Annotated in this window: 44 protein-coding genes, 2 pseudogenes and 1 riboswitch (1 of these 47 cut by a window edge); of the genes and pseudogenes, 34 read left to right on the forward strand and 12 right to left on the reverse strand. The window is 34.7% G+C overall.

The genetic code is table 11. The annotated features are described in order from the left end of the window. Together K5S59_RS23465 and K5S59_RS23470 are read left to right on the forward strand one after the other, a co-directional pair. On the forward strand, positions 1 to 1,152 hold the 3' portion of the coding sequence (locus tag K5S59_RS23465) for a sensor histidine kinase (protein ID WP_120450502.1). 225 nt of this gene lie to the left of the window's left edge; the window shows 1,152 of its 1,377 coding nt (coding positions 226–1,377); the start codon falls outside the window, past its left edge; it ends in the stop codon at positions 1,150 to 1,152. A gap of 201 nt (positions 1,153 to 1,353) precedes the next feature. Beyond that, positions 1,354 to 1,824, forward strand: coding sequence for a DinB family protein (locus K5S59_RS23470; protein ID WP_000831312.1), 471 nt, complete (start codon positions 1,354 to 1,356; stop codon positions 1,822 to 1,824). Positions 1,825 to 1,944: 120 nt separating this feature from the next. Here the strand turns inward: K5S59_RS23470 and K5S59_RS23475 are convergent, their stop codons facing one another. Together K5S59_RS23475 and K5S59_RS23480 are read right to left on the reverse strand one after the other, a co-directional pair. Continuing rightward, positions 1,945 to 3,204 (reverse strand): MFS transporter, encoded by a 1,260-nt coding sequence (locus tag K5S59_RS23475; RefSeq protein WP_120450500.1) that lies wholly within the window; start codon positions 3,202 to 3,204, stop codon positions 1,945 to 1,947. 69 nt (positions 3,205 to 3,273) lie between these two features. Further along, a complete protein-coding gene (locus K5S59_RS23480) occupies positions 3,274 to 3,900 on the reverse strand; it encodes an ArsR/SmtB family transcription factor (protein ID WP_120450498.1) in 627 nt (208 codons plus the stop codon). Positions 3,901 to 4,082: 182 nt separating this feature from the next. Between K5S59_RS23480 and K5S59_RS23485 the strand changes: the two genes are divergently transcribed. Together K5S59_RS23485 and K5S59_RS23490 are read left to right on the forward strand one after the other, a co-directional pair. Next, the gene (locus K5S59_RS23485) at positions 4,083 to 5,147 is read left to right on the forward strand and encodes an ABC transporter permease (protein WP_000477764.1); all 1,065 of its coding nucleotides are present in this window, start codon (positions 4,083 to 4,085) and stop codon (positions 5,145 to 5,147) included. Next, the gene (locus K5S59_RS23490) at positions 5,147 to 5,818 is read left to right on the forward strand and encodes an ABC transporter ATP-binding protein (RefSeq protein WP_000202603.1); all 672 of its coding nucleotides are present in this window, start codon (positions 5,147 to 5,149) and stop codon (positions 5,816 to 5,818) included. The genes K5S59_RS23485 and K5S59_RS23490 overlap by 1 nt, the downstream gene beginning before the upstream one ends. Positions 5,819 to 5,884: 66 nt before the next feature. On the opposite strand, the gene K5S59_RS23495 is transcribed toward K5S59_RS23490, so the two are convergent. Together K5S59_RS23495 and K5S59_RS23500 are read right to left on the reverse strand one after the other, a co-directional pair. Next, positions 5,885 to 7,009 carry an LPXTG cell wall anchor domain-containing protein gene (locus K5S59_RS23495; RefSeq protein ID WP_000851027.1) on the reverse strand — a complete coding sequence of 375 codons (1,125 nt, stop codon included), beginning with the start codon at positions 7,007 to 7,009 and terminating at the stop codon, positions 5,885 to 5,887. 150 nt (positions 7,010 to 7,159) lie between these two features. Beyond that, positions 7,160 to 7,741 carry an ATP-binding protein gene (locus K5S59_RS23500; RefSeq protein ID WP_120450496.1) on the reverse strand — a complete coding sequence of 194 codons (582 nt, stop codon included), beginning with the start codon at positions 7,739 to 7,741 and terminating at the stop codon, positions 7,160 to 7,162. A gap of 216 nt (positions 7,742 to 7,957) precedes the next feature. On the opposite strand from K5S59_RS23500, the gene K5S59_RS23505 reads away from it, so the two are divergent. The 9 genes from K5S59_RS23505 to cuyA all read left to right on the forward strand — a co-directional run bounded on the left by K5S59_RS23505 (position 7,958) and on the right by cuyA (position 16,478). After that, complete coding sequence (locus K5S59_RS23505; protein WP_120450494.1) at positions 7,958 to 8,878, forward strand: class I SAM-dependent methyltransferase; 921 nt, start codon at positions 7,958 to 7,960, stop codon at positions 8,876 to 8,878. A 145-nt stretch (positions 8,879 to 9,023) separates the two neighbouring features. After that, on the forward strand, positions 9,024 to 9,818 hold the full coding sequence (locus tag K5S59_RS23510) for a MerR family transcriptional regulator (protein WP_120450491.1): 795 nt from the start codon (positions 9,024 to 9,026) through the stop codon (positions 9,816 to 9,818). A 109-nt stretch (positions 9,819 to 9,927) separates the two neighbouring features. After that, positions 9,928 to 10,752, forward strand: coding sequence for a CPBP family intramembrane glutamic endopeptidase (locus K5S59_RS23515; protein WP_001078415.1), 825 nt, complete (start codon positions 9,928 to 9,930; stop codon positions 10,750 to 10,752). 25 nt (positions 10,753 to 10,777) lie between these two features. Further along, entirely contained in the window at positions 10,778 to 10,996 is a 219-nt protein-coding gene (locus K5S59_RS23520) for a hypothetical protein (protein WP_002072343.1), read from the forward strand. 289 nt (positions 10,997 to 11,285) lie between these two features. Then, positions 11,286 to 11,486: a helix-turn-helix transcriptional regulator gene (locus K5S59_RS23525; protein ID WP_000903049.1), complete on the forward strand. Its 201-nt coding sequence runs from the start codon at positions 11,286 to 11,288 to the stop codon at positions 11,484 to 11,486. A 5-nt stretch (positions 11,487 to 11,491) separates the two neighbouring features. After that, complete coding sequence (locus tag K5S59_RS23530; protein ID WP_000925449.1) at positions 11,492 to 11,785, forward strand: hypothetical protein; 294 nt, start codon at positions 11,492 to 11,494, stop codon at positions 11,783 to 11,785. Positions 11,786 to 12,260: 475 nt separating this feature from the next. Then, positions 12,261 to 13,802: a serine hydrolase domain-containing protein gene (locus K5S59_RS23535; RefSeq protein WP_000797427.1), complete on the forward strand. Its 1,542-nt coding sequence runs from the start codon at positions 12,261 to 12,263 to the stop codon at positions 13,800 to 13,802. Between the two features lie 196 nt (positions 13,803 to 13,998). Beyond that, complete coding sequence (locus tag K5S59_RS23540) at positions 13,999 to 15,231, forward strand: DUF4073 domain-containing protein (protein WP_098258186.1); 1,233 nt, start codon at positions 13,999 to 14,001, stop codon at positions 15,229 to 15,231. A gap of 251 nt (positions 15,232 to 15,482) precedes the next feature. After that, on the forward strand, positions 15,483 to 16,478 hold the full coding sequence (cuyA, locus tag K5S59_RS23545; RefSeq protein ID WP_001046601.1) for a D-cysteate sulfo-lyase: 996 nt from the start codon (positions 15,483 to 15,485) through the stop codon (positions 16,476 to 16,478). 170 nt (positions 16,479 to 16,648) lie between these two features. Here cuyA and K5S59_RS23550 read toward each other — a convergent pair whose 3' ends face one another. After that, positions 16,649 to 16,939 carry a hypothetical protein gene (locus tag K5S59_RS23550; RefSeq protein ID WP_098258188.1) on the reverse strand — a complete coding sequence of 97 codons (291 nt, stop codon included), beginning with the start codon at positions 16,937 to 16,939 and terminating at the stop codon, positions 16,649 to 16,651. Between the two features lie 102 nt (positions 16,940 to 17,041). Between K5S59_RS23550 and K5S59_RS23555 the strand changes: the two genes are divergently transcribed. The 3 genes from K5S59_RS23555 to K5S59_RS23565 all read left to right on the forward strand — a co-directional run bounded on the left by K5S59_RS23555 (position 17,042) and on the right by K5S59_RS23565 (position 20,359). After that, positions 17,042 to 17,464 (forward strand): YhfM domain-containing protein, encoded by a 423-nt coding sequence (locus K5S59_RS23555; protein ID WP_098258189.1) that lies wholly within the window; start codon positions 17,042 to 17,044, stop codon positions 17,462 to 17,464. Between the two features lie 912 nt (positions 17,465 to 18,376). After that, a complete protein-coding gene (locus tag K5S59_RS23560; RefSeq protein ID WP_001064088.1) occupies positions 18,377 to 19,822 on the forward strand; it encodes a L,D-transpeptidase family protein in 1,446 nt (481 codons plus the stop codon). A gap of 321 nt (positions 19,823 to 20,143) precedes the next feature. Further along, complete coding sequence (locus K5S59_RS23565) at positions 20,144 to 20,359, forward strand: hypothetical protein (RefSeq protein ID WP_001104093.1); 216 nt, start codon at positions 20,144 to 20,146, stop codon at positions 20,357 to 20,359. Between the two features lie 177 nt (positions 20,360 to 20,536). On the opposite strand, the gene K5S59_RS23570 is transcribed toward K5S59_RS23565, so the two are convergent. Continuing rightward, positions 20,537 to 21,910: a sensor histidine kinase gene (locus tag K5S59_RS23570; RefSeq protein ID WP_098258190.1), complete on the reverse strand. Its 1,374-nt coding sequence runs from the start codon at positions 21,908 to 21,910 to the stop codon at positions 20,537 to 20,539. Continuing rightward, the gene (locus tag K5S59_RS23575; protein ID WP_001264519.1) at positions 21,907 to 22,581 is read right to left on the reverse strand and encodes a response regulator transcription factor; all 675 of its coding nucleotides are present in this window, start codon (positions 22,579 to 22,581) and stop codon (positions 21,907 to 21,909) included. The genes K5S59_RS23570 and K5S59_RS23575 overlap by 4 nt, the downstream gene beginning before the upstream one ends. Before the next feature lie 176 nt (positions 22,582 to 22,757). Here K5S59_RS23575 and K5S59_RS23580 point away from each other — a divergent pair, with 176 nt between their 5' ends. Both K5S59_RS23580 and K5S59_RS23585 read left to right on the forward strand, forming a co-directional pair. Continuing rightward, positions 22,758 to 23,228, forward strand: a complete 471-nt coding sequence (locus K5S59_RS23580; RefSeq protein ID WP_001250306.1) for a hypothetical protein — start codon at positions 22,758 to 22,760, stop codon at positions 23,226 to 23,228. Positions 23,229 to 23,248: 20 nt separating this feature from the next. Then, a complete protein-coding gene (locus K5S59_RS23585) occupies positions 23,249 to 23,572 on the forward strand; it encodes a PepSY domain-containing protein (RefSeq protein ID WP_000912133.1) in 324 nt (107 codons plus the stop codon). A 262-nt stretch (positions 23,573 to 23,834) separates the two neighbouring features. On the opposite strand, the gene K5S59_RS23590 is transcribed toward K5S59_RS23585, so the two are convergent. After that, positions 23,835 to 24,167: a DUF1904 family protein gene (locus K5S59_RS23590; RefSeq protein WP_120450490.1), complete on the reverse strand. Its 333-nt coding sequence runs from the start codon at positions 24,165 to 24,167 to the stop codon at positions 23,835 to 23,837. Between the two features lie 446 nt (positions 24,168 to 24,613). Between K5S59_RS23590 and K5S59_RS23595 the strand changes: the two genes are divergently transcribed. Continuing rightward, positions 24,614 to 25,273 carry a protein kinase family protein gene (locus tag K5S59_RS23595; protein WP_120450488.1) on the forward strand — a complete coding sequence of 220 codons (660 nt, stop codon included), beginning with the start codon at positions 24,614 to 24,616 and terminating at the stop codon, positions 25,271 to 25,273. A gap of 377 nt (positions 25,274 to 25,650) precedes the next feature. Here K5S59_RS23595 and K5S59_RS23600 read toward each other — a convergent pair whose 3' ends face one another. Further along, complete coding sequence (locus K5S59_RS23600; protein ID WP_098238178.1) at positions 25,651 to 26,028, reverse strand: hypothetical protein; 378 nt, start codon at positions 26,026 to 26,028, stop codon at positions 25,651 to 25,653. Between the two features lie 369 nt (positions 26,029 to 26,397). On the opposite strand from K5S59_RS23600, the gene K5S59_RS23605 reads away from it, so the two are divergent. From K5S59_RS23605 to K5S59_RS23615, 3 genes and pseudogenes are all read left to right on the forward strand, one after another. Next, positions 26,398 to 26,559, forward strand: a complete 162-nt coding sequence (locus K5S59_RS23605; protein WP_000441004.1) for a hypothetical protein — start codon at positions 26,398 to 26,400, stop codon at positions 26,557 to 26,559. 299 nt (positions 26,560 to 26,858) lie between these two features. After that, positions 26,859 to 27,245: a DUF1259 domain-containing protein gene (locus K5S59_RS23610; RefSeq protein ID WP_174718035.1), complete on the forward strand. Its 387-nt coding sequence runs from the start codon at positions 26,859 to 26,861 to the stop codon at positions 27,243 to 27,245. Positions 27,246 to 27,531: 286 nt separating this feature from the next. Beyond that, a pseudogene (locus K5S59_RS23615) lies at positions 27,532 to 28,003 on the forward strand (YwbE family protein). Between the two features lie 274 nt (positions 28,004 to 28,277). On the opposite strand, the gene K5S59_RS23620 reads toward K5S59_RS23615, so the two are convergent. After that, the gene (locus K5S59_RS23620; protein WP_120450484.1) at positions 28,278 to 28,871 is read right to left on the reverse strand and encodes a hypothetical protein; all 594 of its coding nucleotides are present in this window, start codon (positions 28,869 to 28,871) and stop codon (positions 28,278 to 28,280) included. A 475-nt stretch (positions 28,872 to 29,346) separates the two neighbouring features. On the opposite strand from K5S59_RS23620, the gene K5S59_RS23625 reads away from it, so the two are divergent. From K5S59_RS23625 to K5S59_RS23650, 6 genes and pseudogenes are all read left to right on the forward strand, one after another. Beyond that, entirely contained in the window at positions 29,347 to 30,825 is a 1,479-nt protein-coding gene (locus tag K5S59_RS23625) for a DHA2 family efflux MFS transporter permease subunit (RefSeq protein WP_120450482.1), read from the forward strand. A 552-nt stretch (positions 30,826 to 31,377) separates the two neighbouring features. Further along, complete coding sequence (gene cypD, locus K5S59_RS23630; RefSeq protein ID WP_120450480.1) at positions 31,378 to 34,575, forward strand: bifunctional P-450/NADPH--P450 reductase; 3,198 nt, start codon at positions 31,378 to 31,380, stop codon at positions 34,573 to 34,575. A 541-nt stretch (positions 34,576 to 35,116) separates the two neighbouring features. Further along, positions 35,117 to 35,623, forward strand: coding sequence for a GNAT family N-acetyltransferase (locus K5S59_RS23635; RefSeq protein ID WP_000470557.1), 507 nt, complete (start codon positions 35,117 to 35,119; stop codon positions 35,621 to 35,623). Between the two features lie 48 nt (positions 35,624 to 35,671). Then, positions 35,672 to 35,998: pseudogene (locus K5S59_RS23640) on the forward strand (SAM-dependent methyltransferase); the annotation flags it as partial. A gap of 263 nt (positions 35,999 to 36,261) precedes the next feature. Continuing rightward, on the forward strand, positions 36,262 to 36,567 hold the full coding sequence (locus K5S59_RS23645; RefSeq protein ID WP_000323750.1) for a monooxygenase: 306 nt from the start codon (positions 36,262 to 36,264) through the stop codon (positions 36,565 to 36,567). A 404-nt stretch (positions 36,568 to 36,971) separates the two neighbouring features. Beyond that, on the forward strand, positions 36,972 to 37,343 hold the full coding sequence (locus K5S59_RS23650) for a DUF1304 domain-containing protein (protein ID WP_000402482.1): 372 nt from the start codon (positions 36,972 to 36,974) through the stop codon (positions 37,341 to 37,343). A gap of 110 nt (positions 37,344 to 37,453) precedes the next feature. Here K5S59_RS23650 and K5S59_RS23655 read toward each other — a convergent pair whose 3' ends face one another. Together K5S59_RS23655 and K5S59_RS23660 are read right to left on the reverse strand one after the other, a co-directional pair. Next, positions 37,454 to 37,777 (reverse strand): hypothetical protein, encoded by a 324-nt coding sequence (locus K5S59_RS23655; protein ID WP_000248329.1) that lies wholly within the window; start codon positions 37,775 to 37,777, stop codon positions 37,454 to 37,456. A 268-nt stretch (positions 37,778 to 38,045) separates the two neighbouring features. Then, on the reverse strand, positions 38,046 to 38,438 hold the full coding sequence (locus K5S59_RS23660; RefSeq protein ID WP_001145281.1) for a VOC family protein: 393 nt from the start codon (positions 38,436 to 38,438) through the stop codon (positions 38,046 to 38,048). Positions 38,439 to 38,549: 111 nt separating this feature from the next. Here K5S59_RS23660 and K5S59_RS23665 point away from each other — a divergent pair, with 111 nt between their 5' ends. The 6 genes from K5S59_RS23665 to K5S59_RS23690 all read left to right on the forward strand — a co-directional run bounded on the left by K5S59_RS23665 (position 38,550) and on the right by K5S59_RS23690 (position 46,812). Further along, on the forward strand, positions 38,550 to 40,859 hold the full coding sequence (locus K5S59_RS23665) for an AAA domain-containing protein (protein WP_120450479.1): 2,310 nt from the start codon (positions 38,550 to 38,552) through the stop codon (positions 40,857 to 40,859). Positions 40,860 to 40,934: 75 nt separating this feature from the next. Next, a riboswitch (SAM riboswitch) is annotated at positions 40,935 to 41,036 on the forward strand. 88 nt (positions 41,037 to 41,124) lie between these two features. Continuing rightward, positions 41,125 to 42,330 (forward strand): M20 family metallopeptidase, encoded by a 1,206-nt coding sequence (locus tag K5S59_RS23670; protein WP_120450477.1) that lies wholly within the window; start codon positions 41,125 to 41,127, stop codon positions 42,328 to 42,330. A 185-nt stretch (positions 42,331 to 42,515) separates the two neighbouring features. Further along, a complete protein-coding gene (locus K5S59_RS23675) occupies positions 42,516 to 43,082 on the forward strand; it encodes a TetR/AcrR family transcriptional regulator (RefSeq protein ID WP_001072320.1) in 567 nt (188 codons plus the stop codon). Positions 43,083 to 43,140: 58 nt separating this feature from the next. Continuing rightward, a complete protein-coding gene (locus K5S59_RS23680) occupies positions 43,141 to 44,997 on the forward strand; it encodes an alpha/beta fold hydrolase (protein WP_001261154.1) in 1,857 nt (618 codons plus the stop codon). 391 nt (positions 44,998 to 45,388) lie between these two features. Then, positions 45,389 to 45,835 (forward strand): MarR family winged helix-turn-helix transcriptional regulator, encoded by a 447-nt coding sequence (locus K5S59_RS23685; protein WP_098872252.1) that lies wholly within the window; start codon positions 45,389 to 45,391, stop codon positions 45,833 to 45,835. Positions 45,836 to 45,867: 32 nt separating this feature from the next. Beyond that, a complete protein-coding gene (locus K5S59_RS23690; RefSeq protein ID WP_000052085.1) occupies positions 45,868 to 46,812 on the forward strand; it encodes an acetyl-CoA carboxylase carboxyltransferase subunit alpha in 945 nt (314 codons plus the stop codon). The last annotated feature ends 375 nt before the right edge of the window (positions 46,813 to 47,187 follow it).

Below are 47,187 nucleotides of genomic sequence, written 5' to 3' on the forward strand. Positions count from 1 at the left end.
ATTTATATTGTCGATGATCAAAAGAATGGAAAGCGTATCGGTAATGCGTTTCGTAAAACGACAATAAGTGATGATACCGTTCATAAAGTATTGCAAGGAGAAACGTTTAATGGTGTTTCTACATATCCAACGCGCCTCTTTATTACAGGTTTTTTCGATAATGAATTAATTAATAGTGTCGGTGTCCCGGTAAAACACGGTGATAAACAGTACGCTTTATTCATTCGCCCTGACATACAGCAACAATTTGGCGAGATGCGAATCTTCTTAGCGGTATTACTTGGGTTTATCGTATTATTAAGTATTATCTTTATAGCGATTGCAGCAGGTTACATCGTTCGTCCGATTCGTAAATTTACGAACGCTACGCAAAAAATTGCGAGTGGTGAATATGAAATTGAATTAGACGTAAAAAGAAAAGATGAAATAGGAACGTTATCTACAAGCTTCCAAAAGATGACGAAAAGTATTAAAGAACTAGATGAAATGAGACAAGAATTCGTTTCAAATGTTTCGCACGAATTCCAATCACCACTTTCTTCCATACAAGGGTTCTCAAAAACGTTACAGTCAGAAGAGATGAGTGTGGAAGAAAGAAACCATTACTTACAAATTATTGAGGGTGAAAGTAAGCGAATGTCTAGTTTATGTAAACAGTTACTTACGCTTGCTTCACTAGATAAAGAAGAGAAAGTGTTGCAAATAAAAGAATTCAATTTGCAGAAGCAAATTAAAGATGTCATTTTTATGCTCGAATGGAAATGGCGTGAAAAAGATATTGCCGTTGAATTTGATGTGCCGGACATTACAATACAAGGTGATGAAAACTTACTTCATCAAGTATGGAGTAACATCTTTACGAATAGCATTAAGTTTTCAAACGACGGTGGTACGATTAAATTTGTTGTTGAAGAATTGGAATCAAGTGTGATGATCTCTATATCAGACAACGGAATTGGTATGGAAAGAGAAGAAATGGACCGTATATTTGATCGTTTTTACAAAGTAGATACAGCTAGGGCGAGAAACGTAGAAGGTAGTGGTTTAGGGTTGTCAATTGTGCAGAAAATTGTGGAACTGCATAACGGAAACGTTTCTGTGTATAGTACGAAAGGGGAAGGGACTACTGTTCAGGTGGAGCTTCCGAAATAGATGGAAGAGGCTGTTTGGGGACAGCCTCTTCTTTTTTGGTCGCTAGTATACGTGTAAAGTGAAAAAATGTGAGTCATTTTCATTACATAATCGGACGAGTTTGTGGAGTAAGATCAGGAGGAAGTTTATTTGAACTTGTAGAATCTCTACAGAGTTATAAGGATTTTATTGAGACTTTAACTATTTAGGGAGGAAATTACTTTGAAACGAACTGACTTGTTATTAAACGTACTAGATTCAACATTCGATAAAGAGAGCTGGTATGCACCATTTAAACATGCTATAGAAGGACTTACAGCTGAACAGGCTATGTGGAAACCATCTGGTGAGGCAACGAATACCATTTGGGAGAGCGTTAATCATCTCATTTATTACAAAGAGAGGCTTGCTGCAAACTTGGAAGGTCATGAATGGACACATAATCTTGACGGTAATGACACTTTTTATCTTACTAAGCAATCTAATGATGACACAGAATGGAAGGAAGTCGTTGAACGTTCTGAAAATGCTCAGCGCAATTTAAGACAGGTATTGAGCGCAATTTCTGAAAAAGAGCTTGAACAAAGTTCACTTGAGGAGAAATTACTAGATATCATGCTTCATGATGCTTATCATACAGGCCAAATTATTCAATTAAGGAAAATGCAGGGGTCTTGGCCATCAAATCGATAATTGAACGATTTAGTTGGTGCTATTGTTATATTTTTAGTGAAGTATTTATTGTACATTAAAAATTAAATAACTACATTTTAACCCCGTCCTAAATTTAGAACGGGATTATGTTTGTTCCTGTTATAAAGCCGCATCTTTCCCATGCTCTACTTTAAACTGAACCCCAAAAGTATCCGCTGTAATCTCATCAGATTTCGGCAAAGCCCGTAATTTCGGATGAAGTAGCCATACGAGAGAAATAAATAAAATACCGATGCTAGCGAGCGCGAAAATGAGTTGGCTACTAAATACATTTGCGGCGTATCCACCAATTAAAGAACCGAACGGCATAGCAATTGTGCCCATACTTCGCATGACTGAGTTGATGCGTCCAATATACTGATTTGGAATTACAATTTGACTAATTGTCGCAAATAATATGTTGGTTGCACCAATTGGAATCCAGGCTAGACCGAATAAGAGAATAGACAACCACTGAAACGGTACGATCGTAGAGAGAAACCAAAAGATAGCACCAGTCGCAAAGCCAATAATAGAGACACGGCCAACATTACGTTTACCAACCCATGAACTGAATAATGCTCCAATTAAACTGCCGGCTGATATAGCGGCTAAAAAGAAGCCATATGATTTCACGCCTTCTAAAGAATCAGCGAAAGAAGGGAGTATCGCCATCGTCATACCGATTGAAAAATTAGCGACTACTGAACCGATTAAGAATACGCCCATTAATGAACGGAAGACGATCGAAAAACCTTCTTTTAAATCAGAGAAATATTGTTTAGTTGAAAGTGATGTATTGGTTTCTGCTTGCTTTGGCATTTTCAATGAAAAGAACAAAAGGGCAGTAATCGCGAATGTAATAGAGTCAATTACATATAAAGTGATTGCGCCAAGTAGTGCTACTAATATGCCAGAAAGCGTCGTGCAAATTAAATCAATGCCTTGATACGCAAATGAAAAGAGTGAATTTCCTTTTAATAGTTGTGTTTTATGAAGTAGAAGTGGTAAGGCTTTTGATTGTGCAGGATAGGCGAATTGTTCGATAAAGGCTACGATGGGCATGATGATGAGTAGTAGTTGAACTGTTAATAGATCGAAGTAGTGTGTAATAGGAATGATTAAAATAAGCATGCATTGCAAAACTTGTGTAATGACGAGGGTGTTTTTTATTGACCATCTATCAACGAATGGACCAGTAAGAAATTGTAATGCAGAAGGTAATAATGTAAGAAAACCAGCCAATCCAGAATAAAAAGGATTACCACTGAGCTTGTATACGAGCCACATCGCGGCTACATAATACAAACTATCTCCTATGTTTGTAAAAATTCTTCCTAAAAACAGTAAGAGGAAATTTCGATTTTTTAATAAGTCCATTTAATCTACTCCTTTATAAAAAATTTATTCGGTAAAATAAATTTGACCGTCTATGTAAAAAAAATCGTATTACGATTTTTCTTCTTTTTTCACAAAGCGCTGCATTGCTTTTTCATCGATTTGTAGTGCAGTAGTAGAAATGTAATAAGATTTACTATTTGGATCTTTATCCGCGTCTTTTGCGATATCATTTAATTCACTCATCAATTCATGAAACTTTTTCACCCACACTTGAAATTGTTCTGGCGTAGCATCAAATTCCCAGCAAGATGAAACGTAATTCCACTCAGCTGGATCTTCGCTTACTTTTCGTAATGTAAAAGCTTCTTCTGGTGCAGCGAGAATATGGCTTTTCGTTCTTTCCGTCATTTGTAAAAAGATTTGGCGACCTGATTCGCTTAATATTTCTAAATGAGGTAATAGTTCTGCAGCAGGGGTGAAGCCTCTCGCAACAGATTGATAAAACTTTTGAATGATGCCATTCTTTTCTTCTGTATAAACAATCTCTATAAAACCATTCTTTTCTAATTCTTTTAAATGATAATGAATTTTCGCCCTTGGAATGCCGAATTTCTCAGATAGTAATTGCCCTGTATAAGGGCGTTCGCATAGACGCATCATCATTTCGACACGTAGTGGATCGCTTATTGCTTTTAGTTGGCTATAAGTAGTTAGTGTTAACATGGGCTTCAACATGATCAACTCCTCAAATAAAATTACTCGGTCAAGATTATTTGACTGAATTGTATCAAGGATTTTGATTATTTTCAATACTTTCTGAAAATTAAGTTTTACTCTCTGTAATCTTCTGTTCATATTCCGTTCATATTTCTTTTTTATGATAAGTGCATAGAAAGAAAGAGGAAGGAGCGAGCGAAATGTTTTTAGCTCTGCGTGAATTAAAACAATCAAAATTACGATACGGATTAATAGGACTGATTATGGTGTTGTTATCATTTTTAGTTCTTGTTATTTCAGGATTAGCAAATGGACTATCATATGATAATGCTTCATCGATTCAAAATATGGAGGCAAATAAGTTCGTTTTAGCAGATGATGCGGAAAATAAATTACTTCGTTCACAAATTAAGAAAGACGATGTAGATAACGTAGTAAATCAAGTAGGCGAGAAAGAGGCAGTTCCGTTTCGTGTGAAAGTTTCAACATATGAAAAGAAAGATAGTTCGAAAAAAGTGGATGTGGCTATTTTCTCAAGTGAACGTGATTCATTTTTAGAGCCGAACATTGTAAAAGGTGAGAAATTAGGTACAGCAAATAACGAAATGGTTGCTGATGAATCTATTAAAGAAAAAGGAATCGATATTGGCGATACAATTATCGATCCTGTTTCAAAGAAAGAATTTACAATCGTTGGATTTACGAAAGATCAAATGTTTAGCCATACACCAGTTGTTTATGTAAATGAAGACGTATGGGGATCTATTTCACAACCAAACCAAAAAGATTATAGTGCAATTGCACTTAACACAGATAAAGAGATTAAAAATGCACACGTAATTGACAAAAAAGAAGTACTGCAAAGTATTCCAGGATTTAAAGAAGAGCAAGGGACATTAACGATGATCATTGCATTCTTACTAGTTATCGCTGCGTTACTAATCGGCGTATTCTTCTACGTCATTACATTGCAAAAAACACAGCAATTAGGCGTATTAAAAGCAATTGGTACGAAGAACTCTTATTTAGCAAATAGTTTAGTCATACAGGCGTTATTCTTATCAGTCGTTGCGATGGTAATCAGTATTGTTCTTGTACAAGGATTACAACAAATTTTACCAGCAGGTATGCCGTTCTTATTAACAACACCGATGATTGTACAATACGCAGCAATCTTTATCGTCATTAGTATTTTAGGAACACTTATTTCGTTATACCAAGTATTAAAAGTTGATGCATTAGAAGCAATTGGAGGCGGGATGTAATGACTTCATTATTGAAATTAGACAAAGTAAGTAAAGTGTACGGAGAAGGGAATACGGAAGTAACAGCCCTTCATCCGATGTCGCTTGATGTGAAAGCTGGAGAGTTTATCGGAATCGTCGGTCCTTCTGGATCAGGGAAAAGTACGTTATTATCAATTGCGGGTGCATTATTATCACCTTCAAAAGGGGATATTTACATTCGTGAGCAAAATATTACGAAGTTATCAGAAAAGGAAATGACAGACATTCGTTTGAAAAAAATCGGCTTCATTTTCCAATTCGCAAATCTTGTTCCATATTTAAATGTAAAAGAACAGTTGCTTTACATTGCAAAGCTTAAAAAAGAAAACAAACAAGAATCAGAAAAGCGTGCGGATCATTTATTAGCGGCATTTGGATTAGGCGAAAGAAAAAAACATTATCCAAATCAACTATCTGGCGGGGAAAAACAAAGGGTAGCAATCGCTCGTGCGTTTATGAACAATCCAGATTTAATATTAGCGGATGAGCCAACAGCAAGTTTAGACTCAAAACGCGCACGTGAAGTTGTTGAGATGATGAAACGTGAAGTGAAAGAAAGTCAAAAAGCAGCAATTATGATTACACATGATGAAAGAATGCTTGATGTATGTGATCGTATATTGACGCTTCGAGATGGAAAGTTAATATAAAGAAAAAGGGACAATCGCATATAAATGTGCGGTTGTCCCTTTTTATAAAATATAGTTATAAGGGCCTTATTTTGAGAATAACGCTTTAATTTTATTACGTGTTACTAATAAAACGCCGCCTAATACAGATAACATACCTAAAGCCATATTATTTGATTGCTCACTACCAGCGTTAGGGAGTTCTCTAGCATTGTTTTTCGCTGGAACAGTAGTATTGTTATTGTCTGTTTGCGTTTGTTTCGATTGAGATACTTCATTAATTTTGTTATCTACATTTTGCTTCGTTGTATGTACCTCAGCTAATTTGTCATCAATTTTTTTCTCAGTATGTTTAAAGTCATTGATTTTAATATCTAAGTCTTGTTTTTTCTTTGTTAAATCGTCTGAAACAGTTTGTTTCGCTTGTTTTATTTCGTTAATTTTATTTAGTAAATCTTCTCTAGCTTTTTGTAATTCAGCTAGTTTGTTTTTTACATCTTGTTTCGCTAGTTCTAAGTTAGCGGAAAGACTATCTAAATTGCCTTTAATTTTCTTAAGTTCCTCTAACGTGTTCCCAGTATTCGGCTTATTTTCTTTTAGCTCAGCAAGTTTGTCCTCAGCAGTTTGTTTTGCTTTCTTTAACTCAGCTAATTTTTCATCTACCTGTTTTTTAACTTCCTTAAGTTCATTAACCTTTTGGTCGATGTTCTCTTTATGTTGCTTCATTTCATTCACTTTTTCATCGATAGTTTGTTTATGTTCTTTAATCTCATTCACTTTGTTATCGATATTTTGCTTATGTTCTTTCACTTCAGCAACTTTATCTTCTACTTGTTTTTTATGCTCTTTCATTTCAGCGATTTTATCTTCGGCGATTTGCTTGTCTTGCTGAAGTTTTGCATCTAACTCTTCTTTACGTTGTTTCATTTCGTTAATTTTTTCATCTGCAACTTGTTTACGCTCGTGTAGTTCATTAACCTTCGTATCAACATTTTCCTTAACTTGGTTAAGTTCATTCAATGTTTGATCCACGTTTTCTTTGTGTTGCTGCAATTTCGCGTCTAACTCTTGTCTATGTTGCTTAATTTCAGCTAATCGATCTCCCGTACTTTGCTGAGGAGTAGCATCAGTTACTTCCGCATGAGCAGAGTTTGCGCCAGCAATCATTGCTAAAGCTAGTGTAGACGCAGCGATAGTTTGTTTTGTTTTCATATTTTTGTACCTCTTTTCTTTCATATGCATGAGCTGTTTTGTGTAAAATTGAGCATATAGAAGTAGATTATCTTATCATTATATACCATGTACGATGTCTAGAGGAAGTATTTGCATAATAATCTATCATTATGTAATTCTTATAGTCTTTTATTTTTGGATAGTGGAGAGGTCTTTAGCAAGATGAACAATTTCTTCTATAGTAGAGTTTACATCCTTACTATTACGAATAACAAACAAATAATTAGCCTCGTTTTCTATAGGATCTACCACATCTTCTTGAAGTGATTCAGACTGTTGTCGATCAAGTACTTCTTTGAAACTAGAATAACCAACTCTAAAAATATTCGTACTTCGCGTGCTTCGAGCTACTCTTTCGTAAAGTACATCATCTGGAATGTCAAAATGAACGAGTATGCGTACATATTCTTCTTTTGGAAACAATTCATTGAGTAAATACATCCGGCCGTTTCGGCTTCTATTTGAGTTACTAATAATAAGGTGTAAACTCGTATGTTCTTTCGCATAATCAACAATGAATTTCGAAAGACAGTGTTTAAAGGTATTGGCGCCTTCAACCGGTTGTAATTTTGCATAATGCGTGTTAATAAATTCTGCTTGGTTATCTTGATCCATAACGAAAGAGTGGGATAACTCTTTTTCTAGTTCTTTAGCAAATGTAGTTTTTCCGCTGTGTGTTTTTCCTACGGTAATAATGACGAATCGTTTCATATTGGCCTCCATTTGTATTGTTATAATTTGGAACATTCTGTGTGGATCGACAATTTTCCTGCCAGAGTATATACAAAGTGTTGGAGTAGTAACAGGCTGAAAACTTGACAAAAAAACTTATTTATGCTATAATTTACCAATGTAAAAATAAAGTGTATAATAGGGTTCTCCTGGCCAGGGGAACCCTATTTTTGTTGTGAAAATGAAGGAGAGTGTATGTGCGTGAAACAAGGTGAAGCAAGTGTAACGTCGTTAGTATCAGCTTTCAGCAGGGCATATCATAGTGAATTTGATAGTTCTAAAATCTTTGATGATTATATTGCTAAAGAATTCATTTCGTCAAAAGAACGAAGCGATATTGAAACGAATATGGTTCAAGGAATACAGTTTTTCAATAAAGACATTGCAGAGCAGTTTCAAGATAATCCGAAAGAAATATTAAAATGGATTACACAAGTTCAGTTATCACCAACACCTTTAGCACGTGCGGCATATTGTGAAAGAGTATTATTACATGAAATTACATTAGGTGCAAAACAATACGTCATACTCGGTGCAGGCTTAGACACGTTCAGTTTTAGACACCGAGAATTAGAAAATAATATAGAAATATTTGAAGTGGATCATCCTTCCACGCAGCAGTTTAAGAAGGAGAGAATAAAAGAAGTAGAACTTGAAGTTCCAAATAACCTTCATTTTGTTTCAATGGATTTTACGAAAGGATTTTTCTATGAACAGTTACAGAATGAAGGATTTGAAAATAAAAAGACTTTCTTTAGCCTATTAGGTGTTACGTACTATTTAACGAAAGAGGAGCTATCTAGTTTAATAGAATACTTATTCGAGATGATTCCAGAGGGGAGTTCTATCGTATTCGATTATCCGGATGAAAACTTATTTACGGAAAAAGGATTGTCCAATCGAGTGGGAAATATGGTTAAAATGGCTACAGTAGGCGGAGAACCGATGAAATCGTGTTTTTCTTATACCGAAATGGAAGCACTGTTAGAGAAGGCGGGCTTACTCATTTATGAGCATTTATCACCTGAGGATATTCATACATTATACTTTGAAGGACGAAACGATTATTTAAAAGCTTTTGAGACGGTGCATTATGTGCATGCGGTGAAGAAGTAGGAATTAGTAGGCATGGGGAGAAATCTCTGTGTCTTTTTTTGTGGGAAAACAAGGGGGGAATATTAGTAGGAAGGGAAATTCGATAATGTAAAGAATATGAAGTATGAATGTAATAAATTAAGTAGCAATGATAAAGGAGAACGTAATGTACACAATTGGACAAGTCGCTAAATTTTTAGATGTATCTAGAGATACTTTGAAGTTTTATGAGGAAAAAGATTTGGTCAAGCCAAAGCAAAATATTGAGAATGGATATAGAAAATATAATCATTTTGATATATATGATATAACAACGGTCAATTTCTATAGGGAAATGGATATTGAAATAAAAAAAATTCAGGAATTAAGAAAAAGTAAGAGTATAGAGGGAATAAAATCATTGTTAGAAGAAAAAGAACAAGAAGTTTTAGAGGAGATAGAATATAAAAAACTTCTTTTAAAAAAGCTTCAAATTGTAAAAGAAGATTGCGAAAAAACAACGCAATTCTTAGGGAAATACGTAGTAAAAGAAATGAAGCCATTAGAAGTAAACGGAGAAATAGAGCATTTTACTGCATATGATGAATATGAATCTTTGAAAAAGAATACGGATAGTTTAAAAAAAGCAGTTACTTTAACATCTCTACGAAGAGTTATCAATTTTAATGAAGAGGGGATTATAGAAGATAAATTTATAATTGTAAGAAAAGTAGAAGACTCTGATAAAAGATTGGAAGGGAAAATTCTATCGCATCCAAAATGTATTTATACAGTTATTGAAGATGGAAGGTGGGCAACTGGTGGGGAAAGTATTGATCATAATGTGGAATCTAGTTTAAGAAAAGCAGCGACAGAACAAGGGCATGAACTTTTGGGGCTAGTGTATATAAATATATTACTTACCACATATGAAGAGGAACTTGAGCGTATATTTTTAGAAATTTATGCACCTGTAAAATAATGCAAACATGTATTGACCTGTGAGTAACCCCCAGGTTTAAGCTGAAGGTATCTGTAAATATAAATACTATTATGTTTACGAAATATTTAGTTTGAAATGGGGATTATGCATGAATAGGGAAAAGAAACTAAAAAAACCAGTAGTGAGTTTTATCGTACTAACCAATATCATTTTTCTGCCACTTTTTTTGCTTGTAGGAGCTATAAGTATGCTAGGATTCCCAGCATGGGTTTTTGATGTAATGTTTTGTATATCGTCCTGGTCCTCAACTTTTGCTTTTGCCGTGCTATTTAAGAAAATCTATCCGGGGCAGAGCTTTATACAGTTTGTAAAAGAGAAATTCAAGAATAAACTTAAATTTTCTGTGATTCTTACTACAATTATGATTCAAGCCTTCATATTTTTGATAATTTTATTTCTCGTATCTAAAAATAGTAAAGTAGACTCTATTTTTACTGTCACTTCATGGGGAATGCTAATCTATTTCTTTGTTAAAAACTTTCTTGCGGGGCCATTGGGAGAAGAACTAGGATGGAGAGGATTTGCACAAATTGAGCTTCAAAAGAGGCATTCACCACTAAAAGCTTCGCTAATTATAGGATTTTGGTGGGGGATGTGGCATCTACCTATTTGGTTTACTACAGGATTTGTAGGCATGGACCTAATTAAATATATTCTATTTTTTATGATCTCTATCATATCTATAAAAATCGTCATGACTGCATTTTATAACTTAAATCAAAATCTAATCATTCCAATCATTATCCATCAATTCTTTAATTTCTTTATTGGCATCATAAACGGAAACTTAATCGATCTAATCATGTATAACGCGATTTTTTATTTAGTAGTTGCAGTTGTTTTAATTGTTGTGAACCCAAAGAGAGTTCTGTATGGAGCGGAAGATATAGATAGCAGGAATGGAAAGTATTAAGTACATTGCTATTGGAAGGCGGGGAATGATGAAGAATTATATAGGGGTAGTAGCTGCTAAAAGTATCTTTATCCTTTCAATTGTTTTTCTATATTTCAATCCGTATAGCAATCAAGAGCTTGATAAGGAAGTATATATCACTGTATTTTTCATGTTCTTACTTCCTTCTTTTCTAGCAGTAATTGCGGTAGTTGCAAGGAAAAAGACTTTTATGATCGCTTATTACCTGAAACTCTTTATTTAAGTGTAGCTGCAATACTTACGTTATGGAGTTTATATAGTATATTTTTAATAATTTATTTTATATGTATCGTTTGGATGAAAGAGAGAAGTGCTTGAAGAGTAGTTCTCTTTTTTATTAAGTTTTTGAAACAGCGCATTATGTACATATAGTAAAGAAGTAGAAGATTAGTAGGCATGGGAGAAATCTTTATGTCTTTTTTTATGAGGATTTTTAATTTTAAAAATATATTGTAAAAAATAATTTACAATTTGTAAAAAATAAATTACAATTATCTCAAGGGGTGTTACTATTGTTGCATAATAAAATTGTAGTTTGTCGAGCAGAAAAAGGTTGGACCCAAGAAGAACTGGCAACAAGAGTGGGAGTTAGTCGTCAAACTATCGCTACTCTTGAAAAGAATAAATATAACCCTTCTCTAATTCTTGCCTTTAAAATCGCAAATGTATTTGAAAAGCCGTTAACCGACGTATTTGATTATCTAGAGGAGTGATACATATGTTGTTGTTAAAAATTTTATTATTTGGTTTAATAGTGATAAGTAAGATGTATGTAATAAAATTTCAATCAAGTGATGAAGCAAATGACGAACGAGGAAGAGAAATTCTATATAAAACTAATAATGTTTTGTACAATATTCTATATTTAGGTATCCTTGTCATTATTGTTTTACAATTAATTGATATTATTCCTTTGAAATTTCTACCTGATTTGTTATTATATTTTGCACTTTCATTAAGTGTGTTAGGCAGTATTTTTATATTTATCAACAGAAACAGTAAAAATTACTAATACGAGTTAAGTGTTTAATCTTGTTCTGTTAGTTGATTAAACAAAATGTTTTTTTAGTAGGCTACATAAAATAATCAATCTTTTTTATAAAAACTTAAGGAAGCCAAAAGAACCCCACACATTTTAATCAAAATGTGTGGGGTTCTTCTTTTTATAGAATAAATATTTGCAGCAATACTTTGTTCAAATTCTAATTAAAACTAAAATCCACCTTTTCTATTATAAATTTTTGTAGTTTGGAATATATCTATTTGATTAACCAAACTAGTATTTTAGGGGCCTTAACTGAAACAATAAATATAACTTCATATCAATCTTGTTAATGAATTTCATTGCCCTCGGATAAAGGACAATAGTAGATCTTTGATTTTTATTACAATTTTGTAAGGTTAAGTAATAAAAATCGATAGAATGGGATATTAGAATGGGATACTCTGATTGATGGATAGAATATTCTGAAAAAGGGGTAGAGCAAATGAAGAATAGGCAAAAGGCATCGATAATATGCAAAAGTATTTTATGTTTCATCATTTGTATATTTATTACGAATGAAGCATGGTTTACAAATGTGGTGAGGGCAGAATCGGGCACGTTGACTGATAGAAGTATAGAGGATTTCAAAAAAAAGCTGGATGAACAGGTACCAAAATGGCAGGAGAATTATGAGGTACCAGGGGTTGCAATAGGGATTGTACATGAGGGGCGTATTGCTTATACACTTAACTACGGTTATGTAGACAAAAAGACAAAAAAAGCGGTGAGTGATGATACTTTATTTCAAGCTGGTTCCATATCTAAAAGCCTTACAGCGTGGGGAATCTTGCATCTTGTAGATGAAGGTCGTTTATCACTAGATGATCCCGTTGGAAAATATCTGACCAAATGGAAATTACCTAATTCAGAGTTTAATAATAATGAAGTCACAATAAGAAGATTGTTAAGCCATACAGCAGGGCTGTCTGCACATAAAGGATACCTCGGGGTTGCACCAGGGAAACATCTTGACTCTATTGAAGAGTCTCTGTCTGGAAAAGGATGGTTTAATGAACCAGTGGAGGTTACCAATAAACCAGGTTCAGAAACAATTTACTCTGGTGGCGGATATACAATTTTACAACTTGTAATGGAAGAGGTTACCGGAATACCGTTTGATCGTTATATGGAAGAACAAATTATGAAACCTTTAGGAATGAAATCTAGTTCATTCTTACAACGTCCTGAAAACCATAACCTGTCGAAAGCTTATGGATATTTTGGAGAGGAGCTCCCTAGTTACCAATTTACCGAACAGGCTGCTGCAGGTCTTAAGACAAATGTTACCGATATGATGACATTGATACTTGCTAGCATGGATGCAAATAATGAAGGTAATGGTGTCATCAAAAGTGAACGTGTTACGGAAATGCAAAAGCCGGTATTAGGGGAGGATGGTTTAGGTATATTTGAAAAAAAACTATCTAATCAATGGAAATTACTTTATCATTCTGGTGACAATCGAGGCTGGCATTCTTTTTATGGTTTCATTCCTAATACAAAGGATGGATTGGTAATCCTTACAAATGGTGAAGGTGGTATAGACTTACGACAGGATATTTACCATGCATGGATTGAACATGAAACTGGAAAATTACCTGAAAGTTACTTCTCTCTAGCTGAGCAGAGAAAAAGTAATTCCATTACATCAATTGTTATTGGAGCCATACTTAGTGTATATTTGCTGCTATTCGTAATTAGATTGTACAAAGGTAGAAGAACTTTCATTTTTAAGCAAGAGAAGAAATCCTACATCGGATTAGTAGTTAGGACATTTTTACTTATTATTACTGCTATCCTCGTTTTTTGTGCTGCCTACTTGTGGAGAGTTTTCAGCTTGAATTCCGGTAATACAATAAATTTTATTCTAATAATGGTATGGATTATAACATTATTAATTAGTGGATTTTTCCCGAAAATTAGAAGTAATAAAAAACAACGTATGAAAATAAAAGATTTAACATCAAAATTTACATGTATGTAATGTTAAAGGCTAGAAAGCTAGATTGGCGTGAATCGCTAATTTTGGTTTGCAAAAAACGACAAAATCTCTTAAAAAATACTTAACTTTTAACGTCATCTATCTTTACAATCCCTCCTTATAATGTGAATTGGACAAGCATCTAAGAGAAAACAGAACATGTCAGTTTATACATTCTATCATTAGGGGGAGAATTTGTATGAAAAAGACAGTTGCTTCGTTAGCGGTTATGGCGGTATTATTGCCGACGTTTTCAGCACATGCGGAAGGGAAAGAGCAAGTTCGAAAATCAGCTACAACTTTTAATGTTATTAGTGATATTCAAGGGGACTTAGGGGATTTTGACCACGTATTAAAAGATATGAACAAAGTGATGCCACTTTCTAGAGCACTTATTATGAATGGGGATATAACGTCAACTGGACAACAGTCACAATATGATGATGTGAAGCGTGTGTTAAACAAAAATAAGCATCCAGAGAATGTATGGTCAACTGTTGGCAATCATGAGTTTTATGCGGGTAAATGGACAGCTGATGGGAAGCTCTCTCAAAGTACATGGCCAAATGGTGTAACGGAAGAAACGCTATTCAACCGCTACTTACAATTTAGCGGGCAAGAAAAGGTATATCATAAAAAAGAATTAGACGGTTATCCGCTTTTATTTTTAGGAACTGAAAAATATATGAAATACCACGATTCAAAAATGTGGGATGAAGTATTTATGAGTGATGAGCAATTAGGTTGGTTAAAACAAAATTTAGAAGAATATAGTCAAAAAGATAAAAATAAGCCAATCTTCATTTTCTCTCATCACGTTTTACCTGATACAGTATCTGGATCAAGACAATCACCGTACTTACAAGATTATTTAAACGTCGATAAGTTGTACGATATATTAAAAGACTATCCGCAAGTTGTTTTCTTCACGAGTCATACGCATTGGGATTTAAACTTGCCAGACTGGGCTGGTAAAAAGAAAATTGCAGGGGGAGATAAAAAAGGATTTACTGTAGTAAATACAGGCGGAATTGAAACGGGCTGGATGTCAGCCGGACCAAATGGTGGAGAGAAGACTGCTCCTGATGGTTATTCATTTAAACAAGGGTTGCAAGTGAAAGCGTATGGTAGCGATGTAATGGTGACAGCTTATGATTACAAACGTGATAAAGAGATAAAAAAATTATTAATTAGTGATTCGAAAATTGCACAAATGGCACCAAATGTAACCGCTGATGATAGTAAAAATATAATCGTCGGTGCAACGGAGTATATGGAGTACTCTGTAGAAGGAACGAGTGAGTGGAATACGTATAATCCAGGGAAGCCGCCAAAATTTGATGGGGACAAAATTGTATACGTACGCCATAAAGGCGAAATGAATTTAGAATCAGGATTAACGCAGCTACTTCGATTTTCAGCAAATAAGTGATTGGTAAGGGCCTACTTTTGAATGAGTGGGCTCTTTTTAGGTTGTCGGTTTTTGTCGGTAAGTCGATATATTGAAAAAATCCTTGAAATAAATTTCATGTACCGTAATGAAGTTAAAATCCTTAATGCAATTTCATACATCTAAACCGAATTCCAATACATTTTTCCTCCAGAAAGGTGACTTCATCATTTTTACATGTAATAATAGTATCGTTACATATATTGTGAAAGAAGTACAAAGGAGCGTTATTAATGAATTTAGCTAAATTCCCGAGAAAAAAATATACAGAATCATATACACCAATTGAAAAATTAAACAATTTTTCTGAAGCACTTGGCGGGCCGACTATTTATTTTAAACGAGATGATTTACTTGGTTTAACAGCTGGTGGTAATAAGACGAGAAAGTTAGAGTTTCTAGTTGCGGATGCACAGGAAAAAGGTGCAGATACGTTAATTACAGCTGGTGGTATTCAGTCAAACCATTGCCGTCTAACGCTTGCAGCTGCGGTAAAAGAAAAAATGAAATGTATTCTTGTATTAGAAGAAGGGCTTGAGCCAGAAGAAAAGCCAGACTTTAACGGAAACTATTTCTTATATCATTTACTAGGTGCTGAAAATGTAATTGTTGTACCAAACGGAGCAGATCTTATGGAAGAGATGCATAAAGTAGCGAAAGAAGTTAGTGAAAAAGGTAATACACCATATGTAATACCAGTTGGTGGATCAAATCCTACTGGTGCAATGGGATACGTTGCTTGTGCGCAAGAAATTATGGCGCAATCATTCGATCAAGGAATTGATTTCAGCTCAGTTGTTTGTGTAAGTGGTAGCGCTGGTATGCACGCTGGTTTAATTACTGGTTTTGCTGGAACACAAAGTCACATTCCTGTAATCGGAATCAACGTAAGTAGAGGAAAAGCAGAACAAGAAGAGAAAGTAGCAAAACTTGTAGAGGAAACGTCAGCTCACGTTGGTATTCCGAACTTTATCCCGCGTGAAGCTGTTACATGCTTTGATGAATATGTAGGACCAGGTTACGCGTTGCCAACGCCAGAAATGGTGGAAGCAGTTCAATTACTTGCGAAAACTGAAGGTATTTTACTGGATCCAGTGTATACGGGTAAAGCAGTAGCGGGACTAATCGACTTAATTAAAAAAGGTACATTTAATAAAGAAGACAACATTTTATTCGTACATTCAGGTGGTTCACCAGCGTTATATGCGAATACGTCTTTATTTGCGTAAGTGTAAAAAAGCATTGGGTATCCAATGCTTTTTTGTTATATAATGGAATTGTTAGAAGGTGAGAGGAGGGAGTATATGAGTTCAAATGTAAAATGGATTATATACACGGTGCTCAGCATTTCTATTTTACTAATTACATTTGTAGCTTATGGAATTTATTTATATTTCACTTAAGTGAAATGGTAACTAAACCAAAGGAAAAATAAAATAATCGCTGTGTTACATAGCGTAAAACATAAACCGATTATGGCTAAAATTTTCTTCTCAGCTCGGCTACAAAAAGAGACGACTGCTAATATGATTGCTATAACAGCGGAAGTTAATATGAAGTAGGCGAAAGGCACGACATATTCTACTCCAACTCGGTCTAAAATAGGTGTGAAGAGAAAGAGATTAATAGTAACGAATATACTTACAATGAGAAACGTATAACTTTTCCAAGTGTATGTTTGTAACTGCATGGAACGACACTCCTCCCTCTTTATTATTTATATTTTTAAGTTTAAATTAATTACCTTTATTTTACAATTTAAGATATTTTGTATTGAAAAGAGGGTATTAATATGAAATTTAGAAATTGGTCTCTAGTTATTATTAGTATCTTCATATTCATAATAACCGGCTGTTCAAATGTATTAGAAAATGAAGAGCAAAGAATCGAAGTCCAAAAACATATTGGTGATAATGAATATGGTGAACTTAAGGTAGTGATAGATAATAATGAAGTGTTGCAAGTAAAGAAAATATTAACTGATACTGCTTTTGAAAACAAAAAGGTGGAAATGTCTCGTCCAGCTGATTATCACTTTATTTTTCAATTTAAAAATCCGAAAATAGAGGCAAAAGCTGTGTTGTATCAAATTTGGGTAAGTGCTAATAAGGATAAAGTGGAAATCATCTCAGGAGATAATCGGTACGCTCAATTACAAGATAAAAATGCGGCCACGTTGTTTCAGATTGTTACAGGGGAGGATTTAGCTGAATAAGCATATATAGAGTTATAGGAATCCAGTTCGTATTTTGCATTTTGAGAGATACTTAGTTTTCAACAAAAATAGTTATCTTTTGATATTGGAATAAATATTGAGAATCGGATAAAATGGAAATTGGACATTGACTTGATGAGCATGAGGTTCTACGCTTATTCGCGGATTCATACACTTTAAGGTGTGAATGAATCTGCGAATGGATAATAAAACTAGGAAATATATTGTTTTTATAAAGATTCGATGTTATGTTTAATTTTCTCAATATAATATTTCCCTTATATAGGAGTGGCTATTTGAAGAAATTAATATTATTAGTTTTATTGGCTACATGCTGTCTCACTATAGCAGGATGTTCTAATAATAGGGTTACAACAAAGGATGAGTCTAAAAATTCAACACCTGTAAAGATTAAACGTATCAATAAAGCGTGGTACAAACATATATAATAGTTTAAAGAATAAATTAGTTAGGCCGATAGTAAACGTTGCGAAACCTGGTGAAAAGCAGGGAGCATGGTTTGCATTTAAATTTATAAAATATGCGACATTAAAATATTCATAAAAAAGAGTCTACATGTAGTCCCTTTTTTGTGGATATTTTTCATAAATAATAGACATCCCATGGTGCCTTTCTATGATTTGAACTATCCGAAAAGTATTTTATCAAGTTAAGTAGTATCGTTCTTCAAAATTCTGCGAATGCGAGGGGCACGTAATAGCTCGATTGTTGTGATCCTTTTTCACTTTATCTATCATCTTTATATATCTTACTATTAAAAAATCTAACTTTAATCGATTAAATCAGATGAAATCTGGTAAAAACAATGAAATTTTAGGAAAAATAAGGTACACTATTCAATGGTTTTGGTTTAAAATCGATTGACGTTAATGCATACGGGGGAAAAGATTGATGAACAATAATACAGTAAATGAATCAGTTGAAGAAGTTGAGAAAAAACGGGTAAGATCAAAAAAACGTTTTACAAATTGGAAACTTATCGCAGCGGGTGGCGGTGTAATTGCAATTCTTATTGGGGGAATGAGTTATTACCAGGCAACTCACTTCAATTCAAATGTTACGATTAATGATACAAAAGTCGGTGGTTTGAGCGCCGATCAGGCAATACAGGAATTAAAAACATCTGGATTAGCAAATAAAGTCTATATTGATCAACAACAAATTTTAGATGAACAAGATACAAAAACGGAACTGACGGAAAAAGATTTGCCACAAGTTGAGAAATTATTAAAAAGCCAGTGGACATTTTTCCCTTCCTCAAAGGAAAAAGATTATTCATTGTTACCGAAAGAAGCGGATCAGTATCGTAGTGAAACGATGAAAAAACTGCTAGAAGAAAAGCTCGTTTCTATGAATGAAAAATTAAAAGCGCCTCAAGATGCTATGGCGAAGCTCGAACAAGGAAAAGTTGTTATTTCGAAGAGCATTGATGGGAAACAATATGACGTAACGAATCTACTAAAAGATTACGCCAAGCAGAAGCATAAAAGTGAAATTCATTTAAAGTCTACATACATACAACCTATTAAAGAAGACGATCCAATCATCAAAAAAGAAGAGAAAGCATTACAGAATCTTCTTCAGCAGTCTGTTGATTATAAAGTGCAGGATGAAGTGTATTCATTAAAAGCGAAAGATTTAATTCAAAATGCCTCTATGTCAAAGGATATGAAAGTGACAATCGATGCGAGCGAAATTAAGAATAAGGTTGCTGAAATTAATAAGGCTAAATCTACATTACATAAAGACTTCGCTTTTAAAACACATTCTGGTTCGGTTATTTCAGTAAAGGGACAAGGATACGGCTGGGCACTAGATGTGGAAAAAGAAACAAAACAAGTTCAACAAGCCTTTGAGAAAGGCGAAAAATCGCTTTCTGCTTCTAATATTCACGGGAATGGTTGGGAGAAGGAAGGGATCGGTTATAAAACAACATCGAATAATGGCATCGGGGATACATATGCGGAAGTTTCCATTGCAGATCAACAAATTTGGATTTACAAAGATGGAAAATTAGTTGTCACAACAAATGTAGTAACGGGTAAACATAGCACGGGTGAAGATACATCACCAGGTGTATGGTACGTTTTATATAAACGAACTCCATATACGCTGAGAGGTAGCGCAGTAGGGAAAGCTGATTATGCAGTGAAAGTAGATTACTGGGTTCCATTCACAAATAGCGGTCAAGGATTTCATGATGCAGGCTGGCGAAAAGACTGGGGAAATAATGCTTATGTAACAGGGGGATCAGGTGGGTGTGTAAACCTTCTGCCTAACGTTGCAAAAACTGTATATGATAGTTTGAACACGTATGATCCAGTTATTGTGTACTAGAAAATAGCTACGTATTAAGAAATAAATAAAGCGGGAAATCTTACCTGATGGTATATGAAAAAAAACCTCTTGAATTCGCATGCAAATTCAAGAGGTTTTTTTGTTTGAAAACAAGAGTTCATTGCTTATAAGAAACAAAGTAGAAAGAGTTTGAGATGAAGAAACAAGTATTCAAATAGTCAATAAAATTGACATTGAATATCATTTTCACTTATTATAGAATCATTGCATTTAATTAGACAGGACTTTTTTATTAATATAATAGATTTTTAATAAGGTGTCTCATTAAAGAATTTAAACGTAGGAAAGGGTAATATAAAAATGAACTGGAAAAAAGGCGGATTATGGATTATTATTTTTTTCATTGTAAAAGGTACGATTTCTACACTGTTAATCGTTACAGGTGCTAAATATTTTAATTTATCATTTATGCAACTTTTCGCACTAGTACTGATCTTATTACTGATTTCTCTCATAAGCCGAAAATTGCTGTATAAACATAAACAAAACAAAAAGCAAAAAGAGCTAAATATATAATGAAGCCCCAGAGACCTTTGGATTTCTGGGGTTTTATTTCGGTGTTTTTTCCATATGCATATCAACTTAACGGAGCAGGTTGCTTAATATGATAAAATCGATGTTGTTTAAAATGCGTCGGTTACTTTTATATAAGGATTAAAGAATCTTTATTCTGGAGCTACAGACATTCATACATTATGCTCGTTTTTCAATTGGTAGTTTAAAGGTAAAAGTACTACCTTCTCCTAATTCACTTTCAACCGTAATTTCTCCTCCGTGTAGTTCGACAATCCATTTTACCATCGACAATCCTAAACCTGTGTTTCCAGTGCTTGAAGATGTTCGTGCTGCGTCAACTCGATAGAATCGGTCCCATATTTTTGTAATATGTTGCTCGCTGATGCCTATGCCATTATCGGAGACTTTACCTATTATGTTGCTTTCATCACGGAACAGTTGTATATGCACAGTGCCGTTCGCTCTGCTATAAGCAATCGCATTCGTTAGTAAATTCATTAATAAACGCATCATCAATGTTTGATCTGCTTTCATAAACAAGTCTTCCTCTATATGAGTTGTGATATCAATTGAAGCTTCTTGAACCATTAATGAAAGCTCTTCTACAACGATTTCCGTTAATTCACTCATATTGATACATTCAAATTGGAAAGTATTATGGCTTTCTTGGTCAGCTCTTGCTAATAATAAGAGTTGTGAGATGAGCGCGGACATTTTACGTGATTGCTTTAAAATTACTTTTAACGATTCTTCCATTTCTTTCGGATTATTCCTCTGTGATAATGCGTATTCGCATTGCGAAATAATAACAGATGTTGGTGTTCTTAATTCATGAGATGCGTCAGATGTAAATTGTTTTTCACTTTCGAACGATGTCTCCAATCGCTCGAACATTTTGTCAAAGGTTTGTGCTAAATGATACATTTCGTCTTTCGGTGAACCTTGTAAATGAATTCTCTTCGAAAGGTCTTTACCATCACCAATTTTACTGGCTGAATCACTCATTTGTTGCACAGGCCGAAACGCTCTTTGCGTAATAAAATATCCTCCCACTGCCGCAATGAGAATAAGTAATGGAAATGAGATGAGTGTTATGACAATAAGCGTATTCATCGTTGATGATAATTGGTTCATAGTCATTATTCCACGAATCCAGACTTGCTCATCGCCGCCTGCATTATGGAGAAAATCATATACAATCCATTCTTTATTACCGTCTTTAATAGTTTGTATTTCATCGGATTTAAGCGGTATTTTTTTATTAAAGCTTGTTGGCATATTTCCTGCCAGCAGCTTACCTTGTTTATTATAAATGCTGATATTTACTCCATCTTCTAAGGGTTCAAAATCATCGTCCATCTTTAATTGTCCATGCTTATATTCGATATCTTCCATGCTTTCTTTTACTGTGCTCTTCAATTGATCTTTCATATTAAAAAGCAAAACTTTATCTGAAGAAGTTAAAATAAAAGCTAACACGAGTGCCATAATAATTACAATTAGCCCCGTATACCACAGGGTTACTCTCATTTTGATTGATAGTCTTTTCATGATTCTACTCGCAATACGTAACCAGTTCCTCGTACTGTATGAATTAACTTCGTTTCAAACTGGCTATCAATTTTTTTACGAAGATAGCGGACGTAAACGTCAATAATATTCGAGCCACCTTCATAGTCGTAATTCCACACATGTTGCTCAATTTTATCTCGTGTGAGCACAACTTCTTTATTACGAATCATATATTCTAAAATAGCAAATTCTTTACTGGAAAGAGTGATAATCTGATCTCCTCTTGTTACTTTATGCATATTGCAATCTACCACTAAATCAGCGATTTCAAACACATTAGATGTGTTTCCTGTATTTCTTCGCATTAACACTCGAATTCTTGCTAATAGTTCATCAAAAGCAAACGGCTTTACTAAATAATCATCCGCACCTAAGTCGAGTCCTGTTACGCGATCATCAATTGTATCTTTAGCTGTAAGAAGCAAGACAGGAGTTGTATGATTATCCGCGCGTAATCTTTGTAATACTTGTAAGCCATCTATTCCGGGAATCATAATGTCAAGCACAATCAAATCGTAGGTAGCCATGTTTATATAATCTAAGGCATCTTCTCCATTCCCACATGCATCGACACTATAATGTTCAGCATTTAATCGTTTTACCAATATATTTTGTAAGTCTTGTTCATCTTCGACAATAAGAACTCGCATTACCATTCTCCTTTTCTTCTTATTAATATGTATCACTATAATTCCAAAACATTAAAGAAAGATTAGAAACGATTTAATTATATCATTTTATTTTTTTGTACATTAATCTTCCTTTAATGTTTGTTGAGTAATATAAAGGCAAGGATAAGGTGCACATGTAAAGGGAGGAAAACAGAATGAGACAGTGGATGTTGATTGGAGCGATGTCTTGTTTATTCTTAACAGCTTGTTCTACTCAAGCTGATAACAATACAGAAGTACAACAACTGAAAGTGGAAAATGATACATTGCAAAAAGAAAGTTCTCAACTACAACAAGAACCACAAAAAACACAAGCTGCTGCGAATGATATGAAGCAAATACAAGATTTCAAAAACGAAGTCACATCTATCGTTGAAAAGGCAAATAATACGAAACCAGTTGGATCAAAAGAAGAAAACTTAAATACGTACTTAACAGCAAAAAAAGAAATTGATCAATTAGATGACAAGGTAGATCTATCTGATAATCAGCTTGAAGCGGATTATCGCGCTGGAACGATAACGATTGAACAATATAAAGCACAAGAAAGAGAACACGATATACTGGAAGATCAATTAGGGCAAGCAGAAAATGCACTTGAAGCAAGATTTGGAATAGATGATTAATCATGAAGGAGTGGATGAAAATGTTAAAACATAAAAAGAAAATAATTATAAGTGTAATTGCTATTTTAGTAAGTGGTATTGCTATTGTTGGTGGATATTATGGTATGGGTTACAATTATGCAAAAAAGAATGAAAACTACACAGAGAAACAAGTTCGTGAAATTTCTTTAGCACATACAAATGGAGAAATTATGAATGTGAAAAAAGAATTCGAATTAGAAGATGACAACTTAGCACAATCTACATTTGAATATGAAGTGGAAATCAAAACACCTGATAATCTGTTAAATAGTTTAAAAGTTAGTGCTAGAACAGGTACAATAGAAATCGATAATGAGGATTAAAAAAATATTGCATATTTGAAAAAACTCCTAACAAAATTTGTTAGGAGTTTTTTCATGTTTATACTCTACTATTTTAAAAGGGGGGCCGCTACAACACGATCAAGCTAATATTTTGATGTCCCCAAACAAAAATTTTATCTCTTTACAGTTAGTTGTTTATGAGAATAGAGTTCATTTTTGGTGTTTGGATATTCGCTTTTCTTAGCTTGATAGTAATGTGGCTCTACCCCTTATAAACCGTACAAAAATTTTTCAAATAGCTCTAACTTGCACAATGCTTCCCGTTAATATAATACGCTGATTCTGTGAAAACCGTAAATACAACCTCTACTTCTGGAAGTCCAAAATCCATTACATATGTAGTAATGGCCTTGGCAAACCGATCACGAATTTCCTGTCCACGCTCGAACCATTTCACTTCAATAAGAGGAAACGCTTCTATTTCTTCTCCATTGAATACAAACGTAGAACTTGGTAGTTCCAACGTAAAATTATCCGTATCACACTCACAAATCTCTGCGAGCTCTTCTACTAATGGCTTGCTTATGCGTTTTAATTGTTCAGTAGTGATTCCACGAAATACAACATGTGGCATATGAATCCCTCCGTTAGATAGCTTTATATTTGCTCACATCATAACACAATTTATTTTACTGCACTAACATCTATTGGTACATTTCAATGGCATTCTTAAGAATGATCATATGTTATTGGAGCAATACATGTATTGTAACTATTTAAAATATTTGAGAGCTCGGTAATTGGGTAAATAAAAAAAGCCTTATCATTCTCCCTGTAAGGAGGCATGAGGGGAGGCCTCTGAAAAAATGAAAATACGTAAATAGTTGGAAATATTTTTATGTTGTAAGGTTTTTAGTTATGAATAATGGAATAAATATTAAGTATTCAACAGTTTAAATAAAACGAGTCATCTTTGTATTTTAAGAAAAAAGATGACTCGTTTTATGCTAAAATTCACTTAGTGTATATTTTCGTTAAATTGTGGGTGGTACCCCTTTTAACAAAACCGGAGTGGAAATGATGAGTATAAACAGTTTTGTGGGATTGATAAAGGACGAATTATTAAAAGAGGTAAGCATAAGAAGTGAGGATGAATTCGAGCCTGTAGTAGTTAATGATATTCCTAGACTTTGGAAGTGTTTAGGGATAGGGAATTATGCCGCAGTATTTATGCATAAAGAATACAAAGATTGGGTAGTGAAAGTTTACGCACGAGAAGGAGAAGGAATTGAAAAAGAGTCAGAAGTATACCAAAGAATCGGAAATCATCCTTCTTATTCGAAGCTTATATATAAAGGAGAAAATTTCATAGTATTGAAACGTTTAAAAGAAATTACTTTATACGATGCCCTTCATAAGGGGATTAAAATTCCTAAGCAGGTGATCTTTGATATCAATGAAGCTTTAGAGTACGCGAGGGAACAAGGATTAACACCTTGTGATGTTCACGGGAAAAATGTGATGATGGAAAACGGAAGGGGATATGTAGTCGATGTATCTGACTTCTTAAAAACAAAAGAAGATAGTAAGTGGAGAGACCTAGAAAAGGCATATTTCACCTTTTATTTTCCTTTCATTTATAAATTTCCTTTCCCTATTAAAATACCGTATTTTATGTTAAATATTGTTAGACGTTCGTATAGAAAATATAAGAAACTTACAAAGAAATTCAAATGGTAAAAGGGCCACATATTTATCTTTAGGTTAGATAAATGAACGACTAGTAAACAAAAGGACCGTACATATTAGACATGTCTAATATGTACGGTCCTAATTTGATTACTTCATGAAGTAATCAGTAAGCTTTACATTTTCTTTTTCACGCAATTACTTATTTTTTCTTCAAGTCCTTTATTCTTTTTTCTCTATCTTTTCAATTCTTCTTTTAAGAGAAGCAATGACGGCATTTTGATTGTTCTCGTTCCATTTAATCTAGGGGGACACAAATACTTTTTCTTGTTGATTTCGCAAGAATTGATGCGTTCTTTGAGCTCTGTATGGTTATACAGTGTGGTTTTACTCACTCCGGCTTCTTTCTGTCACACTCTTGAAGTTAATTATATTTTTCTACGTACTAAATAAAAAGATAAGGACCCCATAATAACAGGTGCAACGAAATCAAAGAAATGGGAAAAATTAAAAGGAAAAAGAAAAAGAAATGGTATAAGTGTATAGATAACTGCTTGTCCTATAAATACAGGGATTCCAAATTGAAATTCTCTACATCGCTTGATTTTCCTGTATAACACTTCCCCAATTAGACAAGCTACAAGAGCCGGTATACTACCATAAGTGACGATCGTTTTAATGAATCCTAATACAACGTTCGGGTGAATAAAGCTAGGATGAGAAATATATGAAATCAAGAACCAGCCAAAAATAAAAGCAAACAGACTTGCAGCATAACTAATTATAAATTTTATCAACGTAACCATCCTCACAGTTTTCTAATAGTAACTCCATTGTATGACATAACGTCCTATTAACAGTAGTCAATGATGCATATAATTTTCATTTTGGGGGGAGGTGCATTTCTTAGCTTGATAACGATGGGATGAGTCCTTAATAGTGACAAATATCCATACTGCTATTAACTGGTTAATTAAAGAAGAATTTGTTCCACAACTCTTAAGTTATTATAATATGAAAAAATGAAATTCTCCTTCTGTAATTTATTCAAATGGCTCAATCTCTGCATCTTATGAACGCTCTTCAATAATACATAAGCAAAATAATTAACTATCCTATGCAAGAAAGTTAGGCTAGTTAATCGCATATGTTTTATTGAAGGGATGTGATTGACTATGGAACGGCCGAATTGGGGAATTGGAGGATTAGTATTCGTTGGCTGCATGTTTCTTGGCGGAGGAGTGGGATCTATATTAGGCGATACTCATGCTGGATGGCTAATTGGGATGGGGGCTGGATTTATTGGGATGGCTTTAACGAGACTGGTCAAAAAGTAATATAACGGAATTCTTCTTCGGGTAAATAAGGAAATATGTATGTAAGTAATTCATGGTATAAGAGCTCTATAAATTATAGTTAGAAACTTCTATTTCTCAGATTTATCCATACATAGATATGATTCTCAAATCGGAGGATGGCACCTTAGGGTGTTTTTTTATGCTCTCTAAAAATGCCTTACCATATAATAGACTTCGTTAGATTCCGATAATCTTTTTTGTAATAGAATAGATTCATTACCGTTTCAGACCTAAGTATTCATTCATAACCTAATAGTAAAAGGGGGATGATTCAAGGTATGGCGTGTAATGATGAATTAATTTGTCAACAGTTTGCAAGAATTATCGGTGGCCAAGAAGGATTCGCCGGTGGAAAATGCGTGGCAACAATAAATCGGGAGGAAATACAAGCAACTATCTTAGGAAAACGTTTTAGAGTAACAACTTCCTTCTCATTCGAATCACGAGATAATAAAACTGGACGAGCATTATGTCTAGGCCGGATAGCGCTCTTACAAAAAGAAGTCAATGGATTTGTTGCTACAATTATTAAACAAGGAATAATCGTTTCGTCTATACACAATGAGTGGTTATGTGATGATCCAAATTTGATTTACGTTAATATTGAAGACGTTGATGATCCGCTAAGTTTCGCAAGGAAAGTTAGAAGAGCTTTATGCAATTAACCAATTTATTTAGTTAAATAAGCAATATAAAAGGATCTTCAATCGAAAGATCCTTTTATACATAAGATGAAGATTTTTCCTGGTATTTCATTAATTAAGTTTAATTGACTAGCAAACGAACGTAATTCCTGTGCACGAATCGATATAATAATCTCCGCTTTTATTGTAGTGTCAGCCTTTTAGTAGAAAATAAAAATATACGACAAATTTTGACAAAGAAAAGCTTATATTTTTGTTATGCTATGAAAGTTATTGATTTGTAATGTATATATAGGAGGATTTTTTAATGTTAAAGAAATTGTTATTTTTTGTACTTTTGAGTTTGTGTGTAATATCTTTAAGTGCTTGTAAAGGTGATGAAGAAAAATTAAAAACAGCATCAGATGAGCAAAAAATAGATGAAGATAAAAAAGTAGCGGAGGAAGAAAAACGTAAACAAGAAGAGCAGCAAGCAAGAAGAGCAACAAAGAGTAGAAGAAGAGAAGCGTAAGCAAGAAGAGCAGAAGACTCAGCAACAACAGTCTATACACCAAGAGAGAACACAAAAACAAGAAAAAACAACACAAGCAACAGGTGGGAAACCAACAAGATCACAAATTTCAGTTGGTTCACATGTAGTTATTCAATTGGATAATGACTATAGTAAAACTGTAAGTGGTGTTGTGAAAGACATTTTAACACATAGTGAAACACATACATACGGCATTAAAGTTCGATTACAAGATGGACAAATTGGCCGTGTTCAAAGTGTTAATTAGTGAAAAAAGATTTGACTACTTTTTAAATAAATAAACGCTACAAAAAACCGGTTCTTTCGTAAAGGAACCGTTTTTTTGTAGCGTTTTGCTTAGCGTACGAAATTTGCGTTTTGTTCATGTCACCACATCTCTATCAAGTTATCACATACAAGGTAATAGATGTTTTTTATGATTTGAAAGGAGAGGAAGCGAACTTGGAGGGAGTATGTTTGAGAAGATTAAAGGAAATGTTTTTTTGTTCTGGGTTATGGACTTATTCGCCTGTTCTAATTAACTAAAAGAAGAACTTTCCCATACCGATTAGACTACTAAGCATTCCAATTCCATTCATGGTGCCTTTTCCTACTGTCAGTAAGTTTCCAAGCATTCCTGGCTGACCGTTATTCCCCCATCCCATAGGACTTACCTGTCCTCCCCATCCTGGAGGGTTTCCAAAAATACCCCAGTTATTATTGGTATTAAAATTAAAAGCTTTAGCTGGTGGCGATAGTAAAGCGGCGAGATGACCTTGTGCGAACATCCCTGTATGATTGAATGGTTGAGCCCAGGGTAAGGGAGGTTTGTGGGAATTACCTGCATGGCCTGGTAATGGAGTCCAATTAGCAGGATGTCCTTGGGGCATCATCCCTGCATAATGGATTGGCTGACCTAAAGAGAAGGGAGGGGGATCGGGATTGAAACCCGTATAGTTGGCTGGTGAATCCCAACCAAATGGATAGACTCGACAACTCCAATTCTCAGGAATCTTCAAATCATTCATTCCCTCAGCTTTAGCTATTTGGGGCTGTAAATATAATGATGACATTGCAATTTGGTTATTATATTGCTCTCCATTTCCCTCTGAATTCAAATACCAATATTGGTGCATAAGTTTATTCCCCTCACTTTAAAAATGTAATGTTAGACTTAGCCTATGTAATATTCCTTTTTATGGATGGTTACATAACTGGATTTACAAGCCTGTATTTAAAGGAATAGGTGTATTGACTTGTTAATGTATCCCGCAATTTGTGGGCCATAAGACATCACCACCTCAAAATTCAGTGAAAGCGGCTGCCTGTAAAAGCACCACTGATTAAAGTTTCACTTTATTTTAGAAGAGTATTTTTAATTGCTCCTTTTGTTTAATTCAGCCTAATTTAATTTCGGTTAACAAACGTGTTTATAAAGGTTTAATCAGTAAAAAAATTTTAACATTTTATGTCGAGCAAGTAGAATTACTAAAAAGAGAATATCCATTCGAAGAGTTTGGCAAAATACTGAAAGGATAATGTATTGTTGTGCAGATATGCAAACGATTTGAACTAATTAATGGAATTTATAATGAAGGGGCAAATGAATATATGAGTGAAACATTACATAAAAGAAAGCCACCATATTTAATGCTTGTAATCCTTTTTATTGGAGCATTTGTTTCATTTTTAAATAACTCGCTTTTAAATGTAGCCTTGCCATCGATAATGAAGGATTTAGACATAAAAGATTATTCAACGATTCAGTGGCTTTCTACAGGGTATATGCTTGTAAGTGGTGTATTAATTCCGGCCTCAGCATTTTTAATAACCCGCTTCTCCAATAGGAGCTTATTTATTACATCTATGTTGATTTTTATTCTTGGTACGGGCTTAGCGGCTTTAGCACCGAACTTTGGTTTGTTACTGACTGGCCGAATGGTTCAAGCAGCAGGTTCTTCAGTCATGGGGCCTTTGTTAATGAATATTATGCTAGTAAGCTTTCCAAGAGAAAAAAGGGGAACAGCAATGGGGATTTTTGGGTTAGTTATGATTACAGCCCCAGCAATTGGACCGACACTATCAGGTTATATTGTAGAGTATTATGACTGGCGTTTGCTTTTTGAAATGATATTACCGTTAGCAATCATTAGCTTACTGTTAGGGATTTGGAAATCGGAAAATGTCATGAGGCAAAATAAAAATGCAAAACTTGATTATCTCTCATTATTATTATCTTCTGTCGGTTTTGGCGGTCTGTTGTATGGATTCAGTTCTGCAAGTTCCGATGGTTGGACGAATAAAGTGGTCTTAACAACCTTAATCATAGGCGCTATTGCCTTAATTGCTTTCATTATACGTCAATTAAAAATGAATGAACCGCTATTGGATTTACGTGTTTACAAATACCCAATGTTTGCACTTGCGTCTGTAATTGCAATTGTCAATGCAGTGGCCATGTTTTCGGGTATGATTTTAACACCAGCTTATGTACAAAACGTCCGCGGCATTTCACCGCTGAGCTCTGGGCTGATGATGCTTCCAGGTGCGGTAATAATGGGGATTATGTCACCAATTACAGGTAAACTATTTGATAAATATGGCCCTCGGATTCTTGGTATAGTAGGACTTTCCATTACAGCCGTTTCAACTTATATGCTGGCAAACCTGCAACTCGATTCTAGTCACACACATATTATTCTTATTTACACACTGCGGATGTTTGGGATGGCGATGGTGATGATGCCGCTTATGACAAATGGTCTTAATCAATTGCCAACTCGCTTAAATCCGCACGGTACAGCTGTTAATAATACAGCTCAACAAGTATCTGGGTCAATTGGTACTGCTATTCTTGTTACGATTATGAATTCTGTAACAAAAACAAAAGCTGAAAGTCTAATGGCTGATGTAGATCCAACAACCTTCACAGAAGCTACGAAGGCAATGTTAGCCCAGAAGGCTTTATTATCCGGAATTCAATATTCATTTTATGTAGCGCTTGGCATGAATATTGTTGCACTACTATTAGTTTTTTTCGTTAAACGTGTAGATACAAGCGCGGAAGCTGTCGAGAGGTTAAATCGGTAGAGTAAAATAAAACTTTAGATCATGATTCCTATAAGTTTTTACTGTTTAGTTAGACTATGAAGAAATGCAAATTTTTGCTGCTAAGGCGCTGGTATTTAAATCTGGAAAAGAACCAGTGAAATAATTATATATAGTAAAAAGGATCTGATATTCATATCAGATCCTTTTTCATTAGTAACACAGTATACTTGCTTATCGTATTTGTTTGAATTGACATTAGGAACTACTGGTTTTCCCAATACTACAATCTTTAGCTCTCAATTTCTGATTAGCATCATAATAATACGCTTCATTTTAATTTAGTATTTTCTCTGCAAGTTATAAATGTAATAGTAACAAACAACTTAGATTACAAACCTTATAAGCAAAATCATAATCGTGAATAGTTAGGGAAAAGATAAAATAAGGTAATCAATTACATATCTTTATCCCAGGCGATTCATTGCTATCTTCCTATTATTGATTGGGAGGGCTGATCAGCTGTGGGGGGAAGAAAACCCCCACTGATTAAAGTTTCACTTTATTTCATGCTTTTTTGAAAGGGTGTTTTTAATGGATAAAAAAGTATCTGCCATTCCTCAACCGAAAACATATGGATTGCTGGGGAATCTCCCATTAATTGATAAAGATAAACCGACCTTATCTTTTATCAAGATAGCGGAAGAGTATGGTCCCATTTTTCAAATTCAAACTTTAAGTGATACCATCATTGTTGTTTCTGGACATGAACTGGTAGCAGAAGTCTGTGACGAAACAAGATTTGACAAAAGTATAGAGGGTGCTTTAGCGAAAGTTCGCGCCTTTGCTGGAGACGGATTATTTACAAGCGAGACTCATGAGCCTAACTGGAAAAAAGCTCATAATATTTTGATGCCTACATTCAGCCAACGAGCAATGAAAGATTATCATGCTATGATGGTCGATCTTGCCGTACAACTCGTTCAAAAATGGGCACGGCTTAATCCGAATGAAAGCGTAGATGTACCGGAGGATATGACTCGCCTTACATTGGATACAATTGGTCTATGTGGTTTTAATTATCGATTTAATAGCTTTTATCGTGAGACCCCTCATCCTTTTATTACTAGCATGAGCCGTGCTCTAGATGAGGCTATGCACCAATTACAGCGGCTGGATATAGAAGACAAACTCATGTGGAGAACGAAACGTCAATTTCAGCATGATATTCAATCTATGTTTTCCTTAGTGGATAATATTATTGCTGAACGTAAAAGTAGTGGAAATCAGGAAGAAAATGATTTACTTTCTCGTATGTTAAATGTGCAGGATCCGGAAACTGGTGAAAAATTAGATGATGAAAATATTCGTTTCCAAATTATCACTTTTTTAATAGCTGGGCATGAAACAACAAGCGGATTATTATCTTTTGCAATCTATTTTTTATTAAAGAATCCGGATAAATTGAAAAAAGCCTATGAAGAAGTAGATCGGGTTTTGACAGATCCTACTCCAACATACCAACAAGTTATGAAACTTAAGTATATACGGATGATTTTAAATGAATCGCTACGTCTATGGCCTACTGCCCCAGCATTCAGTCTCTATGCAAAAGAAGATACAGTGATTGGTGGGAAATATCCAATTAAGAAAGGAGAAGATCGTATTTCTGTTCTTATTCCACAGTTACATAGGGATAAAGACGCGTGGGGAGACAACGTGGAAGAATTCCAACCTGAACGATTTGAAGATCCGGATAAGGTTCCTCATCATGCTTATAAGCCATTTGGAAATGGTCAACGGGCATGTATCGGTATGCAGTTTGCACTTCATGAAGCTACACTTGTAATGGGAATGCTTCTTCAACATTTTGAATTCATTGATTATCAAGACTATCAGCTGGACGTAAAACAAACATTAACGCTAAAGCCTGGTGATTTTAAAATTAGGATTCTACCCCGAAATCAAACTATTAGCCATACTACTGTTCTTGCGCCTATAGAGGAGAAACTGAAAAACCATGAAACCAAGCAGCAAGTTCAGAAGACTCCTTCTATTATTGGAGCCGATAATCTTTCGCTTCTTGTTCTATATGGATCGGATACAGGGGTAGCAGAAGGTATTGCAAGAGAACTAGCAGATACAGCTAGTTTAGAAGGTGTTCAAACGGAAGTGGTAGCTCTTAACGATCGAATTGGAAGCCTGCCAAAAGAAGGGGCGGTTCTTATTGTAACTTCTTCTTATAATGGAAAACCACCAAGTAATGCAGGGCAGTTTGTGCAATGGTTGGAGGAATTAAAAGCGGATGAGCTAAAAGGTGTTCAATATGCAGTGTTTGGTTGTGGAGATCATAATTGGGCTAGTACTTATCAGCGAATTCCAAGATACATTGATGAGCAAATGGCTCAAAAAGGAGCAACAAGATTTTCTAAACGCGGGGAAGCGGATGCAAGTGGTGACTTTGAGGAACAGCTCGAGCAATGGAAACAAAGTATGTGGTCTGATGCGATGAAGGCATTTGGGTTGGAACTTAACAAAAACATAGAGAAAGAACGCAGTACATTAAGTTTACAATTTGTTAGTCGTATTGGAGGATCTCCTCTTGCGCGAACATATGAAGCGGTTTATGCATCTATACTAGAAAATCGTGAGCTTCAATCATCTAGCAGCGAAAGAAGCACGCGACATATTGAGATATCCTTGCCAGAAGGCGCTACGTATAAAGAAGGAGACCACCTTGGGGTGCTGCCAATTAATAGTGAGAAAAATGTCAACCGAATCTTAAAACGCTTTGGTTTAAACGGAAAGGATCAAGTCATATTGAGCGCAAGTGGGCGCAGTGTAAATCACATACCTTTAGACAGTCCTGTTAGTTTATTTGACCTTCTTAGTTATAGTGTAGAAGTACAAGAAGCAGCCACTCGAGCACAAATACGAGAAATGGTGACATTCACAGCATGCCCTCCTCATAAAAAGGAATTGGAATCATTATTGGAAGAGGGAGTTTATCATGAACAAATATTAAAGAAACGTATGTCAATGTTAGATCTTCTTGAAAAGTATGAGGCTTGTGAAATCCGATTTGAACGCTTTTTAGAACTTCTTCCTGCGCTCAAACCGCGTTACTATTCTATTTCAAGCTCTCCACTCGTTGCACAGGATCGTCTGAGCATTACGGTTGGTGTTGTTAATGCACCTGCATGGAGTGGGGTAGGGACATATGAAGGAGTCGCTTCTAATTATTTAGCTCAGCGCCATAATAAAGATGAGATTATTTGTTTCATTCGAACGCCACAATCAAACTTTCAATTACCTGAAAATCCAGAAACACCAATTATCATGGTTGGACCAGGTACTGGAATTGCACCATTCCGTGGATTCTTGCAAGCGCGTCGTGTTCAAAAGCAAAAAGGTATGAACTTAGGACAAGCACATCTATATTTTGGTTGTCGTCATCCTGAAAAGGATTATCTCTATCGTACAGAACTAGAAAATGATGAAAGAGATGGATTAATCTCTTTACACACAGCTTTTTCTCGCCTAGAAGGATATCCTAAAACATATGTACAGCATTTAATAAAACAAGATAGAATCAATTTAATTTCGTTATTAGATAATGGGGCTCATCTTTATATATGCGGGGATGGAAGTAAAATGGCTCCTGACGTAGAAGACACCCTTTGTCAAGCATATCAAGAAATTCATGAAGTCAGTGAACAAGAAGCAAGGAATTGGTTGGAACGTGTGCAAGACGAAGGGCGATATGGAAAAGATGTTTGGGCTGGAATCTAAATTCTTCTTAATTAGATAAGTACTATTTCATTCACGAACTTTTTTCGACCAAGTATAATTTTAAACAAAATAAACTGATTGATAAAAACCCTGTATTTTTTATTGAATATGGGGTTTCTTATTTTTAAATAAAAGGGACGTATAAGGGGAAACATCAGGGAGAAGTTGACTTTAATTTAAACTCAACAAAATGCGTAATTGTTGTTACTCATTCACAAGAAGTTGCAAAAAAATCAGATCGAGCATTTTATTTAAGTAAAATGAAGTTAGTAGTAAACGAAATAATAGTTAAGAAAAGCTATTTTCGTCCTCAATTAACATAATTTTCAAAAATATACAGATGTTAATATTTGTTATATGATATATTTGTCAAAGTACTATCCCTGTAGTTTCTATGATGAATCTGTAAGATAGTTTGTCTGTCCCATATACTCACCTTAAACTAAAAAGAACTTGCAGAGATTCCTACAAGTTCTTTTTAGTTTAAGAGTTGAATGTGGATTTGAAATAAAGAAACGATTTTTTGAGAGGAGAAAAGTAAATGTTTATAAGAGCAGAAAGATTATTAATACGAAATTTTGAGTTCAAAGATTGGCAAGCTGTCCATGAGTATACATCAGATAGTAATGTTATGAAATACATACCCGAAGGAGTTTTTACTGAAGAAGATACAAGAAACTTTGTAAATAGAAATATGGGTGAAAATGCAGAGAACTTTCCTGTGATACTGGTAGATGAAAATATTCTGATTGGTCATATTGTTTTTCATAAATATTTTGGTGAGCATACTTACGAGATTGGGTGGGTATTCAATCCTAAATATTTCAATAAAGGATATGCTTCTGAAGCAGCACAAGCTACATTAAAATATGGGTTTAAGGAAATGAAATTACATAGAATTATAGCTACATGTCAGCCACAAAATACCCCATCATATCGATTGATGGAGAAAATTGGAATGAGAAGAGAAGGATATTTCAGGAAGTGTATACCCCATGGAAATGAATGGTGGGATGAATATTATTACGCTATTTTAGAAGAAGAGTAGTGTCTCAGAACGCATTGTTTAAGTCAAAATTATAATTAAAATTGTGCTATCTTTTCAACCGAACACCCAATAGCAACAGCTCGCAAAGGAAGCAACCATTGGATAAAAACTGAGGATGGTAATAAATCACACTGGGCGTTAGATAATTATCAAGAAGAAGGAATCAGAGTACACAACTGGTTTGTTGACGATAGTGTGGTTATTTATCATAGAACTGTTGCCACATTAATAAATACTTTAATTGAACACGGGCTTTCGCTGGATAAAATAATCGAACCGCAATCAACTTTGGCAGGGATAGAGAAAATGCCAGATTTAATAAACGAATCGCGAAGTCCATCTTTTATTATAATCAAGTCAAAAAAAACAAAATAATATTTAAAAATATCTACCGCAATCTAGGAGCTTTTATTGAATTACGAAAACAGCCGTTTCACTAAGGAATGGCTGTTTTTTTTAAAATAACCTAAAGCCGTTAAACTGTATGCGTTCAAGTTGCTATCATTTTTTTATTATTTTATAAAAGAGGTTGTGAAAATACAGGTGAAATTTCAAATGAGTGCAGGAATAATTGCAGCACTCATTTAAGGTATTACCTGCAATCGAATTGAAAATATTGACCATAGGAGTGAGTGAAAATGGCATATTTATTACAAGTTGATTTTCCGTTTGAAGGTCCTTTTGGTGAAGAAATGGAAAAAGCATTTTTGGATTTAGCAAAAAGTATTAATAAAGAAGACGGATTCCACTGGAAAATATGGACGGAGAATCAAGAAACGAAAGAAGCAGGAGGCATCTATGTATTTGAAGAAAAACAAGATGCTGAAAAATACGCGGAAATGCACAAGAATAGACTTCAGGCATCTGGTATTAAAGATATTAGAGTAAGAATTTTTCACATCAATGAAAAGTTAACTAAACTGAATCGTGGTTATAGTAAATAATAAAGGACATGTAATTCAAAAAAGAAGGGGATAATCCCTTCTTTTTTTGAATTCTTCTTTACTAGGATTTCTAGAAATTTGAACTGGTGTTGTGAATGAATTTTAAGGTGTTGAAACAAAATAGACCCACTTGAGCAAAAAAACTTGCAAAACTAAAAAAAGAGATGTATATTAATTGACGCATCAATTATTGATATATCAACTGTTTTCGGTTAGAAAGAATTGGTGAGAAGTTTGAAGAATGCGTTGGTATTAGTCAATCTCGATTGGAATTGCTCGCTATGTATCAACTATGCTTCTATTTATCGATCAAGCACCTGACGTAGGGAATCGTTTCCTAGTTGATAGAATTCACAGTTGAAATAATATAGAACTGATATTAAGGAGAGAGGGGGTAGAATGGTATGGAAATAATCGCAGCTATTTTAGTCGGGATTGTAGCATTAGAACATTTGTTTATCATGATCCTCGAAATGTTTTTTATTAATTCAAAAGTAGCGAAACGTGCTTTCAAATTACCGAAGCATTTAGAAGGAGATAAAAACGTAGCTGTTATGTTTGCAAACCAAGGGTTATATAATGGATTTTTAGCCGCTGGTCTCATTTGGGGACTTATAATTGGGTTTAACTCAATTGGTTATATGGTTCAATTATTTTTCGTGATTTGTGTGGTGATCGCCGCCATTTTTGGAGGTTTCACATCTAATAAATCAATTATTGTGAAACAAGGACTTCCAGCTATTTTAGCATTGGTTGCTCTTTTATCTATGATGTAGAAAAAATTTTTCAATAAAAGAAACAATCTTTCCTAAAAATGACTTTGCATACTTTTAACTTTGTAGGTATGTGGCGCTACCTCAGTAAGAAAAGAAATAGGAAAAACGTCTTATTTCTTCTTATTAATATAATAAAATGTAATGACTAAATCCAAAGTAATGATAATAATTAGAAGTAACAAGTGTATAAGCGCATCAGTTTTTCCGTTTAATAAAGACTTTATAAAGAAATCCCATTCTGTTTCATAGGGAGGATCTGACCAATTTCGTTGCATTCCTAGCACTATTCCATTTACAAAAAAGATAATGCTTAATAGGATTCTTCCAACAAATACGGCAGCTACTTTTAAATTCCAATGCTTTATCTTAATTACATACAGAATAGGGAATAGTATAAGTATCCAAAAAATAATAATATAGATTGTATTTACCATTCTTTACTCCTAATAAAATGATTGTTTTTAATATAGGTGATTTTTTGGGGTGAAGATATGTTTCATTAAAAACAAGGGCCGGAATCCCGGCTCTTTTTCTATCTTAAAGTCTTACTTTATCCCGCATTAACGGGCAGTAAGACCCCCACCTCAAAATTCAGAGGAAGCAAAGAAGTTAGATGGGGGATCAACTGCCCGTAAAAGCCCGATTGGTTCAACTAATAATCAGTGGTGGATGAACAAAACCCCCACTGATTAAAGTTTCACTTTATCTCTCCGTTTCAAAAAACTCAATCCATTCTCCGTCAGGACCAGCGAAGAATATGTAACGTGTTCCATCTGGTAATGTTTCAATTTCTTCTCCTAGTAGAAAGGTTACTTTTTGTTTCTTTAGTCTTTCGATTTCATCCTCTAATGAATCCACTTTAAAGCAAATGTGATGTACTTTTCCTTCTGCCGGAAGAGAAGAGTTATAACCTTCAATGAGTTCGAGTATCGTTTCCTTCGATTCTTCTACACCTAAAAAAGCGAGTTTTAAGTCTGGATTCGGGTGCCCCATACGTTTAATGAGCTGTAAGCCAACTACTTCTTCATAAAATGAAATAGATGTTTCTAAGTTTGCAACCATAAGTCCAACGTGTTCGATTCTTCTAACTGGCATGTAGATTCCTTCTTTCTGAAAATTATATACAATATATTATTGAAAATTAAGAAAATAAGCAAGATAAAAACCTTACAAATTTTAGCGTGTTATATGGTATAGTGAGAAAGTATGTTTGGGGAGAAGGAAGGGGATTATACGATGAATACACCTACTCAAACTCCTTCATTATCGGCAATGATGAAAGAGTGGCACTATGCATTAGCGTATGAAATTAAACATTGGAAAACGATAGGTGGTAGTAAAATTTCTATCATGAACGGTCGTTTTTTATATACAGATTATGAAAGTACAGTATACGTATTTCAGCTTATTTCGGAAGTAAGCTTACCGGAAGGTTCACCAATTCGAATTGAGTTTGATGGTGAAGAAGCGACAGGAGAAGTATTATCTGTACATGGATTAGAAATAGAACTGAAGTTAAATGACTATATACAAGGTGAAATACGAGAAGCGGTTTTATACAGTGAACCGTGGCAATTGTTAGAGCAACTACAAGAGCGATTAAAAGAGGCACATAAAGATAAGTTAAAACGTAATCGTATAAAGCGTCTTGTTGATGGGACGAGCAGTCCGAAACATGTTGAGAAGATGAAAAATCCAAAAAATGAATTGGCGTATCGTTCGTTTTACAATCCGACAACGTACGTGTGGGGACCACCTGGAACAGGGAAGTCTTACAATTTATCACGTATTATTTCGGCGCATTATCAAAAAGGAAAATCGGTACTTGTATTAGCTCATAGTAATGCGGCAGTGGACGTATTAATGAGTGAAGTAACGAAGCAAATTGAGAAGAAAAAGAAATGGACGCCTGGCGAAATTGTTCGCTACGGTTATAGTCAACATGAACATATACGAAATCATGAAACGTTACTTGCGTCTAAGTTAGTTGAAACGACGAACGGATCATGGGGAGAAGAAAGACTCTACTTAGAGGAAACACGACAAGATCTTCGTGAAAAGATTTTATCATATAAAGCGACTTCTGCTGATAAGAAGCGTATACAAGAGATTGAAAGTGATCTTCGAAAGCAAAAAGCGAAAATTAAAGAAGTAGAAAAAGAATACATTGAAAATGCGAAAGTAATCGGCGCAACTTTATCGAAATGTGCCATTGATTCACTTATTTATGAGCGTACATTTGATTTAGTTGTCGTAGATGAAGTGAGTATGGCATATGTTCCGCAAATTGCATTAGCTGCTTCACTTGGAAAACGCATCGTCGTATGTGGTGACTTTTTACAGTTACCTCCAATTGCGATGGCGAACCATGAACTCGTTCGAAAATGGCTCGGGGAAGATATGTTTTACCATGCTGGGATTGTTGAGTCTGTCAATAAATCAGAAGCACATCCGAACCTCTTTATGTTGCAGGAACAAAGACGTATGCATGCGGATATATCTAAGTTTACAAATTCGTTTATTTATAAAAATAGAGTATACGATCATCCGTCTGTTTCAGACCGTAAAGAACTTGCGCGATTGCAACCGTTCGCAAATGAGGCGAGTGTTTTATTTGATACAAGTCTAATGGGAGCCTTTTCGTTAAAAGACGCTGCTTCAGGTTCTCGTTTTAACATTATGTCTGGTTTAGTAGCGATGCAAATGATGTTAATCGGACTGTTAGATGGTGTTCAATCGATCGGTGTTGTTACACCTTACAGGGCACAATCCCGCTTTTTATCAACGTGTATTAGAGAAATGTTGCAGAGAACGAAATATCAAAATATACCAGTTTTAGCGGCGACAGTTCATAAGTTTCAAGGGTCCGAAAGAGATATGATGATATTTGATACAGTGGATAGTTTTCCGCAAGAACGACCTGGTGTGTTATTCTTTGACCATAAAAACCATCGCCTCGTCAATGTAGCTGTAACGAGAGCGAGAGGGAAGTTCATTCAATTATCAGATTGCCATTATATGCGTAAAAACCTTTCGAGAAAACAAGCGTTATCACAATTAACAGCTCATATAGAACGTCACGGAGATGTGTATGATCGCACGACATCAAGACAATTATGGGAGCGGAAAATTTCGAAACGTTTACGCTGGTTTATGGAAATGAATCTTGAAGAGCCGAAAGGATTATTGAAAGATATTTTAGCTGCAAAACGAAACATAATTATTTCACTTCCGAGTACAAAGCAAGTGGATAAACGAGTATGGCAAGCGTTAATGCGTACAAATGCGCAAGTAACGGTGTATAGTGACGGACCAGTTCCGTTAAAAAATGTAAAGTTACAAAGACAAAATAAAGCATTCCCGTTTATCGTAATTGATGATGAAATCTTTTGGGCAGGGGCACCGCTCACATCTCAAATGATGTTTGAAGGTAGTATGGAATTCCCATACGTTTGTGCAAGATTACAAGCACCAGAAACAATTGGTGTATTAAAAGGATTTTTAGATATTCGGTAAATTCGGATAGGAATGCCTTGACTTTTAATCGGAATGAACTTAGAATGAATGTAATTTAATATAATTTTATGAAAATTCTTATCGCGAGAGGTGGAGGGACTGGCCCTATGATACCTCGGCAGCGGATTCGTTATGAATACTGTGCCAATTCCAGCAAGGTAACTTGAAAGATAAGAAAGAAGCTCATTTTGACTGTATATGCAGAAGCCTCTTTCTATCTTTTAGAAAGAGGCTTTTTTACGTGAAAATATAAGGGGGAAGAACAATGGGAGCGACTGGAGTAACGTCACAAAGAAAAACAATTGAAGAGAGTATTGAAAGAAATAAGGAAAAGTACATAGAAACAAGTCACGATATTCATGCGAATCCGGAGATTGGTAACCAAGAGTTTTATGCATCAAGAACGTTAAGTTTATTACTAGGAAGTGCAGGATTTCAATTACAGCACAATATAGCTGGACATGAAACAGGTTTTATCGCACGAAAAAGTTCAGGAAAACAAGGACCAGTCATCGCATTTTTAGCTGAGTATGACGCTTTACCAGGACTCGGTCATGCATGTGGTCACAATTTAATTGGCACAATTAGCGTTGCGGCAGCGATCGCATTATCAGAAACGCTTGAAGAAATTGGTGGGGAAGTTGTCGTGTTTGGTACTCCGGCTGAAGAAGGAGGGCCAAATGGTAGTGCGAAAGCGAGTTATGTAAAAGTGGGGTTATTTAAAGATATTGATGCGGCACTTATGATTCATCCGAGCGGAAAAACAGCGACAACGAGCCCTTCACTAGCAGTCGATCCACTTGATTTTCATTTTTACGGAAAAACAGCTCACGCAGCAGCTTCACCAGAAGAAGGAATTAACGCATTAGATGCGGTCATTCAGCTGTACAACAGCATTAATGCACTTCGCCAACAACTTCCGTCAGATGTGAAAATTCATGGCGTTATTACTGAGGGCGGAAAAGCACCAAATATTATTCCTGATTACGCAGCAGCAAGGTTCTTCATCCGTGCAGCAACGAGAAAAAGATGTGCGGAAGTAACAGAGAAAGTAAGAAATATCGCAGAGGGAGCAGCATTAGCAACAGGTACGAAAGTGAAAATCCATCAATTCCAAAATGAAATCGATGAACTACTCGTAACAAAAACATTTAATGACGTCGTAGCCGAAGAGCTAGAATTACAAGGTGAAGACGTAAATCGGAAAGAAAGATTTGGCATCGGCTCAACAGACGCAGGAAATGTTAGTCAAGTCGTACCGACGATTCATCCGTACATTAAAATTGGTTCAGACGATTTAATTGCACATACGAATGAATTTAGAGAAGCAGCACGTTCAGAACTTGGAGATAAAGCGTTAATTACATCGGCAAAAGCATTAGCAAATACGGCGTATCGATTAATTACGGAAGAAGGGCTGTTAGAGAAGGTGAAGGAGGAGTTTAGAGAGGTACAGAGGAATCAAGGATAGATGGTTAAAGGGAGTGGGGGGATCCACTCCTTTTCTTTTTTGCGTAACGCTGATGCTAAGATTTTTTTGCAGTAAAATCAATGTTAGTGGAACTTTTTTAATCAAATTTTTTTCAAAATTAACATAAATACTTGCAATATTTAAATTAGTACTATATAGTTCTAGTTATGACAAAGGTAAAATTAATGAATCAAAAACGTGTGATTGAAGTAGCTGCAACATTATTTTTAGAAAAAGGGTTTGCTTATACAAGTATGGATGAATTAGTACGTGTAAGCAAAGTTTCAAAGTCTAATGTGTATTATCACTTTTCTAATAAGGAAGTATTATTAGAAGGGGTCGTTGATTATTGGATTGAAATGTATCAATCTGCAATTGATGACGTACTTTCTCAGAACCAATTTTTAGTTGAAGATCGTATCCAACTGTTTTTAAAGCAATTATCACAAGGAGTTCAGTCGAGAGAGTATAAGGGGAGCTGTCCATTTATTACTCTTTATATTCAAAGTCCTAAACAGGCCACGCAAATAAAAGAAAAAATAGGTCTTTTTTTTACAGGATTACAAAAGAAAGTTTCTCTATTACTTAAACAAGGGGTAGAGAATGGAGAATTCAGAAATACGATTAATATTGATGAGGTTGCATCACTTTTTATTACAAATCTTGAAGGAGCATTATTTATTTCAGAAACATTGAAGGATGCAACTGTAATCACGAAAACAGCAGATCATTTTTTAAAATTGCTTCGATAAAAGAAGCTTTTTTTTTACATCAAATTAGTACTGAATAGTACTAAAAAGGAGATTTTATATGAGAACAGTATTTTTAACTGGTGGAACAGGCTTTATTGGAAAGCAATTAGTAAAAGAATTAGCCAAAGAGGATGTTAAAATTCTTCTTTTAGTGAGATCGAAAAGTAAAGCAACACGCATTTTTCAAGAAAGAGGCATCTTAAAAAAGGCAGTTCTGCACTTTATTGAAGGTGATTTGACGAAAATAGATTTAGGTCTAAGTGCTGAAGATAAGGAGAGGATATTGAAAACGGATGTGATTATTCACGCAGGAGGCCCCATGGATATTCAAGCGACAAGTAAAGAGGCAGCTTCCGTATTTTTAAATGGCGCCAAACACATTAGTGAATTAGCTAAAAGCATTCATCAATTGAAGGGCTTGCAACAATTTATTCATGTTGTAGGTTATATGAGTCCCTTTGATGATAAAAATAGCAAGATTGCAATTGATGTGTTTAAAGAAGGAAACAATTATTTGAAAATGAAAAATCCATATGAGAGAACAAAATTTTTAGCAGATCTTTATATCCGTCACCAGGCATCAGCAGTAGGTTATCCGCTTTCTGTAATTAATCCGCCAACTGTAGTCGGTAGTAGTAAAACAGGGAGTACAGAGCAGATAGCAGGATTAGGTTTGCTTGTGATGAGTATGCGAAGAGGGCTCATGCCAGTGATTCCTGGAGGTAAGGGATATAGGTTACCACTTATTTCAAACGATGAGCTTGCGAAGTTTATTGTGCAGGTTTTCAGATTGGAGCAACCGACTATACAAACATATACACTTGTTGAAGACAAACAGCACGATCAGAACATTGCTGAATTATTAAGTATTATGTCGGAAAGTATGAATATGAGGGCACCAAAAATCTCTGTCCCAATGCCACTTATGAAAGCAATTATGAATAGTGGAGTAAGTAAAATAACAAAAATTCCTTCTGATGGACTGAATTTTATTACAAAACGAAAATTTTCAAATGTTTCAGCGAAAAAAATTATGGGAGGAGATTGGTTTAAGAAGACGAGTGTAATGAAATTTTTCCCTGCCGTAGTAGCTGATTTGGATTATCGAATGATGCATCAAAATGGCCAGCATAATCATTTATTTAAACGAACATTATGTGATAACATTACCCTTTACCAATTACAAGGAGAGGGTAAACCGTTTATTTTATTACATGGTTTATTGAGTGATGGAGAGGATTTATTTCCTTTAGCACAAGAGCTTCATGAAAAAACTGGTCAACCTGTATGGATCTTGGATCTTCCAGGTTTGGGACGTTCTCCTTTTAAACAAGAGAAAAATCTTCTAGATATCTATTTGAATGTAGCGAAAAAGTTATTAGAGAAAGCTACTAATGGTGCACATCTAATTGGTCATTCATTCGGTGCGTTTATTCTTCTGGAAGCATTGGTACAAGAGTACATAGATAAGAAGTATTCAATCACTTTACTTCAGCCGCCTATTGCTAAAAAAAATCCTAAATCGCTAAATGTTCCCCAATTTATGAACAAATGGACATTAAAATTGGCAACTACTAATTTGATAGGGCGTTATTTATTAAGTAATGGTTTGTTTGAAAGTATGGAGAGCATCCCTGAACATTATATCGAAAAAATAAGTAACAGTTTTACTTCTCCTAGAATATTAAATACTACAGTTCAGCTTAACAGTTTACTACTGAAAAACGATCAAGGTGATTTCAATGAAGTAACAAAGTATAATCTTCACATTATTTGGGGGGATTATGACAGAGGTTATTCTGCTCCATCGCATCTTGGTAAGGTTGATTTTGTTCCATATGGCCATCATTTTCCTCTTAGCCATCCGAGTGAAACGGCAACATTAGTAATAAAAAATAGTAATACTATCGGATGAGAGTGTGAGATAAATAAAAAGTTTGTAGTAAGATCGTTGTGTCTTTGAAATAAAATCGTACTGTGTGGGAGCCCGCCCCATCACTATCAGACTAAGAAACGCAAATACCTCAAAACGAAAAAATGAGCATTTTGTTACAAGGTAGTACAAAATTTCGTTCTGGGGGTACTATAAAATTTTAGCTTGATGGCGATGAGCGGTACCCCATAAAGGCCCCTGATACATAATTGATGTTCTGCCATTTGTAGAAAACAATCCACTTATACCATTTTAACAAGAAGAAATATCTCATCCATGTTGAAATATTGGCTTACGTTAAGCTTATGAAAAAAACATATTCATGTATAATACAATTGATGTATGATACATTAGTTGTAGGAGGGTGACCTATTTGAAAAGAGAAGATGCCTTAAAACTAAGAACAGATATTAAGAAAATGATTATAATAACTGGGGTTTTTGAATCTCAAAATTTGCCCAATGGACCATTTGAAAAACCTTTACCAACTTCTCAAATGATGGCGTTAGAGGAACTAGAGGTGGAAAAATTAACTGTTTGGCAACTATCCAATAAACTTAGATTAGAGACTTCAACTGTAAGTAGATTGGTAGATAAGTTAGTAAAAAAGGGGCTTATTTATCGTGAAGTAAATGAAAAAAATAGAAGAGAACTTTTTCTGCACCTCACAGAAAAAGGTCACATAACTGTTAATTGCTTAAGAGAGCAATCCATTACATTTTATCAAAGTATTCTCAATAATTTATCAGAATCAGAACAAAAAATAGTTGTGGATGGTTTTAAATTATTTATTGATTCTATTTCTAAGCCTTTTGATTAGAGTGAGGTAAATCATAACATTTGGAGGGTAAAATGAGTTTGCATTTTGAACGTCCTATTATTGAATTAAAAGAGAAATTTGATGAATTAAAGAAAATTATGAAAGAAAATAATGTAGATTTATCGTCAGAAATTCATGAATTAGAAAAACGTTTAAATAAAATGCAAGATAAAATTTATTCTAATATTACACCTTTTCAACGAGTGCAAATTGCAAGGCTACGTAACCGACCCACGACATTGGACTATATACCTTTATTGTTTACAAACTTTCTCGAACTTCATGGTGATCGATTATATGGTGATGATAAAGCAATGATAGGTGGTATTGCAAAATTTAAAGGAATGCCCGTTACGGTTATTGGTCATCAAAGAGGTAGAAATACAAAGGAAAGTATAGAAAGAAATTTTGGAATGGCACATCCAGAAGGTTATAGAAAAGCGCTAAGACTTATGAAACAAGCTGATAAATTTAATCGCCCTATTATTACATTTATTGATACAATAGGCGCCTATCCAGGGATAGGGTCTGAAGAACGTGGGATTTCTGAAGCGATAGCTCGAAATCTATTTGAAATGACTACACTTAAAGTGCCAATTGTTTGTATTGTAATTGGAGAGGCATCAAGTGGTGGAGCTCTTGGCATTAGTGTCGGTAACCATATCCATATGTTAGAGTATTCATGGTACTCGGTAATTTCGCCAGAAGGAGCAGCATCTATCCTATGGAAGGACGCTAAGTATGCTCCAGAAGCTGCTGAACATATGAAAATTTCAGCAAAAGATTTAAAACATTTAGGAATTATTGATGAAATCATTCCTGAAATTAAAGGTGGAGCACAAAATGATATAAAATCACAGGCAAAAATGATTGAATCTGTAATCGAATCATCTCTAAAAAAATTGATACTATTATCCTCGGAAGAGCTTATACAACAGCGGTATGAAAAGTATAGACAAATAGAGAATTATAAATGAAAATATTTAAAGTCCGTATTACATTTCGGAGGATTCTCGCGAAAAAATTTTAAATATTTTGTAAGTAACCTCTTAAACTGGGATATGCTGATACTATTACTCTACAAAAGATATGTGATCGGTATGGAAAAGGAAAATTTGTTCAAATGGAAGCATTATCACATACCCATCAACTTAAGAAATTGATTGTTCCCCAAAACGAAAAAATGAGCTGAATTCTCATAAATAACTGTAAAAAGGTAGAAATTTTGTTATGGGGAGTATCTCAAAAGCTTAGGTTGATGGCAATGGGGTACCGCCAACAAGACGCGAATTTTGCACGCTAAGCAAAAAAACAATAAGCTGTCCACATGGACAGCTTATTTAGTCGGGTAA

The sequence above is a fragment of the Bacillus sp. BML-BC051 genome (genome assembly GCF_019656175.1).
Lineage (GTDB): Bacteria > Bacillota > Bacilli > Bacillales > Bacillaceae_G > Bacillus_A > Bacillus_A mobilis.

What these genes read in the sequence shown, in the direction of transcription:
- K5S59_RS23475 (WP_120450500.1), bottom strand. Translation starts at nt 3,204, where the DNA reads ATGGACTTATTAAAAAATCGAAATTTCCTCTTACTGTTTTTAGGAAGA.
- K5S59_RS23480 (WP_120450498.1), bottom strand. Translation starts at nt 3,900, where the DNA reads ATGTTGAAGCCCATGTTAACACTAACTACTTATAGCCAACTAAAAGCA.
- K5S59_RS23485 (WP_000477764.1), top strand. Translation starts at nt 4,083, where the DNA reads ATGTTTTTAGCTCTGCGTGAATTAAAACAATCAAAATTACGATACGGA.
- K5S59_RS23490 (WP_000202603.1), top strand. Translation starts at nt 5,147, where the DNA reads ATGACTTCATTATTGAAATTAGACAAAGTAAGTAAAGTGTACGGAGAA.
- K5S59_RS23495 (WP_000851027.1), bottom strand. Translation starts at nt 7,009, where the DNA reads ATGAAAACAAAACAAACTATCGCTGCGTCTACACTAGCTTTAGCAATG.
- K5S59_RS23500 (WP_120450496.1), bottom strand. Translation starts at nt 7,741, where the DNA reads ATGAAACGATTCGTCATTATTACCGTAGGAAAAACACACAGCGGAAAA.
- K5S59_RS23505 (WP_120450494.1), top strand. Translation starts at nt 7,958, where the DNA reads ATGTGCGTGAAACAAGGTGAAGCAAGTGTAACGTCGTTAGTATCAGCT.
- K5S59_RS23510 (WP_120450491.1), top strand. Translation starts at nt 9,024, where the DNA reads ATGTACACAATTGGACAAGTCGCTAAATTTTTAGATGTATCTAGAGAT.
- K5S59_RS23515 (WP_001078415.1), top strand. Translation starts at nt 9,928, where the DNA reads ATGAATAGGGAAAAGAAACTAAAAAAACCAGTAGTGAGTTTTATCGTA.
- K5S59_RS23520 (WP_002072343.1), top strand. Translation starts at nt 10,778, where the DNA reads ATGATGAAGAATTATATAGGGGTAGTAGCTGCTAAAAGTATCTTTATC.
- K5S59_RS23530 (WP_000925449.1), top strand. Translation starts at nt 11,492, where the DNA reads ATGTTGTTGTTAAAAATTTTATTATTTGGTTTAATAGTGATAAGTAAG.
- K5S59_RS23535 (WP_000797427.1), top strand. Translation starts at nt 12,261, where the DNA reads ATGAAGAATAGGCAAAAGGCATCGATAATATGCAAAAGTATTTTATGT.
- K5S59_RS23540 (WP_098258186.1), top strand. Translation starts at nt 13,999, where the DNA reads ATGAAAAAGACAGTTGCTTCGTTAGCGGTTATGGCGGTATTATTGCCG.
- cuyA (WP_001046601.1), top strand. Translation starts at nt 15,483, where the DNA reads ATGAATTTAGCTAAATTCCCGAGAAAAAAATATACAGAATCATATACA.
- K5S59_RS23550 (WP_098258188.1), bottom strand. Translation starts at nt 16,939, where the DNA reads ATGCAGTTACAAACATACACTTGGAAAAGTTATACGTTTCTCATTGTA.
- K5S59_RS23555 (WP_098258189.1), top strand. Translation starts at nt 17,042, where the DNA reads ATGAAATTTAGAAATTGGTCTCTAGTTATTATTAGTATCTTCATATTC.
- K5S59_RS23560 (WP_001064088.1), top strand. Translation starts at nt 18,377, where the DNA reads ATGAACAATAATACAGTAAATGAATCAGTTGAAGAAGTTGAGAAAAAA.
- K5S59_RS23565 (WP_001104093.1), top strand. Translation starts at nt 20,144, where the DNA reads ATGAACTGGAAAAAAGGCGGATTATGGATTATTATTTTTTTCATTGTA.
- K5S59_RS23570 (WP_098258190.1), bottom strand. Translation starts at nt 21,910, where the DNA reads ATGAAAAGACTATCAATCAAAATGAGAGTAACCCTGTGGTATACGGGG.
- K5S59_RS23575 (WP_001264519.1), bottom strand. Translation starts at nt 22,581, where the DNA reads ATGCGAGTTCTTATTGTCGAAGATGAACAAGACTTACAAAATATATTG.
- K5S59_RS23580 (WP_001250306.1), top strand. Translation starts at nt 22,758, where the DNA reads ATGAGACAGTGGATGTTGATTGGAGCGATGTCTTGTTTATTCTTAACA.
- K5S59_RS23585 (WP_000912133.1), top strand. Translation starts at nt 23,249, where the DNA reads ATGTTAAAACATAAAAAGAAAATAATTATAAGTGTAATTGCTATTTTA.
- K5S59_RS23590 (WP_120450490.1), bottom strand. Translation starts at nt 24,167, where the DNA reads ATGCCACATGTTGTATTTCGTGGAATCACTACTGAACAATTAAAACGC.
- K5S59_RS23595 (WP_120450488.1), top strand. Translation starts at nt 24,614, where the DNA reads ATGAGTATAAACAGTTTTGTGGGATTGATAAAGGACGAATTATTAAAA.
- K5S59_RS23600 (WP_098238178.1), bottom strand. Translation starts at nt 26,028, where the DNA reads ATGGTTACGTTGATAAAATTTATAATTAGTTATGCTGCAAGTCTGTTT.
- K5S59_RS23605 (WP_000441004.1), top strand. Translation starts at nt 26,398, where the DNA reads ATGGAACGGCCGAATTGGGGAATTGGAGGATTAGTATTCGTTGGCTGC.
- K5S59_RS23610 (WP_174718035.1), top strand. Translation starts at nt 26,859, where the DNA reads ATGGCGTGTAATGATGAATTAATTTGTCAACAGTTTGCAAGAATTATC.
- K5S59_RS23620 (WP_120450484.1), bottom strand. Translation starts at nt 28,871, where the DNA reads ATGCACCAATATTGGTATTTGAATTCAGAGGGAAATGGAGAGCAATAT.
- K5S59_RS23625 (WP_120450482.1), top strand. Translation starts at nt 29,347, where the DNA reads ATGAGTGAAACATTACATAAAAGAAAGCCACCATATTTAATGCTTGTA.
- cypD (WP_120450480.1), top strand. Translation starts at nt 31,378, where the DNA reads ATGGATAAAAAAGTATCTGCCATTCCTCAACCGAAAACATATGGATTG.
- K5S59_RS23635 (WP_000470557.1), top strand. Translation starts at nt 35,117, where the DNA reads ATGTTTATAAGAGCAGAAAGATTATTAATACGAAATTTTGAGTTCAAA.
- K5S59_RS23645 (WP_000323750.1), top strand. Translation starts at nt 36,262, where the DNA reads ATGGCATATTTATTACAAGTTGATTTTCCGTTTGAAGGTCCTTTTGGT.
- K5S59_RS23650 (WP_000402482.1), top strand. Translation starts at nt 36,972, where the DNA reads ATGGAAATAATCGCAGCTATTTTAGTCGGGATTGTAGCATTAGAACAT.
- K5S59_RS23655 (WP_000248329.1), bottom strand. Translation starts at nt 37,777, where the DNA reads ATGGTAAATACAATCTATATTATTATTTTTTGGATACTTATACTATTC.
- K5S59_RS23660 (WP_001145281.1), bottom strand. Translation starts at nt 38,438, where the DNA reads ATGCCAGTTAGAAGAATCGAACACGTTGGACTTATGGTTGCAAACTTA.
- K5S59_RS23665 (WP_120450479.1), top strand. Translation starts at nt 38,550, where the DNA reads ATGTTTGGGGAGAAGGAAGGGGATTATACGATGAATACACCTACTCAA.
- K5S59_RS23670 (WP_120450477.1), top strand. Translation starts at nt 41,125, where the DNA reads ATGGGAGCGACTGGAGTAACGTCACAAAGAAAAACAATTGAAGAGAGT.
- K5S59_RS23675 (WP_001072320.1), top strand. Translation starts at nt 42,516, where the DNA reads ATGAATCAAAAACGTGTGATTGAAGTAGCTGCAACATTATTTTTAGAA.
- K5S59_RS23680 (WP_001261154.1), top strand. Translation starts at nt 43,141, where the DNA reads ATGAGAACAGTATTTTTAACTGGTGGAACAGGCTTTATTGGAAAGCAA.
- K5S59_RS23690 (WP_000052085.1), top strand. Translation starts at nt 45,868, where the DNA reads ATGAGTTTGCATTTTGAACGTCCTATTATTGAATTAAAAGAGAAATTT.